The sequence below is a fragment of the Streptomyces coffeae genome (assembly GCF_016741875.1).
In the GTDB taxonomy this organism is placed as follows: domain Bacteria; phylum Actinomycetota; class Actinomycetes; order Streptomycetales; family Streptomycetaceae; genus Streptomyces; species Streptomyces coffeae.
Genome location: NZ_JAERRF010000006.1, coordinates 397,673 through 455,343 on the forward strand (window position 1 = coordinate 397,673; position 57,671 = coordinate 455,343).

Annotated in this window: 47 protein-coding genes (2 of these 47 running past the window's edge); 18 read left to right on the forward strand and 29 right to left on the reverse strand. The window is 71.9% G+C overall.

The window, feature by feature from the left end; translation table 11 throughout:
• Positions 1 to 1,175: the 5' portion of a phosphocholine-specific phospholipase C gene (locus tag JK363_RS13050; protein ID WP_201874993.1), read on the reverse strand. Its footprint begins 877 nt before the window's first position; the window shows 1,175 of its 2,052 coding nt (coding positions 1-1,175); its start codon is at positions 1,173 to 1,175; its stop codon lies off the left edge, out of view.
• A gap of 239 nt (positions 1,176 to 1,414) precedes the next feature.
• Between JK363_RS13050 and JK363_RS13055 the strand changes: the two genes are divergently transcribed.
• Positions 1,415 to 2,536 (forward strand): CapA family protein, encoded by a 1,122-nt coding sequence (locus JK363_RS13055; protein ID WP_201874994.1) that lies wholly within the window; start codon positions 1,415 to 1,417, stop codon positions 2,534 to 2,536.
• 14 nt (positions 2,537 to 2,550) lie between these two features.
• Complete coding sequence (locus JK363_RS13060; protein WP_201874995.1) at positions 2,551 to 3,180, forward strand: class I SAM-dependent methyltransferase; 630 nt, start codon at positions 2,551 to 2,553, stop codon at positions 3,178 to 3,180.
• Positions 3,181 to 3,190: 10 nt separating this feature from the next.
• On the opposite strand, the gene JK363_RS13065 is transcribed toward JK363_RS13060, so the two are convergent.
• The 6 genes from JK363_RS13065 to JK363_RS13090 all read right to left on the reverse strand — a co-directional run bounded on the left by JK363_RS13065 (position 3,191) and on the right by JK363_RS13090 (position 9,847).
• A complete protein-coding gene (locus JK363_RS13065) occupies positions 3,191 to 4,210 on the reverse strand; it encodes a lysylphosphatidylglycerol synthase transmembrane domain-containing protein (RefSeq protein ID WP_236075715.1) in 1,020 nt (339 codons plus the stop codon).
• A 74-nt stretch (positions 4,211 to 4,284) separates the two neighbouring features.
• A complete protein-coding gene (locus tag JK363_RS13070) occupies positions 4,285 to 5,538 on the reverse strand; it encodes a glycosyltransferase 87 family protein (RefSeq protein ID WP_215910849.1) in 1,254 nt (417 codons plus the stop codon).
• Positions 5,535 to 7,001: a polyprenol phosphomannose-dependent alpha 1,6 mannosyltransferase MptB gene (gene mptB / locus JK363_RS13075; protein ID WP_201874996.1), complete on the reverse strand. Its 1,467-nt coding sequence runs from the start codon at positions 6,999 to 7,001 to the stop codon at positions 5,535 to 5,537. The genes JK363_RS13070 and mptB overlap by 4 nt, the downstream gene beginning before the upstream one ends.
• Before the next feature lie 134 nt (positions 7,002 to 7,135).
• The gene (locus tag JK363_RS13080; protein WP_201874997.1) at positions 7,136 to 8,344 is read right to left on the reverse strand and encodes an NAD(P)/FAD-dependent oxidoreductase; all 1,209 of its coding nucleotides are present in this window, start codon (positions 8,342 to 8,344) and stop codon (positions 7,136 to 7,138) included.
• A complete protein-coding gene (locus JK363_RS13085) occupies positions 8,341 to 8,538 on the reverse strand; it encodes a ferredoxin (protein WP_201874998.1) in 198 nt (65 codons plus the stop codon). Before JK363_RS13085 ends, JK363_RS13080 begins: the two co-directional genes overlap by 4 nt.
• A gap of 73 nt (positions 8,539 to 8,611) precedes the next feature.
• A complete protein-coding gene (locus JK363_RS13090) occupies positions 8,612 to 9,847 on the reverse strand; it encodes a cytochrome P450 (protein WP_201874999.1) in 1,236 nt (411 codons plus the stop codon).
• A gap of 532 nt (positions 9,848 to 10,379) precedes the next feature.
• Between JK363_RS13090 and JK363_RS13095 the strand changes: the two genes are divergently transcribed.
• Positions 10,380 to 12,317, forward strand: coding sequence for an FUSC family protein (locus JK363_RS13095; protein WP_236075716.1), 1,938 nt, complete (start codon positions 10,380 to 10,382; stop codon positions 12,315 to 12,317).
• 68 nt (positions 12,318 to 12,385) lie between these two features.
• Here JK363_RS13095 and JK363_RS13100 read toward each other — a convergent pair whose 3' ends face one another.
• The 7 genes from JK363_RS13100 to JK363_RS13130 form a co-directional block, all read right to left on the reverse strand.
• Positions 12,386 to 13,051, reverse strand: coding sequence for an alpha-ketoglutarate-dependent dioxygenase AlkB family protein (locus tag JK363_RS13100; protein WP_201875001.1), 666 nt, complete (start codon positions 13,049 to 13,051; stop codon positions 12,386 to 12,388).
• Positions 13,039 to 13,620, reverse strand: coding sequence for a type 1 periplasmic-binding domain-containing protein (locus JK363_RS13105; RefSeq protein WP_201875002.1), 582 nt, complete (start codon positions 13,618 to 13,620; stop codon positions 13,039 to 13,041). The genes JK363_RS13100 and JK363_RS13105 overlap by 13 nt, the downstream gene beginning before the upstream one ends.
• The gene (locus JK363_RS13110) at positions 13,617 to 13,910 is read right to left on the reverse strand and encodes an Ada metal-binding domain-containing protein (protein WP_201875003.1); all 294 of its coding nucleotides are present in this window, start codon (positions 13,908 to 13,910) and stop codon (positions 13,617 to 13,619) included. Before JK363_RS13110 ends, JK363_RS13105 begins: the two co-directional genes overlap by 4 nt.
• A 14-nt stretch (positions 13,911 to 13,924) precedes the next feature.
• Positions 13,925 to 14,653, reverse strand: coding sequence for a 2OG-Fe(II) oxygenase (locus tag JK363_RS13115; protein ID WP_201875004.1), 729 nt, complete (start codon positions 14,651 to 14,653; stop codon positions 13,925 to 13,927).
• Positions 14,650 to 15,156, reverse strand: a complete 507-nt coding sequence (locus JK363_RS13120) for a methylated-DNA--[protein]-cysteine S-methyltransferase (protein WP_201875005.1) — start codon at positions 15,154 to 15,156, stop codon at positions 14,650 to 14,652. The genes JK363_RS13115 and JK363_RS13120 overlap by 4 nt, the downstream gene beginning before the upstream one ends.
• 109 nt (positions 15,157 to 15,265) lie before the next feature.
• Positions 15,266 to 16,735 (reverse strand): AlkA N-terminal domain-containing protein, encoded by a 1,470-nt coding sequence (locus JK363_RS13125; RefSeq protein ID WP_201875073.1) that lies wholly within the window; start codon positions 16,733 to 16,735, stop codon positions 15,266 to 15,268.
• Positions 16,736 to 16,809: 74 nt separating this feature from the next.
• A complete protein-coding gene (locus tag JK363_RS13130; protein WP_201875006.1) occupies positions 16,810 to 17,877 on the reverse strand; it encodes a DMT family transporter in 1,068 nt (355 codons plus the stop codon).
• Between the two features lie 330 nt (positions 17,878 to 18,207).
• On the opposite strand from JK363_RS13130, the gene JK363_RS13135 reads away from it, so the two are divergent.
• Entirely contained in the window at positions 18,208 to 20,556 is a 2,349-nt protein-coding gene (locus JK363_RS13135; RefSeq protein ID WP_201875007.1) for a thiamine pyrophosphate-binding protein, read from the forward strand.
• A gap of 182 nt (positions 20,557 to 20,738) precedes the next feature.
• Here the strand turns inward: JK363_RS13135 and JK363_RS13140 are convergent, their stop codons facing one another.
• On the reverse strand, positions 20,739 to 21,542 hold the full coding sequence (locus JK363_RS13140) for an SDR family NAD(P)-dependent oxidoreductase (RefSeq protein ID WP_201875008.1): 804 nt from the start codon (positions 21,540 to 21,542) through the stop codon (positions 20,739 to 20,741).
• Between the two features lie 201 nt (positions 21,543 to 21,743).
• Between JK363_RS13140 and JK363_RS13145 the strand changes: the two genes are divergently transcribed.
• Positions 21,744 to 22,958: a DUF4032 domain-containing protein gene (locus JK363_RS13145; RefSeq protein ID WP_201875009.1), complete on the forward strand. Its 1,215-nt coding sequence runs from the start codon at positions 21,744 to 21,746 to the stop codon at positions 22,956 to 22,958.
• A 43-nt stretch (positions 22,959 to 23,001) separates the two neighbouring features.
• Here JK363_RS13145 and JK363_RS13150 read toward each other — a convergent pair whose 3' ends face one another.
• The 3 genes from JK363_RS13150 to JK363_RS13160 form a co-directional block, all read right to left on the reverse strand.
• Positions 23,002 to 23,760, reverse strand: a complete 759-nt coding sequence (locus JK363_RS13150) for a thioesterase II family protein (RefSeq protein WP_201875010.1) — start codon at positions 23,758 to 23,760, stop codon at positions 23,002 to 23,004.
• A 154-nt stretch (positions 23,761 to 23,914) separates the two neighbouring features.
• On the reverse strand, positions 23,915 to 24,802 hold the full coding sequence (locus JK363_RS13155; RefSeq protein ID WP_236075717.1) for an ATP-grasp domain-containing protein: 888 nt from the start codon (positions 24,800 to 24,802) through the stop codon (positions 23,915 to 23,917).
• Positions 24,802 to 25,710 carry an ATP-grasp domain-containing protein gene (locus tag JK363_RS13160; RefSeq protein WP_201875011.1) on the reverse strand — a complete coding sequence of 303 codons (909 nt, stop codon included), beginning with the start codon at positions 25,708 to 25,710 and terminating at the stop codon, positions 24,802 to 24,804. Before JK363_RS13160 ends, JK363_RS13155 begins: the two co-directional genes overlap by 1 nt.
• Before the next feature lie 169 nt (positions 25,711 to 25,879).
• Here JK363_RS13160 and JK363_RS13165 point away from each other — a divergent pair, with 169 nt between their 5' ends.
• The 6 genes from JK363_RS13165 (at position 25,880) to JK363_RS13190 (ending at position 31,057) form a co-directional block, all read left to right on the forward strand.
• A complete protein-coding gene (locus tag JK363_RS13165; RefSeq protein WP_201875012.1) occupies positions 25,880 to 27,004 on the forward strand; it encodes a carbohydrate kinase in 1,125 nt (374 codons plus the stop codon).
• Positions 27,001 to 27,957 carry a pseudouridine-5'-phosphate glycosidase gene (locus JK363_RS13170; RefSeq protein WP_201875013.1) on the forward strand — a complete coding sequence of 319 codons (957 nt, stop codon included), beginning with the start codon at positions 27,001 to 27,003 and terminating at the stop codon, positions 27,955 to 27,957. Before JK363_RS13165 ends, JK363_RS13170 begins: the two co-directional genes overlap by 4 nt.
• A gap of 143 nt (positions 27,958 to 28,100) precedes the next feature.
• A complete protein-coding gene (locus tag JK363_RS13175) occupies positions 28,101 to 29,603 on the forward strand; it encodes an ArnT family glycosyltransferase (RefSeq protein WP_201875014.1) in 1,503 nt (500 codons plus the stop codon).
• Positions 29,604 to 29,664: 61 nt separating this feature from the next.
• A complete protein-coding gene (locus JK363_RS13180; protein ID WP_201875015.1) occupies positions 29,665 to 29,991 on the forward strand; it encodes an MmcQ/YjbR family DNA-binding protein in 327 nt (108 codons plus the stop codon).
• Positions 29,992 to 30,177: 186 nt separating this feature from the next.
• The gene (locus JK363_RS13185; RefSeq protein ID WP_201875016.1) at positions 30,178 to 30,648 is read left to right on the forward strand and encodes a hypothetical protein; all 471 of its coding nucleotides are present in this window, start codon (positions 30,178 to 30,180) and stop codon (positions 30,646 to 30,648) included.
• Between the two features lie 109 nt (positions 30,649 to 30,757).
• Positions 30,758 to 31,057, forward strand: a complete 300-nt coding sequence (locus JK363_RS13190; RefSeq protein WP_201875017.1) for a hypothetical protein — start codon at positions 30,758 to 30,760, stop codon at positions 31,055 to 31,057.
• A 346-nt stretch (positions 31,058 to 31,403) separates the two neighbouring features.
• On the opposite strand, the gene JK363_RS13195 is transcribed toward JK363_RS13190, so the two are convergent.
• Complete coding sequence (locus JK363_RS13195) at positions 31,404 to 31,712, reverse strand: AzlD domain-containing protein (protein ID WP_201875018.1); 309 nt, start codon at positions 31,710 to 31,712, stop codon at positions 31,404 to 31,406.
• Positions 31,709 to 32,377: an AzlC family ABC transporter permease gene (locus JK363_RS13200; RefSeq protein ID WP_201875019.1), complete on the reverse strand. Its 669-nt coding sequence runs from the start codon at positions 32,375 to 32,377 to the stop codon at positions 31,709 to 31,711. The genes JK363_RS13195 and JK363_RS13200 overlap by 4 nt, the downstream gene beginning before the upstream one ends.
• A gap of 66 nt (positions 32,378 to 32,443) precedes the next feature.
• Between JK363_RS13200 and JK363_RS13205 the strand changes: the two genes are divergently transcribed.
• Positions 32,444 to 33,013 carry a helix-turn-helix domain-containing protein gene (locus tag JK363_RS13205; protein WP_201875020.1) on the forward strand — a complete coding sequence of 190 codons (570 nt, stop codon included), beginning with the start codon at positions 32,444 to 32,446 and terminating at the stop codon, positions 33,011 to 33,013.
• Positions 33,014 to 33,061: 48 nt separating this feature from the next.
• Here the strand turns inward: JK363_RS13205 and JK363_RS13210 are convergent, their stop codons facing one another.
• From JK363_RS13210 to JK363_RS13220, 3 genes are all read right to left on the reverse strand, one after another.
• Positions 33,062 to 33,838 carry an FHA domain-containing protein gene (locus tag JK363_RS13210; protein ID WP_201875021.1) on the reverse strand — a complete coding sequence of 259 codons (777 nt, stop codon included), beginning with the start codon at positions 33,836 to 33,838 and terminating at the stop codon, positions 33,062 to 33,064.
• A 35-nt stretch (positions 33,839 to 33,873) separates the two neighbouring features.
• Positions 33,874 to 35,802, reverse strand: coding sequence for a serine/threonine-protein kinase (locus tag JK363_RS13215; RefSeq protein ID WP_215910850.1), 1,929 nt, complete (start codon positions 35,800 to 35,802; stop codon positions 33,874 to 33,876).
• Positions 35,803 to 36,052: 250 nt separating this feature from the next.
• Positions 36,053 to 36,649 (reverse strand): FAD-dependent oxidoreductase, encoded by a 597-nt coding sequence (locus JK363_RS13220; protein ID WP_372444747.1) that lies wholly within the window; start codon positions 36,647 to 36,649, stop codon positions 36,053 to 36,055.
• Positions 36,650 to 36,915: 266 nt separating this feature from the next.
• Between JK363_RS13220 and JK363_RS13225 the strand changes: the two genes are divergently transcribed.
• Both JK363_RS13225 and JK363_RS13230 read left to right on the forward strand, forming a co-directional pair.
• Positions 36,916 to 37,287 (forward strand): hypothetical protein, encoded by a 372-nt coding sequence (locus JK363_RS13225; RefSeq protein ID WP_201875024.1) that lies wholly within the window; start codon positions 36,916 to 36,918, stop codon positions 37,285 to 37,287.
• Between the two features lie 26 nt (positions 37,288 to 37,313).
• Entirely contained in the window at positions 37,314 to 39,842 is a 2,529-nt protein-coding gene (locus JK363_RS13230; RefSeq protein WP_201875025.1) for an ATP-dependent Clp protease ATP-binding subunit, read from the forward strand.
• Positions 39,843 to 39,967: 125 nt separating this feature from the next.
• On the opposite strand, the gene JK363_RS13235 is transcribed toward JK363_RS13230, so the two are convergent.
• On the reverse strand, positions 39,968 to 40,318 hold the full coding sequence (locus JK363_RS13235; RefSeq protein ID WP_201875026.1) for a winged helix-turn-helix transcriptional regulator: 351 nt from the start codon (positions 40,316 to 40,318) through the stop codon (positions 39,968 to 39,970).
• Positions 40,319 to 40,378: 60 nt separating this feature from the next.
• Between JK363_RS13235 and JK363_RS13240 the strand changes: the two genes are divergently transcribed.
• A complete protein-coding gene (locus tag JK363_RS13240; RefSeq protein ID WP_201875027.1) occupies positions 40,379 to 41,266 on the forward strand; it encodes an NAD(P)-dependent oxidoreductase in 888 nt (295 codons plus the stop codon).
• An 85-nt stretch (positions 41,267 to 41,351) separates the two neighbouring features.
• Here the strand turns inward: JK363_RS13240 and JK363_RS13245 are convergent, their stop codons facing one another.
• Complete coding sequence (locus JK363_RS13245; protein ID WP_201875028.1) at positions 41,352 to 42,521, reverse strand: CapA family protein; 1,170 nt, start codon at positions 42,519 to 42,521, stop codon at positions 41,352 to 41,354.
• Between the two features lie 281 nt (positions 42,522 to 42,802).
• Here JK363_RS13245 and JK363_RS13250 point away from each other — a divergent pair, with 281 nt between their 5' ends.
• The gene (locus JK363_RS13250; RefSeq protein ID WP_201875029.1) at positions 42,803 to 43,666 is read left to right on the forward strand and encodes a class I SAM-dependent methyltransferase; all 864 of its coding nucleotides are present in this window, start codon (positions 42,803 to 42,805) and stop codon (positions 43,664 to 43,666) included.
• A 412-nt stretch (positions 43,667 to 44,078) separates the two neighbouring features.
• Here JK363_RS13250 and JK363_RS13255 read toward each other — a convergent pair whose 3' ends face one another.
• The 4 genes from JK363_RS13255 to JK363_RS13270 form a co-directional block, all read right to left on the reverse strand.
• Positions 44,079 to 45,983: a Xaa-Pro dipeptidyl-peptidase gene (locus JK363_RS13255; protein WP_201875030.1), complete on the reverse strand. Its 1,905-nt coding sequence runs from the start codon at positions 45,981 to 45,983 to the stop codon at positions 44,079 to 44,081.
• Between the two features lie 81 nt (positions 45,984 to 46,064).
• Complete coding sequence (locus tag JK363_RS13260) at positions 46,065 to 46,295, reverse strand: DUF5988 family protein (protein ID WP_201875031.1); 231 nt, start codon at positions 46,293 to 46,295, stop codon at positions 46,065 to 46,067.
• A gap of 29 nt (positions 46,296 to 46,324) precedes the next feature.
• Positions 46,325 to 47,107, reverse strand: a complete 783-nt coding sequence (locus tag JK363_RS13265) for an AfsR/SARP family transcriptional regulator (RefSeq protein ID WP_215910851.1) — start codon at positions 47,105 to 47,107, stop codon at positions 46,325 to 46,327.
• Between the two features lie 707 nt (positions 47,108 to 47,814).
• Complete coding sequence (locus tag JK363_RS13270) at positions 47,815 to 48,627, reverse strand: SAM-dependent methyltransferase (RefSeq protein WP_201875032.1); 813 nt, start codon at positions 48,625 to 48,627, stop codon at positions 47,815 to 47,817.
• A 247-nt stretch (positions 48,628 to 48,874) separates the two neighbouring features.
• On the opposite strand from JK363_RS13270, the gene JK363_RS13275 reads away from it, so the two are divergent.
• Both JK363_RS13275 and JK363_RS13280 read left to right on the forward strand, forming a co-directional pair.
• Positions 48,875 to 56,101: a type I polyketide synthase gene (locus tag JK363_RS13275; protein WP_201875033.1), complete on the forward strand. Its 7,227-nt coding sequence runs from the start codon at positions 48,875 to 48,877 to the stop codon at positions 56,099 to 56,101.
• A gap of 41 nt (positions 56,102 to 56,142) precedes the next feature.
• Positions 56,143 to 57,671, forward strand: part of the annotated coding region (locus JK363_RS13280; RefSeq protein ID WP_201875034.1) for a type I polyketide synthase (this coding region is incomplete at its 3' end). Its footprint extends 3,137 nt past the window's final position; 1,529 of its 4,666 annotated nt are in view.

The window sequence follows — 57,671 nt, forward strand, 5'->3', positions numbered from 1 at the left end:
CGCGGGCCCAGGCCGTAGGGGCCCGCGGGGAAGGACGCGGAGCCCGGGTAGAGCTCTTCGGTGGTGTCCACGGTCGAGGCGCCGCGGTCCTTGGCGGGCGCGTACGCCGGCATCACGTGGTCGAAGTAGCCGTCGTTCTCGTCGTAGGTGATCAGCAGCGCGGTCTTGCTCCAGACCTCGGGGTTGGAGGTCAGCGCGTCCAGCACCTGGGCGACGTACCAGGCGCCGTAGTTGGCGGGCCAGTTGGGGTGCTCGGTGAAGGCTTCGGGCGCCGCGATCCAGGAGATCTGGGGCAGCTTCCCGTCCCGCACGTCCGCGCGCAGGATGTCGAAGAAGCCGTCGCCGTTCTTGGCGTTGGTGCCGGTGCGGGCCTTGTCGTAGAGCGGGTCGCCGGGCTTGGCGTTGCGGTACTGGTTGAAGAACAGCAGCGAGTTGTCGCCGTAGTTGCCCCGGTAGGCGTCGTCGATCCAGCCCCAGTTGTGCTCGGCGTCCAGTCCGTCGCCGATGTCCTGGTAGACCTTCCAGGAGACCCCGGCCTTCTCCAGCCGCTCGGGGTAGGTGGTCCAGCCGTAGCCGAGCTCGGCGTTGTCCAGGACCGGACCGCCGCCCTTGCCGTCGTTGCCGGTGTAACCGGTGTACATGTAGTAGCGGTTGGGGTCGGTGGCGCCGATGAACGAGCAGTGGTACGCGTCGCAGATGGTGAACGCGTCGGCCAGCGCATAGTGGAACGGAATGTCCTCACGGGTGAGGTACGCCATGGTGGTGGCGGACTTCGCGGGCACCCACTTGTCGTAGGCGCCGTTGTTGTAGGCGACGTGGCCGTCCTTCCAGCCGTGCGGGAGTTCCTCGAGGAACTCGAGCCCCAGGTCGTCCACCTCGGGCCGGAACGGCTGGATCTCCTTGCTGCCGTCGGACTGGTGCCAGACCGGCTTGCCGCTGGGCAGCCGCACCGGATGCGGATCGCCGAACCCGCGCACCCCGCTCAGAGTTCCGAAGTAGTGATCGAAGGAACGATTCTCCTGCATAAGCACCACGATGTGCTCAATGTCCCGCAGGCTGCCGGTACGACGGTTCGCCGGAATCGAGGCGGCACGGGCGATGCTGGTGGACAGCAGGGACAGGGCCGTGCTGGTACCGGCCAGTTGCATGAATCTGCGACGGTCGATGGAGGTCATATCGGTCCGGTCTCCTGTGGTGTTCGAAGCGGGGCAAGCAACCGGGGCAGTCTGTTCCGGTCTGGCCGCCCGGCACAACGGCCGGGAGGAGAATCGGCGGGAAAGGCTCAGTAAACCTTGGTCATTTGCGCCGCGAGAGCGGTCATGCTTGGCCGCTTGTCCTTGCCGCTTGTCCGCGCCCCGCGAAGGCCGTCGGCGGGCGGCAGGCGTCCCGGTGGCCGAGGCAGTACGTTGAAACCATGGACGGCGACGCCTTGACGCTCTTCCTCTGCGGCGATGTGATGCTCGCCCGCGGCGTCGACCAGATCCTGCCGCACCCCGGTGACCCGGAGCTGCGGGAGCCGTACATCCGTGACTCCCGCGCCTATGTCGGGCTGGCCGAGGAGCGGAACGGCCCGATTCCGCGACCGGTCGGCTTCACCTGGCCGTGGGGCGACGCGCTGGCGGTACTGGATGAGGCCGCGCCCGACGCCCGGGTGCTGAATCTGGAGACCAGCGTCACGGCCGGCGGCGAGGACGCCCCCGACAAGGAGCTCCACTACCGCATGAACCCGGCCAACCTTCCCTGCTTGGCCGCGGCCCGGCCCGATGTATGCGTACTGGCCAACAACCATGTCCTCGACAGCGGCCCGCACGGCCTCGAGGACACCCTCGACGCGCTCGCCGGGGCCGGGCTCCGGGTGGCCGGAGCCGGACGGAACATCACCGCCGCCCGGCGCCCCGCCGTCGTGCCGGTCGGGGAGAACCGCCGGATCCTGGTCTTCGCTTTCGGCACCCCCTCCAGCGGTATCCCCTACCGCTGGGCCGCCACCGACGACCGCCCCGGGGTCGACTTCGTGCCCGAGCTGACGGACGCCGGCGCCGCCGCGATCGCGGCCCGGGTGTGCGGGATCAAGCGGCCCGGCGATATCGCGGTCGCCTCGATCCACTGGGGCGGCAACTGGGGCTACGAGATCCCCCCGGACCAGATCAGCTTCGCCCACACACTGATCGACGGCGGGCTCGACCTCGTCCACGGCCACTCCTCCCACCACCCCCGTCCCGCCGAGGTGTACCGCGGCAAGCTGATCCTCTACGGCTGCGGCGACCTCATCGACGACTACGAGGGCATCACCGGCTACGAGCGGTACCGGGACGATCTGCGGCTGCTCCACCTGGTCCGCGTGGCGGCCGGCACCGGACGCCTGGTCGAGTTGCGCATGGTGCCCCTCCAGTCGCGGCGGATGCGGCTGTGCCATGCCACGCGCCGGGACGCGGATTGGCTCGGCAGCACCCTCGACCGGGTGAGCTCCCGCCTCGGCACCCGCGTCGACGTCGCACACGACGCGCCGTACGACGTCCTGACCCTCCGGCACGGATGAGCGAGGAGGCGGCCATGTCCCCCGACAAGCCCCCCGAAGAACACCCGGAGCAGGCCCACCGTCTTCTGGACGCGGCCTTCGGCCGTCCGCGCGGCCCCCTGGGCACCGTGGGCGGCGTGGTGATGGCACGGCTCAACGCCTCGCAGGAGCGCTGGGCCGTGGACCGGGCGGCTCTGCGCGCCGGTGAACGCGTACTGGTCGTCGGACCCGGTCCGGGCGTCGGGCTGGCACCGGCGGTGGCCGCCGTGGAGCCGGGCGGCCGGGTCATCGCCGTCGAGCCGTCGGCCACCATGCGCCGGATGGCGATCCGGCGCTGCGCGACCCGGATCGCGGCGGGCACGCTCGACGTCCGCGACGGCACCGCGGAGCGGACCGGATGCCCGGATGCCGCGGTGGACGCCGTGCTGTCCGTCAACAACGTCATGCACTGGGACCGCCCGGCCGGATTCCGCGAACTGCTGCGGGTGCTGCGCCCCGGCGGACGGATGGTGCTCACCGTGCACCGCCATGTGCTCGGGATTCCGCCCGAGCGGCTGGTGACCGAGGCGACTCGGGCCGGATTCGGCGGTGTCGAACTCACCCTGCGCGAACGCCGTGTGCTCGGCCCCGCCGTACAGCTGCTGATGCACCACCCCGGCAACTGAGTCGAGGGCGTCAGAGGATCTTCGCGCGCACCAGGGCGCCCAGCACCAGCGCCCCCGGCAGCAGCGGCAGCCACAGCGTGATGAAGCGGTAGGCCAGCACGGTGGACGTGGCGGCCTCGACCGGTGCGCCCGCCGCGACCAGCGCGATGACCAGTGCGGCGTCCACCGAACCGATACCACCGGGGGAGGGGACCAGAGCGGCCACTGCCGTTGCGGCCAGATACGCGAGCATCACATGCGCGGACCGCACCTCCAGCTCCAGCGCGAGCGCCACCGCCACCAGCCCCGTCGCCTGGAGCAGCGGAAAGGCCAGCGAACCGCCCCACAGGGCCAGCGCCCGGGACGGCCGCTTGTGCAGCGACCGCGCGTCGGACAGCGCGGTGCACAGGAACGTCCGGGCCAGTCGGCGCACCGGGCGGATCAGCAGTGCCCCCGCCACCAGGGCAGCCGCCCCGGACACCACCACAGCCAGCACCAGGGCGCCGGACCGGTCGGGCAGCATCGGGCCCAGCCGCAGCGCCTCGGGGAAGGCGAGGAACAGCACGGCCAGCAGACCGACCCGGGTCACCCCCTCGGCGAGGAAGTACAGCGCGAGCGCGGCCGAGGAACGGGCGGGCGTCAGACCGCAGCCGGTCATGAAGCGGATGTTCACCGCGCTCGCGCCGATCCCCGACGGCAGCAGGTGGTTGGCCGCGCCCGCCGCGAACTGGGTGGCGAACAGCCGCCGGGCCGGCAGCCGTTCCAGCACCGTGCCCTGCCGGGCGAACGACACCGCCACCCAGCCGAACCCGGTCGTCGCCACCGCAACCAGCAGCCACCAGGGATCGGCGGTCAGCATCTGACGGGCGCCGGAGCCGATCAGCGACCGGTGCTGGAGCACCCACACGGCGACGGCGGCCAGCGGCAGCAGACACAGGATCCGGCGGACCGGAACCCGGCGGTACCCGGGGCGGCGTGTCCGCTGCGGCACCGGGTGGGGCGGTGCCTGCGGCCGTGCCTGCGGCAGTGCTCGCGACATCGTTTGCGACATGGGCCGCGACCTCGCTTCCGGCTTGGGTCCGGACATCTCTGATCCTGGAATACGGTCCGGACCAGGTTCCGTGCTCATCGCTCCGTCTGCCCCGTCATCCGGCGCGCAGTACCCCCGGCCGGTGCCGGGCCCGTCTCCGGCAGTGTGTCGCGCAGCGGAAGGGCGATCAGCAGCCCCAGGCAGATCCACACATAGGCGTTGCTGCCGAGGAATCCGCCCACCCCCGTGGAGTCGAACCGCCACAGCCACACCAGGCTGCTGCACAGCAGCACATGGACCACCGCGGCCGTCCGCAGCCGCGTCCGGCGGCGGGCCGGGGGCGCGTCGGGCCGCAGCGCGGACTCGGCGAGCACCGCCAACGCCGGGATCAGCCACACCAGATGGTGCACCCAGGTGATCGGGCTGATCAGGCAGGCGGCCACACCGGTCAGCGCGAACCCGGCCGTCTCGTTCCCGGCGGCGGCCGCGCCGCGCACCCGGTGCGCCCAGACGGCCAGGACGGCGAGCACACCGAGCCCCCACAACACCCCGCTCGGCTCGAGGGGTTCGACGAGCCGGGCCAGCACCCCCTCCCAGGACTGGTTGGAGACGTAGGCGAGCACACCGATGCGGTCGGTGTCCCACAGCGCTTCGGTCCAGTACTCCCGCGAGGCGCCCGGCGCCACCCACGCGGCCAGCAGGGTGGCGGCCACGGCGGTGCCCGCGGCGGTGGCGGCGGCACGCCACCGCCGGGTCACCGCCAGATAGACGATGAAGATCGCCGGGGTGAGTTTGATGGCCGCGGCCAGGCCGGTGCCGTATCCGGCGAACCGGCCGCGCCCGCTGGACAGCAGCCACGCGTCGAAGAGCACCAGGACCAGCAGCAGCAGATTGACCTGGCCGAAGCTGAAGGTGTCGCGTACCGGTTCCAGCAGCGCGAACAGACAGGCCGCCACGGTGAACGCGAACCACGGGATCCAGCCCTGTCTGCGCACCAGCGGGCCGATCAGCCAGCCCAGCACGATGGCGGAGGCGGCCACATTGAGCGCGGTGCTGATGGTGACCGCGCCCGGCCAGCTCACCAGGGTCATCGGCAGCATGCACAGGGCGGCGAACGGCGGATAGGTGAAGCCGTAGTCCGCGCCGTCCGCCCCGGGAGTGGTGAACTCGTAGATACGGCCGTCCCGCAGCCAGTGGCCGACCGCCCCGTAGTACACGTTGAGGTCGAACCAGTGCCGGTGCAGCGGGACCGTGACCAGGAACAGCGCCACGGCCGCCGTCAGTCCGGACGCCAGCAGCAGCCGTCCGCGCGGGGTGGCGGGCCCGCTCACACGGATGGGCCCGCTCATACGGCACGCTCCGGGCGGTGGCCGCCGGACGCGGCGGACAGGGCGGGTCCGGTGGTGAATCCCGGGGTGTGCCCGGCACCCCACAGCGCGAGGAGCGCCAGCGCCCCTCCGCACACCGCGAACGTCAACTGCCGTGCGTCCGGGGCGAATCCGCTCGGCAGAACGGCCAGGGCCAGCACCCCGCTGCCCGCGGCCACCGCGCGGCGCACCGCTCCGGCCGGCGCCGCCGCCGCGATGAGGAACAGCCCCCACAGCACATACCAGGGCCGCAGCGCCGGGCCGAGCAACGCCACCGCCGTCAGGCTCAGCCCCAGCGCGTACAGCGGCCGCCGCCGGGGCGGGCGCAGCCAGACCACCACCACGGCCACGGCGGTGGCCAGCAGCCCCAGGGTCTGCCACGCCGGGGTGGCCAGCGGGGCCAGACCGCTGCCCACCGCCTCCAGGAGAGCACCGGTGGCACGTCCGAGCGTGCTGGTCAGCGCCCAGTTGCCGGGCGAGGCCGGGGTGCCCAGCGCGCTGATCCAGCCGTATCCGGTACCGGTGACGGCCGTGGCCACGCCGGTGGTGGCGAGCGCCAGCGCGGCGGTGGCCAGCACGGCTCCCACCCGCCGTCGGGGGCCCTCCACCCGGCGCGCCCACAGCGAGGCCACTGCCAGCAGCCCCAGCGCCGCCGGTGCCTTGACCAGGGCGGCGAGCGTGACCAGCACCGCGCCGCACGCGGGCCACCGGCCCGTCGCGGCCACCAGACCGGCGCCCAGCAGTCCGAGCATCACGGCGTCGTTGTGCGCCCCGCCCACCAGATGCAGCAGCAACAGCGGATTGAGCGCCCCGAGCCACAGCGCACCGGCCGGATCGGTGCCGCAGCGCCGGGCGAGCACCGGCAGCGCCAGCACCATCAGCGCCACACCGAGCAGCGCGACCAGCCGCAGCCCCAGAATCCCGAGGGACGGCTCGGCACGCGAGGCGTGCGCGACCGCGGTCTCGAACGCCAGGGAGACCGGTCCGTACGGGGTCGGAGTGTGCTGCCACATCGGCGCCACCTCGGCCGCGAGCGGTCCGCCCAGCTGGATCGGGCCGTGGGAGTACACATCGATCTGGGCGTGCACCATCGCGCCCTGGGCGAGATAGCTGTACACGTCCCGGCTGAACAGCGGGGGAGCGGGCAGCAGCGGAGCCGCCCAGACGGCGAGGGTGAGGAACAGGCTCCGGGTGCCGGGCGGACGCGGTCCACGTACCGCGCGCCCCAGCCACCACCAGGCCGCGATCAGCAGCACCAGTCCGAAGTAGGTGCTGACCAGGCCGAGGGCGGCCCTGCCGGAGTCGGGTGTGAGGGCGTCCGCGACCGGCAGCGCTCCGGCCGTCGCTCCCCCCAGCGCCAGCGCCACCGAGCCCGCGAGCCCGAGCAGTCGGCAGTGGTGGGGAGCGACGGTGACGCCTTGGACGAGAACACGACGGACGAGCATCCGACCAGCCTCACCAGGGCGCATGGCCGAAAATTGACGTCGCGGTCACCGGCGGCTGGCCGCGAGGTGTCGGCCCGCCTCCCAGGGGCGGCGTCCGCCCCCGGTGCGGCCCTCAGCGGGCTCTCACCCGGCTCTCACCACGCGGCGGTCAGGCACTCCTGCGCCCCGATCGACGACCACGGCGCCCGGTCGACCACGAGCTGGCGCAGTTTGCGCAGTTCGCGCGGGCAGTTCCAGCCGAGCACCCCGACCACCCGGCCCCGATGGCCGTAGGCGGCGACGAAGCGGCGGTTCTCCAGTTCGCCGTGGAGCACGGCGAGGTCCGCGTCGGCCGGGAAGATGCCGTACGCCTGGATACGCGCGTCGTACTGGTCGGTCCAGAAGTACGGCACCGGGGCGAACGGCAGCTCCTCGCCGAGCACATTGCGGGCCACGGCCTGGGCCTGCTCGGTCGCGTTCAGCCGGTGCTCCAGCCGCATCGGGGCGTCGAAGTGGCTGTTGTGCCAGGACGCCACGTCCCCGGCCGCGTAGATCCCCGGGGCGGCCCGGCAGGTGGCGTCGCACTCCACACCGTTGGTCAGCAGCAGTCCGGACTCCTGGAGCCAGCCGGTGGCAGGGGTGGCGCCGACCGCGACCACGACGAGATCCGCGTCCAGCTTGATGCCGTCGGTGAGTTCCAGACCGGTCACCCGGCCGTCGCACTCGAGGAACTGGTTCACCCCGGTGCCGCAGCGTACGGACACGCCGTGGTCCTGGTGGAGCTGTCCGACGAGCGCGCCGACGCGGTCGCCGAACTGGCGCCGCATGGGCACCGGCCGGGGGTCGATCAGGGTGACCTCCAGCCCCATCCCACGGGCGGCCGCGGCCGCTTCGGCACCAAGGAAACCGGCGCCCACCACGGCCACCTTGGGCCCGCGCAGCATCGCGGCGCGCAGGGCGAGGGCGTCGTCGAGGGTGCGCAGCAGATGCACTCCCTCCAGCTCGACGCCGGGCAGCCGGCAGGGGTTCACCCCGGTGGCGATGACGAGCGAGCCGTAGGCCACGCTGTCACCCCGGTCCAGCAGCACCCGCCCGGCGGCGATGTCCAGCCCGGTGGCGGACCTGCCGAAGAGCAGCTCGGCGTCGAGCGCGGACAGCTCCTCGTCGGTGCGCAGCTTGATGCGATCCGGTTCCCAGGTGCCCGCCAGGATCTGCTTGGACAGCGGGGGCCGGTCGTACGGGGTGTGCGGCTCGTCCCCGATGAGGGTGAGACGGCCGTCGTAGCCGAGGGTGCGGAGGGTCACGGCCGTGGTGAGCCCGGCGACGGAGGCTCCCACGATGACCACGTTGCGGGTGGTGTTCACGACTCTGCCAGGGTGATCGCGAGGGCGGGACAGACGGCGGCGGCGTGACGGACGTCGTCGTGTGCTTCGGCGGGCGGGTTGTCGTCGAGCAGGACCGCGACACCGTCCTCGTCACGCTGGTCGAACACCTCCTGCGCGGCGAGCACGCATTGGCCGGAGGCCACGCATTTGTCCTGGTGCAAGGTCACCCGCATAGGGCTTTCTTCTCCTCGATCGGGGGTGGGGGGTTGTCGAAAGCGGCAGTGGTGACGGCGGTGGAATCCGCCCTCACCACGCGACAGGCAGTTCATGGACCCCGTAGACGATGGAGTCGTGCTTGTAGGGGAGTTCGGCCGGATCGCCGGCCAGGCGCAGCGTGGGGACGCGCCGGTAGAGCGTGCCGTAGACGACCTGGAGCTCCACCCGGGCCAGCTGCTGGCCCAGACACTGGTGGACGCCGTAGCCGAAGGCCACGTGGTGGCGGGCGTCGCGGCCGAGGTCCAGACGGTCGGGCTCGGAGAACACCGCCGCGTCGTGGTTGGCCGCGTCGATGGCCAGGATGACCGCCTCGCCCGCGCGGATCATCTGGTCGCCGATCTCGATGTCCTCCAGCGCCACCCGGCGCAGCCCGGTCTGGACAACGGTGAGTTGGCGCAGCAGTTCCTCGACCGCCGCGGCGATACGCGCCGGGTCGTCCGTGGCCCGCAGGGCGTCGAGCTGGTCGGGGTGGCGGAGCAGGGCCAGGGTGCCCAGCGCGATCATGTTGGCGGTGGTCTCGTGCCCCGCGACCAGGAGCAGGATGGCGATGGCCGTCAGATCGCGCCGCTCGAGCAGACCGGTCGCGACCTGCTCGGTGGCCAGGGCGGAGAGCAGATCGTCGGCGGGGCGGGCCAGCTTCTCACCGATCAGCCCGTCCAGATAGTCCGTCAGGATGCGCTGAGCCTCGGTGGCCCGGTCCGCGGAGTTCCGGTTGAGCAGGGCCGCGCTGTTGCGCTGGAAGAACGCGTGGTCGGCGTAGGGGACGCCGAGCAGGTGGCAGATGACCAGGGACGGCAGCGGCAGCGCGAACTCCCGCACCAGATCGGCGGGGGAGGGCCCGGCCAGCATGGTGTCGATCAGCTCGTCCACCAGCCGCTGGATCTCCGGACGCATCGCCTGGATCCGCTTGACCGCGAACGGCCCGGTGACCATTCGGCGCAGCCGGGCGTGGGCGGGGTCGTCCATCACGAGGAAGGACGTCTGGCGGCGGGCGCGCTCCAGACTGCCGAGGCTTACCTGCGGAAAGCCGGGGCGCAGGATGTCACTGCTGATCCGGGGGTCTCCGGCGAGGGCGCGCAGTTCCTCGTACCGGGTGACCAGCCAGGCAGCGCTGCCGTTCCACAGCCGGACCTTCCGCAGCGGCGCCGTGGCCTGTAACTCCCGCAGCCCGGCGGGCGGGGAGAACGGGCAGCGCGGGCTTCTGTCGATCGGGTAACCCGGTTCCGGGCCGGTATCGCTCGCCGTGTCCGTGAGGGTGTCGGTCATCTCTCCTCCGTTGCCGGTATCTGGCCTGGAGCAGTGGGTCGACGCGTATACCGAAAGGTGCTGAACGCGAGTACTAAATGTGTGTTCGGTAACGCGGCGGCTACGGAGGCTAGTTGGCTCCGGGCGCGGAACACAACACGCTCCGTCTAAAGATGGCCACGCTTCGGACACATATGAGCCTGGCATGTGCGCTTTGAAACGCTGCATGATCGGGTTCTGCCATCACCTCGATCGCGCCGATCGCGCGCCGCTCATCCCGCAGCTGACCGGCCGCCCCGCGTGCCTCCCCGCTCCGGCGCACAACCACCGTCGGACGCCCCCGGATCACCCACATCTCACATGGCGGAAATGCGCAGGTTAAGGAAGTTCCGCATGACTACCTTACGGTCGAGGAGACCTGGCCTGATTCCACCCGAACGAGATTCCGACATACCGCCCGCACCGCCACCGCGCCGCCATGCCCGCAGCACCGGCAGCGACGCGGTACCCGCACCGACGCGGTACCCGCACCGCACAGCACCACGGAGGATCCTTGCGCGTCCGCCCCACCCTGCCCGACTGGCTGATCCATCCCCTGCGCGGGGTGTGGGGCACCGGCGGCCCCGTGCCCTGGGGCGCCGTCGTCCGCGGGGCGCTCGGGGTCGGCCCCGTGGTGGCCGCCGGAGTCGCCTCGGGACACACCTCCGCGGGGGTCACCGCCGGGCTCGGCGCGATGTTCGCCCATATCAACGACCGCCCCGCGACGCGCACCACGCGGGTCGTCCGCATCGGACTGCCCGCCCTCGCCGGAGCCGTCGGCATGCTCATCGGGGTCTGGCTGGGCACCCTCGGCCTCGGCGCGGGGATCGCGGGCGCGCTCGCCGCCGTGGGACTGGTCTCGGGCGCGCTCAGCGCCATCGGGCCCGTGTGCTCGGCGGCCGGGGTGCAGCTGATGGTGCTGGGTGTCGTCGGCGCCGGAATGCCACTGCCGGAAGCCCCGGCCGGACGCGCCGGGCTGATCCTCGCCGGTGCCGCCTGGGTGATCGCCATGGCGGCGCTGCTGCCGCGGTTGCCCCGGCCGACCCGCCGTCGCCCGGCCGCCCGCGCCGACGCGGGTGAGGTCGTGGCCGCCGTCTACGACGCCCTCTCGGAGCTGATGACCGCGGTCGGCACCGAAGCCGGCCGCCCCGCCCGGCGCAGGCTGACCACCGCGTACGACACCGCCTACGAAGCGCTCTACGCCCACCGGCTGCCGCGGTACCGGCCCGACGCCCGCGAACAGGGGCTGCGCGACCGCCTCGCGGTGGCCGGAGCGCTCAGCGAGGCCGCCCTCACCCTGCTGTGGGAGGGTGTGCCCCTGCCGGACGAGCTGGCACGCACCCCCGCCCGGCTGGCCCGCTCGGTACGGACCGGACAGCTCCCCGGCCCGCTGCCCGCGCCTGTCCCGGACACCGCGGGCAAGGTCGCCGTGCACCGCGCGGTGCTGCTCGCCGCCCGTGTCTTCGACGGCGAACCGGCGCCCGCCGTCGGCCCGGTGGGACCCGGCCTCCGGCAGCGGCTGCGCCGCGCGTTCGGCGCGGCCGGGCGCGAGTACGCGGCCCGGGTGGCGCTGTGCGTCGGGGTGAGCACCGCAATCGGCCGCGAACTCCCCGGCGACTACTGGTACTGGCTCCCCGTCACGGCCGCGTTCCTCGTCAAACCGGACATGGGCCCGCTGTTCTCCCGCGCCGTCTCACGAGCCCTGGGCACCGCGGTGGGGGTGGCCGTCTTCGGCGCGCTCGCCGCCCTCCTCGGCCCGGTCGCCGGGGTGCCGGGCGTCTGGCCGGTGGCCGTGGCCGCGCTCTGCTCGGCGCTGATCCCCGTCTCCGTACGCCACTTCGCGCTCCAGACCGCCGTCCTCACCCCGCTGCTGCTGTCCCTGGTCTACCTCGGCGGGGACACGGACGCCGAGTACACCCGGCTGATGGCCACCCTGCTGGCCTGTGTGGTGGTGCTGGCCGCCGGAGCGCTGCCCGGACTCGGTGGTCCACGGGCCCAGGTGTCCGTCCGGCTCTCGCTCGCCGTCCGCGCCACCCGCGACCACCTCGACCGGGTGCTGACCACCGATGCCCCCTACGAGGTACGGCTCCGGCTGCGCCGCGAGGCGTACCGGTCCCTGGCCGACGCCCGCCGCGCGGTGGCGGTGGCCAGCGCCGAACACCCGCCCTTCGGACGGGACCTGGCGGTGTGGGCTCCGGTGGTCTCCGCGCTGGAGGAGATCGTGGACACCGCGACAGCCTGCGGTGTCCGGCTCGACCAGGGTGCCGCGGCCCCCGACCCGGAACTGGCCGAGCGGCTGCGTACCGCGCTGTCGGACCTCGCCGACGCCGTCGCCACCCGCCGCCCTCCCACGGACCTGGCGCTGCCCGCCGGCGGTGCGGTGGAGGACTGCGCCACGCTCGCCGATGTCACGGCGGGGCTGCGCCGGGCGCGTGAACTGGCCGCTTCCTAGGCCCCGCCGGTCCCCCGCCGGGACACCGCGGATGGGTTCCTCGGCCCGGCTCCGTCAGCCCGGCTCCCTCAGCCCGGCTCCGTCAGCCCCGTGACGCGCATGGTGATGTTCAGCCGCCCCGCGGTCAGCCCGGTGGCCGGATCGCCGGTGCCGGGCAGGATCCTGGGCACCCCGTGATACGCGTAGCGCGAGGGGCCGCCGAAGACGAACAGATCGCCGGAGGCGAGTTCGAGATCGGTGTAGGGCTTGGTGCGGGTCTCGGTGTTGCCGAAGCGGAACACACAGGTGTCACCGACGGTGAGGGACACCACCGGTGCGCTGGAGCGCTCGTCCTTGTCCTGGTGCATGCCGAGCTTCGCCTGCGCGTCATAGAAGTTGATGAGCGCGGTGTCGGGGGTGTAGCCGTCACCGGCCCGCTCGTCCTCGTACGCCGCGGCCAGCGCACGGCGGCCCAGCTCCACCATCCAGTCCGGGAACGCGGCCACCCGCGCGCCGTTCACATCGTCCGCGGTCCGGGTGTAGGCGTACGGCTTCCAGTGCCAGCCCACGCACACCGTGCGTACGGACATCACCCCGCCGTTCGGCAGCCGGGTGCGGCGGATCGGCACCGGGCCGGTGGCCCAGGCGCGGCAGGCCGCGACCAGGCGGCGCTGTTCGTCGAGGCCGAGCCAGCCGGGCACATGGACGGCGCCGGGGGCCACACACAGCCGCGGCCGGGGGATCAGCGCGTCCACGGTGTGCCACCGCCCTCCCGCGCCGGGTGGGAGGTGATCCAGCGGTGGCGGATGTCCCAGGTTCCCCCGTCGGCGGTGGCCCCGCGCAGCCCGTGCAGCGTCTCCGGACCGGCCGGCGCCGGGACGCGGGGGTCCCGCAGCGAGGCGAACGCGACGGTGCGCGACGGATCCCATGCGGTGCTGTGCCGCAGCCGGCGGCCCATCCGGACCCAGCCCAGCGGCGCTGCGGCCACCACCCAGGCGTCCGGCCCCGGTGCGGTCAGCCGACGGGCCGGGCGCAGCCATGACGCGGCGGTCTCGGGCCAGTCCACCACCGCGACGATCTGCCCGTCCCGCTCCTGCCAGGCGGTGCCGAACGCCGTGGCGGCGGCGCGCGAGGCGGTGTCCCGGCTGTGGCCGACGGCCACCGTCCCGGCACGGGGCGTCAGACGGGCCACCAGACCGATGACGGCGGCGAGTTCGGCCGCGGTGTGCGGGGCGGGGCACGGCAGCGGGCCGTATGCCGTCTCCTCGTCCGCGCCGAGCAGTGGCGAGACGGGCCGTTCGTCGATGTGTCGCGGGGTGTTCATGACGGTTCCATGGTCTCCCGGTTCGCTTTCCAGCGGGCGTACCGCGCGGGGAGGCACACCGCGCACGGCCGGTACCCGGCCGCGAGAGCGGTGGCCTCGTCCGCGAAGAACACCCGGTGCCGCCGATAGCCGCCGCGGGCGAGGGCCCGCAGCGCCGAGGGGCAGTCCAGCCGCCCGTACAGCCTGCCCCGCCGATGCCCGCCGAGCGTGCCCGGTTCCGTGGCGCGGTACGAACGCCTGTCGGCGCCCAGCAGTGTGTACGTACGCAGGGGGCCCGGGGCGCCGGCCATCGTCGCGGGCGCGCTCAGGAGGCGTCATGGAACACCAGGCCCAGGGCGTGGCGGCGGCCGGAGCGCACGGTGCTCACTCCATGCCGCATCGCCCCGGCGGACCAGCCGCGGGCTGAGCGCACCGGCCGGTCGCGGGTGGTGAAGATCAGGCCATGGCCCTGCTTCAGCACGTTGACCGTGCCGCGCGACTGGGCCCGGGGCCGCTGCTCCACCAGCAGGAACTCCCCACCGGTGTAGTCGGTGCCGTGCTCGTCGAGCCCGATGACCACCTGCAACGGGAAGACCATGTCACCGAACACGTCACGGTGCAGGGCGTTCCAGTCGCCCGCCCCGTAACGCAGCAGGATCTGGGCCGACCGGCTCTGCCCCGCCGCCTGGCACATCGTGAGCCACGCGTCCAGGGTGTCCGGCCAGGGCGCGGGGCGCCCCAGCCGGGCCGCCCAGTCGCGCGCCACGGCCAGCAGATGCGGATAGAAGGCGGCGCGCAACTCCGCTACCGGTGTGGGCAGTTCATGGCTGAAGTACCGGTACTGACCGGAGCCGAAGCGGTGCCGTGCCATGTCGACCGTGGAACGGAAGCGTGCCTCCTGGTCGTACAGCCCCGCCAGGGAGCGGCACTCCGAGGCGTTGAGCAGCCGTGGGGTGAGCGCACAGCCATAGGTGTCCAGTTCCCCGGCCAGGGCTCGCCAGTCGGCCGAGTCCAGGGCGCGGCGGGCCCGGGTGGCCGTGTTCTTGGTGATCATGCGTGGTCCCTGATGCCCTCGAGCCGCAGCAGACTGCGCTTGCGTTCCAGCCCGCCCGCGTAGCCGCTCAGCGAACCGTCGGCCCCGATGACCCGGTGGCACGGGCGCACGACCAGCAGTGGATTGCGGCCGATGGCCGTGCCGACCGCGCGTACGGCGGTGCGTGACGCCCCGGCCCGCTCGGCGAGCGCGCCGTAGCTGAGGGTCGTGCCGTACGGGATCTCCTCGAGCGCCTGCCAGACCCGCTGCTGGAACGGGGTGCCGGCGGACGTGAACTCGATGTCGAACCGGGTGCGCCGCCCCGAGAAGTACGCCCGCAGCTGCTCCACGATCGTGGTGAACGCCGCGTCGTCGCGCCGCCAGTCGTCGCCGACCGTCGCCCCGCCCCGCTGCTCGGGCACCGAGAGCGAGGTCAGTGCGACACCGCCCGGGGCGGTCGCGGACTTCTCTCCCGCCAGCAGCAGTTCCCCCAGAGGGCTGTCAAACAAGGTGTAGATGGTCATGGTTTTGGTCGCTTTCCTGTGAAGTGTCCTGAACGCTGTCCAGTCTGCGGAAATCGGACACCGGATGCTGGCGGGATTCGGACATCGTGTTCATGGTGCCGGGAGGCGGTCAGCCGCGGGTGGCCGGGGCGTTCCAGCAGTGGTGCATGGCGTACGAACGCCACGGCCGCCAGCTCTCCGCGTCCTCCAGACGCACCCCCGCGCGGCGCGCCCCCGCCCGTACCGCGACATCGCCCGCCAGCAGCACATCGGGGTCGCCCAGCGCCCGCATCCGGAGGTAACCGGCCGTCCACGGGCCGATTCCGCGCAGCGCCAGCACCTCCCGCTCGCTCTGCTCCCGGTCGGCTCCGGCGTCGAGACGTACGGCGCCGTCGGCGAGCGCGGTGGCGAGGGTGCGCAGGGTTGCGCGTCTGCTCCCGGGCATCCCGAGCTCCGTGAGCGGCGCGTCGGCCAGGTCCTCGGCGCGGGGGAAGAGATGGGTGAGCGCGCCGTCGGGCTCGGCGAGAGGCGCGCCGTACGCCGCGACCAGCGCATTGCCAAGACCGCGTCCCGCGGTGACCGAGACCTGCTGGCCCAGGACGGCGCGTACGGCCAGTTCCGCCGGATCGACGGTGCCCGGGGAGCGCAGCCCCGGCCGTGCGGCCACCAGGGTCGCGAGCGCGGGGTCGGCCCCCAGCCGCTCGGCGACGGCGTACGGATCGGCGTCGAGGTCGAACAGCCGCCGCATCCGCTGGATGGCCGTTGTCAGATCGCGCAGCTCGGTCAGCCGCAGCCGGCACTCCAGCCAGCCGCCGTCGCCGGACCGTTCGTCGACCTCGGCGATGCCGTGGCCGTGCGACAGCCGCAGGGTGCGCCGGTAGGTACGGGCGCCGGGGGCGCCGATGACCTCCTCCACCCCGGTGAGGGCGCGCCGGGCCAGATAGTCGAATTCCTCGGTGGCGGCATAGGGCCCGCGATGCGCGAGCCGCAGTGCCACCCCGGGCCGCGCGCCGTCCTGCCGTGGCGGTCCCGTCCGCCCCGTCCGTGGCCCGGCGGCGCGCAGTTCGCTCGGGGTGGCGGCGTAGATCTCGCGGAGGGTGTCGTTGAACTGCCGCACGCTGGAGAATCCGGCGGCGAACGCGATCTCCGTGGCCTGGAGACCGGTGGTCTGGAGGAGGATGCGGGCGGTGTGGGCGCGCTGGGCGCGGGCGAGGGCGATGGGTCCGGCGCCCAGTTCGGCGTTGAGCTGCCGCTGTACCTGACGTGGGCTGTAGCCCAGCCGGTGGGCCAGCCCCGCCACGCCCTCGCGGTCCACCACCCCGTCGCCGATCATCCGCATCGCGCGCCCGACGACATCGGCGCGGGTGTTCCACGCGGCCGAACCGGGCACGGCGTCCGGGCGGCAGCGACGGCACGCCCGGAACCCCTCGCCCTGGGCCGCCGCCGCGGTGGGGAAGAACCGCACGTTCTTCCGCCGGGGCGTGGTCGCCGGACAGCTTGGACGGCAGTAGATACCGGTCGTGGCCACGGCGAAGAAGAACTCGCCGTCGAACCGTGCGTCCCGACCACACACCGCCTCGTACTTACCGTCCTCCGTCATCACGGTGTCCACTGTGCGCCATGCCGGGGGAGCGGTGCCGGCGGAAATCGGACACCGTGTTCGGGCCGTGGCGCTCAGCGCCGTGCCCGGGGCTCGGTAGCGGCGGACCGGGACGCGGAGGACTGGGCGGCGGTGGACGGGGCCGCGGTGGCGTTCGGGGTGCCGGTGGCCACCGTCCGCGAGCCCCGGCCACGTCGCCGGGGAAGAGCGGCGATCGCGATGGCCACGAGCGCGACGGCGATCCCCACGAAGGTCGAGGCGGTCACCTCGGCACCCGCCCGGGGGAAGGCCGTGTTCAGCGCGAGTGATCCCAGGAGCTGGCCGGTGATGGTGGCCAGCCCGAGGATGAGCACACCGAGCTGGTGAACGGCCGCGATGGCGATCCCGATGACGACAATGCCGATCGGCCCGCCGCAGTACACATACCAGTCCGCGGCGAACGCGCGCGGCGGATGGACCACGACCGAGTGCACGGCGAACACCGTGGCCAGGACGGTGGCGCCGACCGCGAAGTTGGTGAAGGTCGCGATCGGGGCCGAGCCGGTGGCGACGCGCACATGGCCGTTGACGGCCTGCTGCCAGCTCACACAGGCCCCGGCCATCAGCGGCAGGGCGAGCATCCAGAGCGGGAAGTCCGCGCTCAGCTTGCCCGCCGTGGACACCCCGACCGCCGCGAGGACGAGGACGGAGCCGATGATCCGCGGCGCCGTCAGCGACTGCGGCCCCGCGGGGCCGAGCCCCTTGCGGTCGACGGCCAGCCCGGCGGCGGTCTGTCCGGCCACCACGGCCACCGTGAACAGGGCCACCCCGAGCGCGGTGACCGTCAGCGCCTGCGAGAGCACCAGCAGCGCGCCACCGCAGCCGCCGAGCACCTGCCACCACATCATCCGGCCTTCCCGCACCGCGCGGACGACGGCACCCGGCCCGGTACGTTCAGGCCCCTCCGCGGCCCCCCGCCGCCCCGCCCGCCGGGCACCCGCGATGAGCAGTCCGGCGGCTATGACCACCAGCCCGGAGCCGAAGGAGATGAGTGCCGCGGCGTACGGGTCGTGCATCCCGTGCGCCAACTCACCATTGAGACGCGACTGTACGGCGATGAGCCCACCGGCGAAGACCGCAAGCAGCAGCCAGACGGCGTACATCGGGGATCCTCTCGTACCGGGGCGATGGGCGGCTGAGAGGCTACGCCACCGGCCCGACGTGGAAGAACGCGCCCCCGCGTGGGCTGCGGTGCGGCACGGCCGGAGAGGGGGAGCGGGAGGCGACGGGCCGGGCTGGGGGATCGGGACCTGGCAGCCCTTGCGGAGCGCGCGGGCGGAACGGAGACTACGTCTCGCTGGTGATCTCCGAATCCGCCGGCCACGACGCGGCCCACCAGGCCGCGCACGACCGAGGCGCATTCCCACCAGACCGCGCCTGACGAATACGCCGTCCCACCACGACGGGCCCGAATGCCGAGGAGACCGACCCCCATGACCACGAAGACCAGCGCGACAACACCCGAGGCCGAGGTCTCCGACGCGCTCGCGGCGCAGGACGCGCTGCTGCGCGAGGTGGAGCGGCGGGTGCTCTGGCTGGCGACCGCGATCATCGACCACGCCAACCGGGTACGGCCCAACCCCACCGGGCTGAAGGTGGGCGGGCACCAGGCGTCGTCCGCGTCGATGACGACGATCATGACGGCGCTGTGGTTCGACCGGCTGCGGGCGGGGGACCGGGTGTCGGTGAAGCCGCATGCCTCTCCGGTGCTGCATGCGATCAACTACCTGCTCGGGGAGCTGGACGAGCGGTATCTGACCACGCTGCGGGAGTTCGGCGGTCTCCAGAGCTATCCCTCGCGGTCGAAGGACCCCGACCCCGTCGACTACTCCACCGGTTCGGTGGGCATCGGCGCCACCGCGCCGATCTGGGGCGCGCTGGCCCGCCGTTACACCGACTCCGTGGCGGGCGGCGCGGGCACCGGGCGGCAGTACTCGCTGGTCGGAGACGCGGAGCTGGACGAAGGCGCCTGCTGGGAGGCGATCCTCGACCCGATGGTCGGCGAGCTGGGCGAGATCTGCTGGATCGTCGATGTGAACCGGCAGTCGCTGGACCGGGTGGTGCCCAACATCGGCGCCAACCGCTTGCAGGGCATGTTCGAGGCCGCGGGCTGGCAGGTGCTCACCGTCAAGTACGGACGGCTGCTGCGGGAACTGTTCGCCCGGCCCGGCGGGGACGCCCTGCGGCGGCGGATCGACGACATGACCAACCCCGAGTACCAGCGGCTGCTGCGCTGCACCCCGGAGCAGCTGCGCACCCGGCTGCCCGGCGACGGTCCCGATGCCGCCGCCCTGCACAGCCTGATAGCACCGCTGGACGACGCCACCCTGCACTCCGCCATCCGTAACCTCGGCGGACACGACCTGCGCGCGCTCGACGAGGCGCTGGGCGCCATCGACGACACCCGGCCCACCGTTGTCTTCGCGTACACGGTGAAGGGGAACGGGCTGGCCACCGAGGGCCATCCGCAGAACCACTCCTCACTGCTGGCGGCCGAGCAGATGGCCGAGCTGGGGGAGCGGGTGGGTATGTCGCTCGACGACCCGTGGCAGCGCTTCGCCCCGGACTCGGCGGCGGGTCGGCTCTGCACCCGGGTGGCCGCCCGGCTGCGGCGTGAACCCGTCGCCCTCACCCCCGTCCCGGAGCTGCCCACCGACATCGGCCGCACCCCCCACGGAAAGGCCACCACTCAGGCCGCGCTCGGCCGCGCCCTGCTGGACCTCACCCGGGCCGCCCCGGAGGCGGCGCGCCGTGTGGTGACGCTCTGCCCCGACGTCAGCTCCTCCACCAACCTCGGCGGCTGGGTCAACAAGGTCGGCGTCTGGTCGGCGGCCGACGACCGCCGCGACTGGTTCGAGGACGACCCCGAGACGATCCTGCACTGGCGCGAGCGGCCCACCGGCCAGCACCTCGAACTCGGCATCGCCGAAGGCAACCTGGTCGGACTGCTCGCCGAGCTGGGCGCCACCTGGAGCCGCTGGGGGCAGCCGCTGCTGCCCATCGGGGTGCTCTACGACCCGTTCGTCGAACGGGCGCTGGAGCCCTGGTCGTTCGGGATCTACGCGGGCGGCCAGTCGATCCTGGTCGGTACCCCCTCCGGGGTCACCCTGGCTCCCGAGGGCGGGGCGCACCAGTCGGTCACCACGCCCTCGGTCGGGCTCGAACAGCCCGGCTGCGTCACCTACGAGCCCGCGTTCGCGATCGACGTCGAGTGGACGCTGCTGGCCTCGCTGGCCCGGCTCGGGCGGCCCGACGGCACCTCCGCCTATCTGCGGCTCTCCACCCGCCCGGTGGACCAGAGCCTCGCCGCCGTGCCCACCGATCCGGCGGCCCGTGAGCGCCGCCGCCGGCAGACCGTCGCCGGGGCGTATCCGCTGGTGCGCTCCGCCGGGCAGCCCGCGGTCACGATCGCCGCGATGGGCGCCGTGGTGCCCGAGGCGCTGCTGGCGGCCGAGCGGCTGGCGGCCCAGGGCACCCCCGCCGACGTGGTCTGTGTGACCAGCCCCGGTCTGCTCTTCGACGCGGTGCGGGCCCGCTCCGGCCGGGGCGAGGGCGACAGCTGGATCCTGGACGCGGCGTTCCCCGCGCACCGGGCGGCGCCCCTGGTCACCGTCCTCGACGGCCATCCGCACACGCTGGCGTTCCTCAGCGGTATCAACCAGGTACGCGCCACCCACCTCGGGGTGACCCGGTTCGGGCAGTCCGGCGATCTGGAGTCGGTGTACCGCTACCACGGTCTGGACGCCGACAGCATCGTCGGCGCCGCGCTCGACGTGTGCTGACCTGCCCGCTGGCCACGGGGTGGAACGGGCGGTGGGCGCGGCGGTCTGGCTAGGCTCTGTCCGGTGGGTCTTTGAGGAGCAGCCCGCGGCGTCTGGTGCCGTGGATCGCAAGGCGGAGGATCGCCCTCGTACTGGGCGTACTCGGGCGACTCCGACAACGCGGCCGGGGGCACCTCCCAGCGTTAGCTGGGGGCGCGGTGCCAGGCGTCGCGGGCCCGATAAGACCCGCCGGACAGGGCCTGAGCGGTGCCGGTCGTCCAACCGGCCTGCGGGGAGGCGAGGAAGGCCGCGGCGGCGGCCACCTCCCTCGGCGCCCCGACCCGGCCCAGGGGATAGGCGTCACCGGTGTGGCGCTCGTGTTCCTCGCTCTGCTCGGCACTCATCGGGACGATGTGCTCGCGCTCGTACGCCGGGGCGCGCACCGCACCCGGGGCGATGGCGTTGACCCGGACGCCGGACGGGCCGAGTTCACCGGCGAGCGCCCGGGTCATCGCGTTGATCGCGCCGCGGGTGGCGGAGTAGGCGGCGGACGGGCGGTCGGTGCCCGTCGAATCCGCCCAGTAGCTGCTGATGTTGACGATGCTGCCGCGTCCGGTGGTGAGTGCCGGAAGCAGCGCCTGGGCGAGCAGGAACGGCACCCGCACATTGAGGTGGAGCATGGTGTCGAAGGTGTCGGCGGAGGTCTGGGCGAGTGGACTGAAGTGCGCCGTCCCCGCGTTGTTGACGAGGGTGTCCACCCGGTCGGTCAGCTCCAGCACCTGCTGTGCGGCGGTGGTCGCGGCGCCGTGGTCGGCCAGGTCGAGGCAGAGTGTGCGCACCGTGGTCCCGTGGCAGGACAGGGTCCGCCGGGCCCGGTCCAGTCCGTCCTGATCGCGGGCGATCAGCACCAGGTCGGCGCCCTCCGTGGCGAACGCGTCGGCGATGGCGTAGCCGAGGCCCTCGCTGCCACCGGTGATCACTGCGGTGGTGCCGACGAGATGGGGCAAGACCGGGTTCCCTTCGGGGGCGGACGGACAGTGCGGAGAGCCGACGGACAGGCGGAGATCGACCCCCGGTAAACGGACGGATCATGTCCGGTTAACTCCCCGCAGCGTAGATATGTGGACAGAGCCTGTCCAATTCTGTCCAGGGTTGCGGACATCCCCGACCGGCCCCGATCGCACCTCCGTACCGCACACTGGTGTGTCATGGAGTTGCAGATCACCGCCACCTCGCCCGAGCACCCGGCATCCCTCCTCGATCTGCCGTGGAACATCCCGCTGGAGGAGTGGCCGGACGAGCACCTGGTGTCGCTGCCCCGTGGTATCTCCCGCCATGTCGTCCGGTTCGTCCGCGCGGGCGGCGAAGTGGTGGCGGTCAAGGAGGTCGGCGAGTGGGCGGCAGTCCGCGAGTACGGGCTGCTGCGGGATCTGGACCGGCTCGCCATCCCCGCGGTGGACGCGCTCGCGGTGGTCACCGGACGCACTGGCGAGGGCGGTCAATCGCTGGAACCGGTGCTGGTCACCCGGCATCTGGTGGGATCGCTGCCGTACCGCTCGATGTTCGAGACGACGATGCGGCCGAGCACCATCAAGCGGTTGCTCGACGCGCTCGCCGTACTCCTGGTGCGGTTGCACCTCGCGGGCTTCGCATGGGGTGACTGCTCGCTGTCCAACACCCTCTTCCGGCGGGACGCCGGCGCGTACGCCGCGTATCTGGTGGACGCCGAGACCGGGCAGATCCAGCCACGGCTGACCACCGGACAGCGGGAGTACGACGTCGAGGTGGCCCGGGTCAACATCGCGGGCGAGCTGATGGACCTGGAGGCCGGCGGTTCACTGCACCCCTCGGTCGACCCGGTGCTCTTCGGTCAGGCCATCGCCGAGCGGTACGCCGAGCTGTGGCACGAGCTGACCCGGCAGTCGGTGTATCCGACGGCTAAGCGCCACTACATCGACCGGCGGGTGCGGCGCCTGAACGACCTGGGTTTCGATGTGGCCGAGATGCAGATCGAGCGCTCGCCGGACGGAGACACGGTCACCTTTGTGCCCAAGGTCGTCGACGCGGGCCACCATCAGCGCCAACTGCTGCGGCTGACCGGTCTGGACGCGGAGGAGAACCAGGCCCGCAGTCTGCTGAACGACCTGGAGACCTGGATGGCCACCCAGGACGACTACGCGCCCGGCGATCCGCTCGGCGCACGGCCGGAAGTACTGGCCCACCGCTGGGTGCGCGATGTCTTCCGGCCGGCCGTACGCGCCGTTCCGCTGGAGCTGCGCGGTGCCACCGACACCGCGCAGCTCTACTACGAGCTCCTGGAACACCGCTGGTTGCTGTCCGAGCGGGCCGGCCGTGACGTGGGCCTGGACGCCACCGTCGAGGACTACACCCGGACCGTGCCGGCCGGACGCCCGCACGGCTGAACCCGCTTGCGCCCCGGGCGCGGTGGGCCGCGAGGTGTCAGTGTCAGGAAGGCGGCGAGGACAGCGTCTCGGAGATGGAGGCGATGACGCGCGGCGCCTCGCTGTTCAGATAGAAGTGGCCGCCGGGGTAGGTGTGCAGCGCGAAATCACCCGAGGTGTGCTCGCTCCAGGCGCGGACTTCCTCGACCGTCGCCTTGGGGTCGCTGGTGCCCACATGGGCCTGGATCGGGGCGGCCAACCGCGGCCCCGATGTGAAGCGGTAGGTCTCCGCGGCCTTGTAGTCGCTGCGGATCGCGGGCAGCACCATCCGCAGGATGTCATCGTCGCCGAGGAGCTGGGAGTCGGTGCCGCTGAGCGACTTCACCTCGGCGATCAGCCCCTCGTCGTCCCGCTGGTGCACCGTCTCGTCGCGGTGGGCGGACGGCGCGCGGCGCCCCGAGGCGAACAGCGTGACCGGTATCACGCCCTTCTGCTCCAGGCGCAGCGCGACCTCGAAGCCGAGCGTCGCCCCCATGCTGTGGCCGAACAGCGCGATGGGCTTGTCCGTCCATGGCAGCAGCTCCGGGACCAGGGCATCGGCCAGATCGCGGATGGAGTCGATGCACTGCTCGTTGCGGCGGTCCTGCCGGCCCGGATACTGGACGGCGAGAACGTCGACCTTCGGGGAGAGCGCCTTGGAGACGGGGAAGAAGTAGGAGGCCGAACCGCCCGCGTGGGGTAAACAGACAAGTCGCGTCGCCGCGTCGGGCGCGGGATGGAACTGCCTGATCCACAGGCTGGTGCCGGTGGGCTGTGCGGTCACCTGACGTCCTTTCGTACCACTGGATCGACCGGCCGCTGATGCGGACCGTCGTATACATACCTGGACCTCGCGCGGAGGCGAGTTTCAGCCTGCCGGGGCCAACGGAGCGCTGACAACCCCTATTTCGGACGTCGCTTTCCGGACACCCCTTCCCTCAAGGGCCGGTCCGCCCCTCGCCCACCAGGGGTTTCGGGATACCGGGGAGCCCACCCGCGCCATCGCGCCGGTCGGGTGCGCCGTGCGCGGCGATGCGCAGCGCCAGCTCCGCCAGCGCACGCGGGGCGCCCGTCTGCCCACGTACGCCTGGAAAGGCGTTGATGTCCACGATCAGCGGGGTGCCTCCACCCGCGTCGATCACATCCACGCCGTACACCTCCAGCGCGAAGACCGCGCCGACCTCGAGCACCGGCTCCAGCCAGCCCCGCGGCAGATCGCCGAGCGGCAGCGGCAGGGTGGGTCCTCGGCCGCCCGGCGCCAGCTCCGAGCGGCGGAGCGCGGCGAACACCGTGCCCGCGATCACCCAGAGCTTGTGGTCCCAGCCGTTGTTCGGGGTGAAGTCCTGGACGACCACGGGTTCATCGGGCCAGGCGGCGGCCAGGGCGCGCAAGCCCGCCGTGTCATCGGCCCGTGCGACCAGATCGTGCCGACGGCTGTGACGGCTCTTGACCACGACCGGACCGCCGAGCGGCTCCGCCGCCATCCCGCCGAGCGTCGCCGCCGTACGGGTGGCGGCGAACGGCAGCCCGGCCCGGCGGGCCAGTTCGGCCATCGCCGTCCGGTCCTGGCAGAGTCCGGTGGCCGCGGCCGAGTTCACCACCGGGGCACCGCGTCGCTCCAGGGCGTGTGCGAGCGCCAGCGCCCGGGGTGTTCTGGCTTTCAGCAGATACACATCGGCGAGGGCGCGGGGGGAAACCGCGTCGGGCGGTGCGATGTCGTCGGTGGCGGGGTCCACGGCCACCATCTCATGGCGGGGTGTCAGCAGGGCCGTGGTGTCGGCGAGAAGCTGATGGCCGGGGTCGGAGGTGATCAGGCCGATACGCATCAGCCGCCGCTCACCGCCGTCACCGCCGCCGCGTGCACCGGTACCGGAGCTCCCACCGGTGGCACGGCCACGGCATTCTGAAGGGGCGGCCGGGTGCCGTCGCCACGCGCCAGCTCCAGCACCGCACGCGCCACCCGCGCCGCCGCGTCCGGCACCTCCCGGAAGCTGGGGAAGTCGTTCACATCGACGATGACCGGGCCGTCCGGCCCCAGCAGCACATCGACCCCGTACAGATCGAGGCCGTAGACCGCCCCGACCTCGGCGGCGAGGGCGGCCACCTCCGCGGGCAGCGCCACCCGCCGCCCGCGTACGCCCTGTTCGGGGCCGAGCGGTGAGGGGCGTTCGGTCCCGTACAGCTCGCCGCCGACGCAGTACACCTTGAGGTCGATGCCGGAATTGGGCACATAGGGCTGGGCGATGAGCACGCCCTCCGCTGCCAGTTCTGGGCTCAGCGCGGCCAGCCGCCGCGGTGAGGCCACCCGTCGCACCGCCCGCCCCGAGCTGCCGTCCGCGGGCTTGACCACCAGCGGATACGCCGACTCCGGTATCTCGGCGAGGGTTTCGGGGCGGGCCGCCGTCCAGGTCGGCGGCACCGGCAGTCCGCGGCTGTGTCCGATGGCCGCCGCCAGAGCCTTGTCCCGCACCCCGCGGATCGAGCGCGCGTCATTGACGGTGGTGAGCCCGACCGCCGCCGCGGCCTCCAACAGGGTCAGACCGGGGCCACCGGAGACGGTCTTGAGCACCCAGGCGTCATGGCTGCCCGCCCGTACCGCGTCCGAGATCCGGGTCAGGGAGGCGCCCGGGCGGATCACATCGACCTGATGCCCCCAGGCGGAGAGCTGATGGATCACCTCACGGGGCATCCCGTCCCGGCGATAGCGCTCCTCCACCAGGAAGCAGAGTCTCATCGGCCTTCTTCCTCACTACCGGACAGTTCTCCCCGGGCTGTTGCCGAGGTGTCGGGCCAGCCAAGGTCCCTCAGGATGTCATCCGTCGTTCCGGGGCGATTTCTTGACCCGTCGATCGCCACTCACCGGCTCTGTTTATCCGAGTAAGTTTCCTTTACTCTGCTGAACCATGATGCTGACGCGCCGGGAGCGCGACATCCTCGCGCTGCTGCGACGGGATCCGCTGGCCGGACCCCAGACCATCGCCGACGCCCTCGGGACCACCCGGGCGGCGGTCAATGTGCATCTGTCCAACCTGGGCAAGAAGGGTGCCATCCTGGGCCGCGGCTACATCCTGCGCCAGGAGAACGCGGTGGTGGTCATCGGCGGCGCCAACGTGGACGTCAAGGTGCGCAGCCTCGCCCCGGTCGCGTACCACACCAGCAACCCCGGCCGGTCCCACACCGGCCCGGGCGGGGTGGCCCGTAACATCGCGGAGAACCTGGCCCGGCTGGGCACCCCCACCCATCTCATCGCCGCCGTCGGCCAGGACGCGGCGGGGGAGCGGCTGCTGAGCGAGACCCAGGCCACCGGGGTGCGGGTGGACCATGTGCACCGCAGCACCCATCCCACCGGCACCTACACGGCGGTGCTGGACGCCGACGGCGATCTGGTGGTGGCCATCGCCGACATGGCCGCCACCGACGGGCTGAGCCCCGAACATCTGCACCGCGCGCGGGAGCTCATCGGCCATGCGAGCATGCTGGTGCTCGACGGCAATCTCTCCCCCCAGGTGCTGGCCTACGCGCTGGACATCGCGTCCGCCACCGGCGTCCAGACCCTGATCGACCCGGTCAGCGTTCCCAAGGCGGCACTGCTCGCCCCGCTGTTCTCCGGTGAGCGCCCGGTGTTCGCCGTCACCCCCAACCTGGCCGAACTCGGCGTCCTCACCGGCCACCCGGTCGGTGGGGACGACCGCGAACTGCTCGCGGCCGTGGCCACCCTCCACGAGCGCGGGGTACAGCAGGTGTGGGTACGGCTCGGGGAGCGCGGCAGTCTGCTCAGTACCCCCGACGCGGGCCACACCTTCCTCGACGCGGTCCCGACCGAGGTGCACGACGTCACCGGCGCCGGCGACGCCATGCTCGGCGCCTTCGTCCACGCCCTGCTCACCGGCGCCGAACCGGTCGAGGCAGCCCGCTTCGGCCACGCCGCGGCCGCGCTGACCGTGGCCTCCACCGCCACCGTACGACCCGACCTGACCCCGCGTCTGATCGAGGACGCGCTGAACGCCCCCCTGCGGAGGACCCCATGACCAGCCCGCACCCCCGGCTCACCCTCGGCGAGGAGGTCCGGGATGCGCTGCGCGACGGCCGCCCCGTGGTCGCGCTGGAGTCCACCATCATCAGCCACGGGATGCCGTATCCGCAGAACGTGGAGATGGCCACCGAAGTCGAAGCGATCATCCGCGCCCAGGGCGCCGTCCCCGCCACCATCGCCGTGCTGCACGGCAGGCCCCGCGTCGGACTGGACCGGGACGACCTCGAACTGCTCGCCACCAGCCCCGAGGTGCGCAAGGTCAGCGTGCGCGACCTGGCCCAGGTGATGGCACGCGGCGGTCACGGCGCCACCACCGTGGCGAGCACGATGCGGCTCGCGTCGCTCGCCGGTATCAAGGTGTTCGTCACCGGTGGCATCGGCGGAGTGCACCGCGGAGCGCAGACCTCCTTCGACATCAGCGCCGACCTCACCGAACTCTCCACCACCCCGGTGGCGGTCATCAGCGCCGGGGTGAAGAGCATCCTCGACATCGGGCTGACCCTGGAGACCCTGGAGACCCTGGGAGTGCCCGTCCTCGGCTACGGCACGGACGACTTCCCCGCCTTCTACTCCCGGGTGAGCGGTTTCCCCTCCCCGCTGCGCGCCGACTCCCCCGAAGAGATCGCCGCCATCATGCGCGCCCAGTGGGACCTGGGCCTGACGGCGGGGCTGTCCATCGCCAACCCGGTGCCCGAGGACGACGAGATCCCGGCCGAGCGGATCGACGGCATCATCGAGCGGGCGCTCGCCGAGATGACGGAAGCGGGTGTCACCGGCAAGGACACCACCCCCTATCTGCTGGGCCGGATCGTCGAGCTGACGAAGGGGGAGAGCCTGGCCACCAATATCGCCCTGGTCAAGAACAACGCGCGGCTCGGAGCCCGGATCGCCATCAGCTACGCGGAGGCGGAGGGCGGGGCGACGGCGACCGCCTCGCGGAACGCGTAGGCAACCCGGCCGCGAGGCCGGGACGTTCCCGGCGGCAGGCTGGGGACGGGGACATTCCGAGTGCGCAGTCCTCATCGTGCCCGTACGCTGCGAACGGGCCGCACGGTACAGGGGGTGCCGTGTCCGTCCCGGGGGGTGCTGCCATGGGTGGGACGGGTGACCAGCCGGGGCCGGCACGCTTCGCCGCCGTCCCGGTCCTCGGCATCGCCGCCGTTCTCGCGGGGGTGTTGACCGCCCTCTCCGGGCGGTACGGCTTTCACCGCGACGAGTTGTACTTCCTCGCCGCCGGCGACCACCCGGACTGGGGGTATGTGGACCAGCCACCGCTGACCCCACTGGTGGCCAGGGCCGCCACCGCCGCCTTCGGGAACGGCCCGGCCGGGCTGCGGGTGCCCGCCACGCTCTGCTGCGCCGTCACCGTCGTGGTGGTCGCCGCGCTGGCCCGGGAGTTCGGCGGGGGGCGTCGCGCGCAGGTGATCGCCGCGGTGACCACGTCGACGTCGGGATATGTGCTGGGGATCGGCCATATGCTCTCCACCTCCACCCTCGACCTGCTCGTGTGGCTGCTGGTCTGCTGGCTGGTGCTGCGGCTGCTGCGCACGGGGGACGGCCGCTGGTGGCTCGCGGTCGGAGCGGCCTCCGGGATCGGCGTGCAGAACAAGTACCTGGTGGTACTGCTGATCGCCGTCGTGGTGGCCGCGCTGCTCGCGGTGGGCCCGCGGCGGGTGCTGCGCGGCGGGTGGCCGGTGGCCGGTGCCGCGGTCGCGCTGGTCCTCGCGCTGCCCCAGCTGTGGTGGCAGGCCCGGCACGGGTGGCCGCAGCTGACCGTCGCGGACGGCATCCGGGCCGACGACGGGGCCGAGAACCGCGCGATGTTCGTCCCGCAGCAGATCCTGTTTCTGTCCCCGATGTTCGTACCGGTCTGGGTGGCGGGCTGGCTACGGCTGTGGCGCGACCCCGCTCTGCGCTGGGCCCGCCCGACGGCGCTGGCGTATCCGCTGCTCTGCGCACTGGTGCTGGTGGCCGGGGGCAGGGGGTACTACGTCATTCCGCTGCTCATCGTGCTCATGGCTGCCGGGTGCGAGCCCGTGGCCGCGTGGACCCGGGCGGGCCGGCGTGCCGTGCGAGGCTGGACCGCGGGGGCGGCGGTGGCGGTGACGGCCGCGGTGAGCGCCGTGATCGGACTGCCGGTGCTGCCGACCGGCGCCCTCGCGGTGGCTCAGGCGGTCAACCCGGAGCAGGGCGAACAGGTGGGCTGGCCCACGCTGGTGAGCGCCGTCCGGGACGGGTGGTCCCTGATCCCCGCCGACCGGCGCGACCATGCGGTGATCTTCGCCCAGAACTACGGTGAAGCGGGAGCGATCGGGCACTACGGCCCGGGGCAGGGCCTGCCCCCGGTCTACTCCGGCCATATGAGCTACGCCGACTGGGGGCCGCCCCGCGACTCCGCCGACGGTCCGGTGCTGCTGGTCCACCAGGACGGAGACCGGCGCATCGCACGGCACTTCACCGGCTGCCGTGAGGTCGCCCGCGTCGACAACCACCATGACCTGGACAACGAGGAGCAGCACGCGGCCGTCGAGCTGTGCTCGGGGACCCGCTCAGCATGGTCGGCCCTGTGGCCCTCGCTGCGCCACTACTACTGACGGCCGGGTGCGTACCGGGGCTGACGCCTGCCCTGTCAGTGGGGTGTTCTACGGTCGAGCCATGACGACGTCCGACGATGTCCGCGAGATCGCTCTGTCGCTGCCCGAGACGACGGAGAAGGTCGCCTGGTCCATGCCCACGTTCCGGGTCGCCGGGAAGATGTTCGCCACGCTTCCCGAGGACGAGACGTCGATGGCCGTCCGATGCCCCAAGGTGGAGCGCGACGAACTCGTGCTCGCGGAGCCGGAGAAGTTCTGGATCGCCGACCACGAGGCCGGATTCGCCTGGGTCCGGGTCCGGCTCGCCGCGCTGGACGACCTCGAGGAGCTGCGGGACATCCTTCTCGACTCCTGGCGCCAGGCCGCCCCCACCAGGCTGCTGGACTGAATCCGGGCACCTGCGCGCCGTCCCTCTCCGCACCGCCCCCGCAATCGCGTCATTCCTCGAAATGTGCCGGTATTCCCGTTCGAGGACGTCACCGACACGGGTGAAAGCAGGACCACTTCCGGGTTATCGGAGTGCTGGATTCCACTGAGCGGGGTTCCCTGGAGAGGGATCGGCAAGGGAGGCCGCATGGTGCACGGCCACAGGACGAGCCGCTCCGCGGAGCGGCGCGGACCCTGCGCGACCGTACTGGTCGTGCTGCTGGCGATGACACTGCTGCACACCCTGCTGTCCCTGGGCGCCTCCCAGGCCCCGCCCCCTGACCTGGGCCATTGCGGTGCGCTCCGCGCCCTGGCACCAGCCGCCGCCGCGCCGCGCGCCGAGGATGAGCCCTCCGAGGCGGCGCGGCCCGCCGCGCTGCCGGCCCGGGACACCGACGGCCACCCCGCCGGTCACACCGGACACGCCGGTCATGCCGGGCGGGCCTGCGCCACCTCGGTCTCCGGTGCCCGCTCGCTGCCGTCCGCGCCCGGCCATGTGGTCATCGCCGCGGCCCGCGGACGACTCGCCGACCACGCCTCCGACACCGGCGCCTTCGACACCGGATCGGAGCCGTCGGCCCTCCAGTTCTCCTCGCGCAGCGTCGTTCTGCGCTGCTGACCGGCTCCGGGCCGTCCGTATCCCGCTCTCCGTGAGTGCCCCGCGGGCCGCGGGGACGGTCCGCCCTGCCGGTCAGCAGTCAGACGTCCGACAGCGCAGGAGTACAGCCATGCCTCTCGATGTCCACGCCGCCATGCGGGCACTGATGCGGGCCGAAGCGGCCCGGTGCCCGTCCGTCCCGACCAACGCCACCCCGCCGCCCCCGCCCGCGATCGACCCGGAGGACCCGATGATGGATCCGCCCGGTCCCACCGGGGATATGCGGCCGGTCACCGCCGCCATGGCGATCCCGGCGAACGTGCCGCGACGGCGTCCGCCGAGGTCGCGCCGGCTCCGGGCCCTGCTGCACGCCCTGCGGCGGATCTGGTCGTTCCCTCTGGTCCGGAGCGGATCGGCCGGGGACCGGTGACACCACCCGTAGGACACCATCGGTGTGCACGGGCCGTTCGCCAAGAGCGGTGCAGGTCGCCCGGGTTCACGGACCGGTGACCTCGGGCGCTCCCGGCCGCGCACACCGAGCCGATGACCGGCCCGCGCGCCCGTCACGGCATCGGCCCGGCTCTTCAAGCCCCGGTCCCTGACGGTCCGTTCGACAGGAGCCTCTCGCGCTGCGCCACGGCCCAGGCGTAGCCGGGAGCCGGCGCCACGGCGCGCTCCCGGCCCGCTGGCGCCTCCGCTCGTCTGCCGGCCAGGTCGGACAACGGGGCCGTCCCGTCCGCCCGTTGGCCGTCATATCCTCCCGTCGGCCGGACGGGTCAGGGGACACCGGCGAGGCGCAGCAGGGCGGTGGTGGCGGCCGCCGCGGCCACCACGGCCATGAACGGAGCCTTCCGCCAGGCGAGAACGGCCCCCGTCAGCACGCCCGCCGGACGGGCCCAGCCCGCGAAGCCGTGTCCTTGGGTCAGGGCGGCGGTGGCCAGCAGCGCGACAAGGAGCACCGCCGCCCCGATGGAGAGCAGCCGCTGCGCCTCGGCGGACGGCTGGAACCGGCCGTGCAGCAGGGGACCGGCCAGCCGGAAGCCGTACGTTCCCACGGCCAGCAGCAGAAGAGCCATCAGAGTCATGACGCCCTCCCGGCGGCGAGCAGCCCGGTGAGGGCGAGCAGCACCGGTAGCCCCGGGGGCAGGAAAGGCGTGGCGGCCAGCGCCAGGGCGGCTCCGGTGAGCGCGGCACGGCGGGTGCGGAGGTCCCGCAGGGCGGGGAGGGTGAGGGCGAGCAGTACGGCCGGATAGGCGGCGTCCAGCCCCAGCGCGTCGGTGTCGCCCAGCGCGTTCCCGGCGAGGGACCCGGCCAGCACACCGACGTTCCAGGTGGCGAAGAGAGCGAGGCCGGAGAGCCAGAAGGCGGCCCGACGGCGGGCCGGATCGCGCTGGGCGAGGGCGAAGGCCGCGGTTTCGTCGGTGATCAGATGAGCCCCGAGCAGACGGGCGGCCCGGCCGGACCCCAGCGAGTCGGCAAGCGCCAGACTGAACGGCACGGTGCGGGTGTTGAGCAGCAGTCCGGTGGCCGCGGCGGCGAGCGGACTGCCACCCGTCAGCAGCATGCCGACCGCGCTGAACTGGGCCGCGCCCGCGAAGACGATGAGCGACATGGCCACGGGCAGCCACGCGGGCATGCCTCCGGCGACCGCGATGGCGCCGAAGGAGACGCCGATGACGCCGTCGGCGAGACAGACCAGGGCTACATCGCGCAGCAGACGGGGATCGCCTGTTCGGCAAAGTGAACGCATGTTTTCTACAATGGACACATGGGAAGCTGTTCGTCAAGGCGAACGATCGTACTTCTGGAGCGAACGATGACTGATGGTGCCCCCGCCCCCCGCGTGCCGCTGGACCGGATCGCCGCGTCGCTGCGCCACGAGCGCACCCGGACCGGGATCTCCCTCTCCGAGCTGGCCAAGCGCGCCGGGATCGCGAAGTCCACGCTGTCCCAGCTCGAGTCGGGTACCGGCAACCCCAGCGTGGAGACACTGTGGGCGCTGAGCGTGGCGCTCGATGTGCCATTCAGTGCCCTGGTCGACCCGCCGCGCCCCGCGGTCCAGCTGATCCGCGCGGGCGAGGGCCCCTCCGTGCCCTCGGAGCGCGCGGACTACAACGCCACCTTGCTGTCCTCGAGTCCGCCGGGCGCACGGCGGGATGTGTACTTCCTGCGGGTGGAGCCCGGGCCCGCGCGGGAGTCCGACCCCCATATGCCGGGCACCGTCGAGCATCTGATCGTGGGGACCGGACGGGTGCTGGCCGGGCCGGGCGATGAGCCGGTCGAGCTCGCGGCCGGGGACTATCTGTCGTACCCGGGCGATGTGCCGCACATCTGCCAGGCGCTGGAGCCGGGCACCACCTGCGTCATGATCATGCAGCACCTGTGAGTCTCAGCCGCCGGTGCGGTGGCGAGCCCGTGGCGGTCTCGCGGTCGCTCAGCCGGGGAACTCGTCCTCGATCAGCTCCAGATCGGGCGGTACCAGCGTCGTCGACTCCACCAGCCCCTTGAGGAGGTTGTGCAGCAGGGTGTGATCGCTCGGACCGGCGGACTCCCGGTCCCGCACCACCGGATAGGGGAAGTCGCCGCCCTTGGACAGCCGGTGGCGCACGGCCTCGACCTTGTGCTCGATCCGGCGCTTGGACCACTTCGCGGCCGGGCGCAGACAGGCGAGTTCGGCGGCCGCCTCCCGGTAGGACAGCGGCCGCGGGCCCGCCTCGTACAGCAGATAGCGCTGGCCCAGGACCACCAGGACCAGCCGCTCGTCCTCCTCGAGATGCCAACGTCTGGGCGGCACTGTGATGGCGGCGTGACGGGGCACCAGCCCGTCGTCCTCGTGGTCGGTCACATACAACTCGACCAGGTGTTCCCGGGGCCCCGAGCCCTTCACGAACAGCGGGGTGTATCCGGCGGCCAGCGGGATCGGGTCGGTACTGGTGTGCATCATCTGGCCGCGGGGCAGCCGCAGCAACTGCTGTCCGGTGTTCCGCAGCCACCACTGGCGGTCGTGGTAGCTGAGTTCGCCGTGGCGCCGGCTCACCCGGAGGTCGTCCTCGCCGACGCGCAGATCAATCTCCGGCTCACCGCCGCGCCCGAACCGGATGGTCGCGCCGGGCCGCGGCGCCACCGCGAGCCCACCGGTGAGCGAACGCGCGTGCAGGGTGCCGGGCCGGGAGGGAGTGACGCCGTAGGCGAGGCTCCGGGGGTGGTTCATCCTGGCTCTCCTTGGCGGTCGGATCAGTGGCGGCGTCAGGCCGAACGCAGCGCCGCGGCGGCCGAGCGGGCGAGCTTTCCGGCTGTGGTGCACAGCTCGTCCTTGGAGGAGTCCCCGGCCACCACCAGATGGAGCATCTCGACCGCCTTCCGGCCGTCCTGGTCCGCGTACGAGCGGTACACCACCCGGGCCAGACAGGTCCCCTCGCCGTCCCCCTCCGGTTCGACGAAGGCGTGGTAGCCACTGAACAGTGCCGGGGTGCCGTCCTCCCCGTCCAGCGGCTGGCCGCGGTCGAACTTCAGGTCCACCGAGAGGTCCCGGGTGCTGCTGGACCAGTCGCAGTCCCACCCCGCGTATCCGACGTCCGGGTCGTCCGCGTTGATACCGGGGACGACCTCCAGCGCGGCGGGGTCCAGCAGCTCACAGGCGTGCTTCCGCGCGAGCGAGGTGGCGGGGAGCGGCGGTGAACGGCGTGCGATCACCCCCCGATTGAGCGTCTTCACCGCGGTGTCGGTGGCCGCGTCGGCGATGTCGCACAGCGGGGCCCGGCCCGACTCGACCTGCTTCGCGGTCACCTTGACGAAGGCGTCGTCCTCGCCGGAGATCACCAGGTTCCGTTCACACGCCTCGCCGTCGGCCCCATCCTTGATGATCCCGACCTTCCCCACGGTCTTCGCCGGTCCGGTCAGCTCCGGCGGCGGTCCGTGGTTGAAGTCCACGTTCATGTCCACGACGCCGTTGCCGTCCGGGGTTACCAGGACGTCACAGCGGTCGAAGTTGCCGTAGTCCCGGTCGAGTTCGGTGTCCCCGAAACGGCGCAGCGCCGAGGGGTCGGTCAGGGCGCACGGATCGGCCGTGGGAGGGTCGCCGAAAACGGACCCCGCATCCTTGGCCGACACGTTCTTCGACGACGAGGAGGGCGGTGAGGAGCGGTTCTCGTCCGCCTGACCGCCCGAGGTGAAGGGGCTGAACGGGGTGAAGGGCAGGACGACGGCGAGGACCACCGTGGCCGCCCCGGCCCCGATCAGCCGGATGTGGCGCCGGACGAGCCGCGTCGGCCGGCCGCCGTGCCACGACTCCTCCCGCGGTTCGTCGTGGTCGTCCCCGTCGTCGTGTGCACCGGCCCGGCCGGTGGCCGGGAGGGTGGTGACGGCGCGGAGGTCGGCCAGGTTCGGCAGGGTGTCGGTGTCCCCGGCGGCCTCCTCGAGCAGGGCGCGGACCTCGGCCGCGCCGGGCCGGAGTGCCGGGTCGGTGCGCAGCATCGCGGGGAGTACCGCGCGCAACGGGCCGAGTTCGCCGTCCAGTTCAGGGGTTTCGACGCCGTCGCCCGAGGGCTCCCGCATCGCCACGGTGCTGTCGGCTTCGCCGCGAGGAGCCTTGCCGCCGCTTCCGGGAGTGCTTCCGGTGACCAGTGCGTACACCGTGGCGCCGAGGGAGAACACATCGGACGCCGGTTCGGGTTCGCCCCGGACGACCTCGGGCGCGGCATAGGCCGGGGTATAGCCGATGGCGGTATTGGGGGTGATGGAATGCCGGTTGCCGAGCCGGTAGGCGGTGCCGAAGTCGGTCAGCTTGGCCGACCCGCCCTCGGTGACCACGATGTTCCCCGGCTTGATGTCGCAGTGCACGATGCCCTCGCCATGCAGGGCGGCGAGGGCATCCGCGATCTGCGCGCCGACGCGAGCGGCGAGCTCCGGTGGCACCGGCGGCCACCTGTCCAGGCTGCCGCCGCGTACGTACTCCAGCACCAGCCACGAGGTGGAGCGGTTGCGCCTGCCCACGCGGACCGCGTCGTACAGGGTGACGACATGCGGATGGCTGAACCGCGCCAGCGCGCGGGCCTCGGCCCGCAACCGGTCGAAGGCGAGGGCGCTGCCGTCCTCCAGCGCGGTGCGCTTCAGGACCACCCGGCGGCCCAACTCCTTGTCGTACGCGGGCCAGACCTCGCCCATGCCCCCGCGCATGGGCTGCTTCTCGAGCCGGTACCGCCCACCGACTTCCTCCCCTGAGCGCACCGTGACTCCCCTCACCCATAGCCGGATCTCCGCTGCGGACAGCGCGCGGATCGAACCTACTGGGTGAGGGAAGCGGGGGTCCTGCGCTTACGTACGGTGCAACGCTGATTCACACTCCGCTCACATCGTCACCATGTGTGCGGAGATTATGAGCAGAGCGCGATGGAGGTCCGTGCCTTCCATCATGCCCACGACAGACTCAGCCGAAGCCCGGCAGATGCGCGAACGCTCCCGGGCGGCGGGCGGCCGGCCGCAGCAGGTGGATCGTGGAGCGCACCACCTGTTCCTTGACGCGGGCTGCCATGCCACCGCGTAGCACCACGTCGCGCGGGGAGTCATCGGCGCGGACGGCCTGGATCAGACCGCCGGGGCGGCCGAGGCTCCATCGGCCGTGGCAGGCGGCCCGGACCACCGCGTCGGAGCCGAGGTCCTCGGGGCGCGCCACCGTGCGGCTCTCCTCGATCCGGACGCCGATGCCGGTCAGTGTCGCCCGTGCGTGCGCACGGCCCTTCGGGGACAGCCCGGGGCCGATCGCCCCTCCGGTGACCAGCCGGACGCGCCACTCACGCTGTGTTTCGGCGACCTCGGCGGCCGGTTCGAGCCCGGTCAGCCCGCCACCGACCACCGACAGTTCGCCGGGACCGTCGAGCAGGCGCTTGTGCGGCTCGGCGGCGGTCTCGGGGGTGAAGGCCCGCTCACCGGGGTCGGCGGTGCGGCTGCCGAGCGCGTACACCAGCCGGTCGTACGGCAGTTCGCGGCCGTTGTCCATGGCGACCCGGCGGGCGGTGGGGTCGATCCGCGTGGCGCCCCGCGCCCCTCGCCGCCGGGCCGAAGCCCCGGGGGAGACCCTGGGCGAAGCGGGCCACCCTCTCGTTCCATCGAGCCCGGGCCTTTGTCGGGCGTGTCACGAGGCGTGCCTCGGCGGGCGGTTCGCGCACCTGCTCACCCAGCCACGACCGCAGGGCCGTCACCCGCTCGTCCCCGGACGGCAGGGCGGTCATCAGGGTGTAGGCGCTGCCGCCCGGCACAAAGCCGAACGGGCGACCGCCGGGCCCACCCGCGGTGTCGGCACCACGTCCGTACCTGGCCTTCGCGGAAACCGCCGCCGCCCTCGCCGCGCCGGACGTGGCGGAACAGTGCGCGCGCTACGCGGCGGCGCGCGGCGCGGGGAGGGACCTGCCGGCCTGGCGTGCCACCGACGCCGCACCGCTCGCCCTGGTCCATGCCGCCCGCGCGGCGACCCCAGGCCGTCCTGTCGTCGCGGGCAGCGCCGAGCGCCCCGCGCGGATACGGGACCTGGCGGCGGCCGGAGCGGAAGCGTTCACGGTCGGCTCGGCGGCCGTGGCCGGGGCCTTCGCCCCGCGCCTGGGAACCCTGCGCGGGCGGCTCGGCGCGATCATGGCGGACGCGGCGCACCCGGACGGCGGGGCATAGACGGCGATCACCCGTAAAATAGTGATATGGGCAGCGGCAACGAAGGCCCTGAAGACTTCGGGCCAGACCCACTGGGCGATTTCCTCGCACGCTTCCTCGGGACCGGGCCGGCCGGGCAGCGGTCCGACTCCCGCCATGTCGACTTCGGCCGTCTGATGAGCGAAACGGCACGGAATCTCGTCTCCTCCGCTGCGTCGTACGCCGCCGAGCACGGCAGTACCGACCTGGACACCGAGCATCTGCTGCGGGCGGCACTCCTCGCCGAACCCACCCGCACGATGGTCAGCCGCGCCGGGGCCGACCCCGACCGGCTCGCGGAGCAGATCGACCGGGAGGCGGGGGAGGGGCCGCCGCGCAACTCGGTGGCCGTCACCCCCGCGGTCAAGCGGGCCCTGCTCGACGCCCATGAAATAGCCCGCTCCCGGGGCTCCTCGTACATCGGCCCCGAGCATGTGCTGATCGCGCTGGCCGCCAACCGGGACTCCACGGCGGGCCAGATCCTCAACGCCGCCCGCTTCGAACCCCGGCCCAGCCCCCAGGGCGGTCTCGCGGCGGGAGCCGGCCCGGTGGACCAGCGGCCCGTGATGGACCGCCGGAACACCCCCAGTCTGGACCGTTTCGGCCGCGATCTGACCGAGCTGGCCCGCGAGGGCCGCATCGACCCGGTGATCGGCCGCGACGAGGAGATCGAGCAGAGCATCGAGGTGCTCGCCCGCCGGGGCAAGAACAACCCGGTGCTCATCGGCGAGGCCGGGGTCGGCAAGACCGCCGTCGTCGAAGGACTGGCCCAGCGGATCGCCGACGCCGATGTGCCGGACATCCTGCTCGGCCGCCGGGTCATCCAGCTCGACTTCGCGGGCATCGTGGCGGGCACCCGCTTCCGCGGTGACTTCGAACAGCGGCTCACCGGCATCATCGACGAGATCCGCGACAACTCCGACGATTTGATCATCTTCATCGACGAGCTGCACACCGTCGTCGGCGCCGGAGGAGGCTCCGAAGGCGGCTCGATGGACGCCAGCAACCTCCTCAAGCCCGCACTCGCCCGCGGGGAACTCCATGTCATGGGGGCGAGCACCCTCCAGGAGTACCGCCAGTACATCGAGAAGGACGCCGCACTCGCCCGCCGCTTCCAGCCCATCATGGTCCCCGAGCCCACCACCACGGCCGCCGTGTCCATCCTGCACGGGCTGCGCGACCGCTACGAGGCCCACCACCAGGTCCGCTACACCGACGAGGCGCTGTTCGCGGCCGTCGAACTCGCCGACCGCTATCTCACCGACCGCTTCCTGCCCGACAAGGCCATCGACCTGATGGACCAGGCCGGAGCCCGGGTCCGGCTGCGCTCCAGCGCCCGGGGCACCGATCTGCGCGCCCTGGAGCGCGAGGTCGAACAGCTCACCCGGGACAAGGACCAGGCCGTGGCCTCCGAGCAGTACGAGCGCGCCACCTCGCTGCGCGACCGGATCGCCGATCTGGGCGCCCGGATCACCGAAGGGTCGGGCACCCAGTTCCACGGCACCCGGGTGTCCGAGGTCACCGTCGAGGACGTGGCCGACATCGTCTCCCGGCAGACCGGGATCCCCGTCAGCAGCCTCACCCAGGAGGAGCGGGACCGGCTGCTCGGCCTCGAGGAACACCTCCACCAGCGGGTCATCGGCCAGGAGGAGGCCGTCTCGGCCGTGTCCGACGCCGTACTGCGCTCCCGCGCCGGTCTCTCCGACCCCGACCGCCCCAGCGGCAGTTTCCTCTTCCTCGGCCCCACCGGCGTCGGCAAGACCGAACTCGCCCGCGCCCTGGCCGAGGCGCTCTTCGGCAGCGAGGACCGGATGATCCGCCTCGATATGAGCGAGTACCAGGAGAAGCACACCATCAGCCGTCTCATCGGCGCCCCGCCCGGCTATGTGGGCCACGAAGAGGCCGGGCAGCTGACCGAAGCGGTGCGCCGGCAGCCCTATTCACTGGTGCTCCTGGACGAGGTGGAGAAGGCCCACCCGGACGTGTTCAACATCCTGCTCCAGGTCCTCGACGACGGCAGGCTCACCGACGCGCAGGGCCGCACCATCGACTTCAAGAACACCGTCATCGTGATGACCAGCAACCTCGGCTCCGAGGCCATCATCGGACGCGGCGCCGTCCTCGGCTTCGGCGGCGGGGACGAGGAGGCCGACGAGGAGGCCCGCAAGGAACGGGTGCTGCGGCCGCTGCGCGAACACTTCCGGCCGGAGTTCCTGAACCGCGTGGACGAAACCGTCATCTTCCGCCGTCTCGCCGATGAACAGCTGCGCCAGATCACCGATGTGCTGCTGGAGGAGACCCGGCGCCGACTGCGCGCCCAGGACGTCCCCGTCGACTTCACCCCGGCCGCCGTCGAATGGCTCGCCCAGCGCGGACACCAGCCGGAGTACGGCGCCCGGCCGCTGCGCCGCACCATCCAGCGCGAGGTGGACAACCCGCTCTCCCGGATGCTGCTCGGCGGCACCCTGCGTCCGCACCGGCGGGTCGAAGTGGACGTGGAAGACGGAAGGCTGGCGTTCCACACGGGGAACAGCTGAGGCCCGTCGGGTGGGCGCCGGCCCCGGTACCCACCTTTTTGTGGGTACTTGGCAGTGGCCGGTAACCCGACGAAGCTGATGGAAGGCGGTGGAAAGGCCACCGCCCAGGACGGAGGGACGGTGCGTCAGGGCGCCGGTGGGGACTGCGCCAGCCGTGCCAGACGACGGTGTCCCCAATCGGCAACGGGGCCCAGGGCCTCGGAGAGTTCGCGGCCGAACGCGGTCAGGGAGTACACGGTCTTCAGCGGCAGCACATCATGCACCTCCCGGTGCACCAGTCCGTCCGCCGCCATCTCACGCAGCGCCTGAGTCAGCACCTTCTCGCTGAGGCCGGGCAACTGCCGACGCAGTTCACCGGGGCGATGCGGACCGGACTCCAGCAGCCAGAGCAGAGCGGTCTTCCACTTGCCGTCGATCACGGCGATCGCGGCGGTCACTCCGCAGACATTCGGGTCCTGGGCACGACTGCGCGTCATCTTCGTCCTTGCCATTGCCGTTCGTTTGCCATGCATCACTGTGTACAGGGGAGTTGGGTCATGTCCATCCAGTCCGAACAGTCTGCCGTCACCGTGCTCGGTCTCGGCCCGATGGGCCGGGCCCTGGCCGGTGCGTTCCTCGACGCGGGGCTGCGCACCACGATCTGGAACCGGACGCCGGGCAGGGACCGGGCACTGGTCGGGCGAGGGGCGAGGAGTGCGCCCTCGGCGGAGGAGGCGGTGGCTGCAAGCGGTCTGATCGTGGTGTGCGTGGTGAATTACGACGCCTCGGACGCCATTCTGCGGCGTACGGCGGTCACCGACGCACTCAAGGGACGCACCGTGGTGAACCTGACCGCTGACACCCCGCACCGGGCCCGGGACACGGCGGACTGGGCGGCCGGGCACGGCATCCGCTACCTGGACGGTGCGATCATGACGCCGACCCCCACCATCGGAACGTCCGAAGCGGTGTTCATCCACAGTGGCCCGCAGAGCGTCTACCAGGAGCACCGACCGGTGCTGGAAGCGCTGGGCGGCACCCACACCCATCTCGGCCAGGAGATCGGCCGGGCCGCGGCGTACGACATCGCGTTGCTCGACATCTTCTGGACGGCGATGGCGGGCTATGTGCACGCCCTCGCGGTGGCACGGGCGGAGGGTGTCACCGCACGCGAGTTGGCTCCCTTCGCCCAGGGGATCGGGGCGATCCTCCCGCCGATCTTCGAAGAGGCGGCGAAGGACGTGGAAAGCGGCACCTTCTCCGGTGAGGGCAATCCCCTCACCTCAGCGGTGTCGTCCATGGCCCACATCATCCACACCTCCGAGGCCCATGGCATCGACTCGGGGGTGATGCGGGCGGCCGAGGGCATGGCCCGCCGCGCCATCGGACTGGGCCATGGCGCCGATGGGTTCAGCCGCGTCGCCGAGATGCTGGGCCGCAACTGAGGGCCCCGCAACTGAGGCCCGCTACTGAAGGCTTGCTCACTGAGGGGCCGCCGCCCGCGCGCGGCGGCCCCGAACGGCGGGGATATCAGCGGCCCATGGCGAGCCCGTCCTTCTTGCCGCCACGGCTGAGCACCGCCTCCTGGATGGTGCTCAGCGCGCTGCTCCAGCCACCGTTGCCGGGGCTCTTCTCCAGTGCGCGGGGCAGGTTCACCAAGGAGATCGGATCGTTGTCCACGGCGTGCGGGATGTACTCCGCCTTCCTCACCCGCCACGCCTTGCCCTCGGCGGCGGGAGGAGAGAAGGTGAAGCGGGCCGCCGAGCCCATCTGACCGCGCTCGTCGCCCATGACGCCTGCGATCTGGTCACCCATGCCGTACACCACCCAGGTGCCGTTGACCTTCTCGTACGCCTGCGGGATATGGGCGTGGGTGCCGATGATGAGGTCGATGTCACGGCGGCCGCGGTCGGCGGACGCGGTGAGCTTCTTGGCAAGGGAGAGCTGGAGCTCGTCCGGTGCCTGCTGCCACTCGGTGCCCCAGTGCACACTCACCACGACGACATCGGCTCCGGCCCGCCGGGCGGCCCGCGCGTCCTTGATGATCCGCTTCGGGTTGATGACATTGACCAGCCACGGCTTGCCCTCGGGCACCGGAATGCCATTGGTGCCGTAGGTGTAGGCGAGTTGCGCCACCTTGGCGCCACCGGCCTCCAACAGGGCGGGCCGGGTGCTCTCGGCGGCGGAGCGCGCCGAACCGGCGTGCTTGAGCCCGGCGTGGTCCATCGCGTCCAGGGTGCGGACCACGCCGTCCGTTCCGGCGTCCAGCGTGTGGTTGGAGGCGGTGGAGCAGGAGTCGTAGCCGAGTTTCTTGACGGCTTGGGCGAGTTGGGGCGGGGTCTTGAAGGTGGGGTAGCCGGTGAACGGACCCTCGTCGGCGCCGTAGACCGTCTCCATGTGGCAGATCGCCAGATCGGCCTGGGCGACGGTGGGCGCCGCCGCGGCAATCATGCGCCGGAAGTCATAGCCGTTGCCGCCCGCGTCCGCCCGCGCCTGACGGATGACCGAGTCATGGACGAGGAGGTCACCGGTGGCCACCAGGGTGAAGTCCTTGGTGGGCTTTCCCTTGAGCGCGGCGGCCGTCTTGGAGGGCTTCTCCTCGGCGTCCGGGCCGGCGGAAGTCCCGCCGCTGCAAGCGCTGACGGTTCCGATCAGTGCGGCGGCGAGGATCGCCGTCCGATGGCGTCTGTGAGGGGACACGGTTCACTCCTCACCCGTATGGGGCAATATCAGTAGGATTGTCATATTTATATGCACGGAATGAGGGATCCTTGCGGAGCGGTGCGGAGCTTCACCGGATCGGCGGACCAGATGCACCCGAGCCGACCACAGGCGCGCGAGGACGTCCGGCGGTCGCGTGGCTGTCCCGGCCACCTGTGAAGGTCGGGTGAACTCCCCTTACTTCACGGCAGGTTGATGGTGCTGGGGTCGCTGAGCTGAGAGGATGGCGGCGCTACGCCACTTCAGGGGGAGGAGGCACCGTGCAGGCCGGTCAGCCCAGCATCACCGCCCGTGCGGCGGCCGCTTTGCGCGCGGCTCACCAGGAGCTGGAAGGGGGCCGGGTGTTCCAGGACCCGCTGGCGCTCCGCATCCTCGGTGCCGACACCGACGATCCGGTGGTGGCGGTGGCATTCCGGCCCGAGGGGGAGCGGAGCCGACTGACCGTGGCCGCCCGCGCCCGCTTCGCCGAGGACGCGGTCGCGGCGGCCGTGGAGCGCGGGGTGCGGCAGTGTGTGGTGCTGGGGGCGGGGCTGGACACCTTCGGCTGCCGCAATCCGCACACATCGGCCGGTCTGCGGGTGTTCGAGGTGGACCATCCCGCGACCCAGGAGTGGAAACGGCACCGGCTGGCCGAGTCCGGGATCGCCGTACCGCCGTCCCTGACCTTCGCACCGGTCGACTTCGAGCGGTCGGGCCCGGCCGAGGGGCTGGGCGCGGCGGGATTCGACGCGGGCCGTCCGGCGTTCTTCGTCTGGCTGGGCGTGGTGCCGTATCTGACCCGCGCCGCCGTCTTCGACACACTCGGCTTCATCGCGGGGCTGCCCGCCGGGTCCGGAGTGGTGTTCGACTACGGAGAGCCATCGGGATCCCTGCCGCCGGAGCAGCGCGCCGTACGCGAGGCGCGTGCGGCGTGGGTGGCCGAGGCCGGTGAGCCGTTCCTGAGCCACTTCACCCCGGAGGAGCTGGTGTCCGCTCTCCACGGCCTGCGCTTCTCGGCGATCGAGGACATCGGCTACGGCGATCTCGCAGCCCGCTACACGGGCGGGGCGGACGCGGATACGGCCGAGGTGTCCTCGGATATGGGGGCCCGTGTGGTGCACACCTGGCGGTCCGCGATCCGGTGAGGTGCTAGCGCCCGCCTTCAAAGGGGCCGCCCTGCTCCCGACGCCTGGCACGGCGCCCCCAGCTACCGCTGGGAGGTGCCCCCGGCCGCGTTGTCGGAGTCGCCCGAGTACGCCCAGTACGAGGACGATCCTCCGCCTTGCGAGCTACCGCACCAGACGCCGCTCGCGCCCGGACGCCCCCTTTGAAGGCGGACCCTAGCTCCGCTCAAGCCGCGCCCCGCACGATGAGGGGGTGTTCCCACTGACGGGTCGTGGCCCGGTGCCCGAGATGTATGTCGGATGTGTCCCTGAGGTCGGACAGCTGATGGCGTGGATCGAGCAGATCGTCCATCAGGCGCTCATCAGACGCGGGGGGTGAGGCCCGAGCCGCTTTCGGCTCGGGCCTCAGTCTCGTCGTTCTGGTGAACGTAACTCAACGCGCTTGCGTCTGGCCTTGGTTGAGACCCTTCGTAGGGGACACCGGTACCGTGATCCGGCTGGCGCCCAGGTCCACCGTCACCTTCGCCGCGGTGGCGTCCTCGAAGTAGAGGAAGTCGGCGTCGGTGCCGCCGAGGACAAGTCCGAGCCGGTGGCCCGGCTTGATCCGGTAGTCGTTGGGCAGGGTCCGCCAGGTGACCCGGGCGTACTCCCCAGGGGCCATCGGCTCGGGGGTGCTGGCCGAGTGTCGGTTCTGCGCGTCCATCCAGCCACGGGCGATCACCTCGAACGGCTTGGTGGCCGTCACATGGGCGGTCTCCTTGTAGCAGGCGTTGTCCTGGGCGGTGCTCTCACCGTGGCACGACTCCTCGGCCAGCCCTCGCAGACCGTCGTGGATCCCGTTCTGCGGTTCGTTCCGCGCCCAGTCGATCCGCTCGTCCTCGCCGTAGTCGACCAGCAGGGCCGTGAGGTTCGACGTCGGCTTGTTCAGGGAGACCCGCAGATCCACGGTGGGGGTACCCGACAGCCGTACCGCATGGGGCAGCGGCGGGGTGGCGAACGCCAGCCGTCCGGGCCGGTCCACGGAGGGGTCGGTGATGAGAACGGCCTCGCTCAGCTTGGTGTCCGTGAAGGAGTCGGTGCCTCGGGCGGGTTGGGGTGAGAGCGAGCCGTCGGGTGCGGGACGCAGCGACACCGAGGAGGTGTGCGCGGGCCAGTCGGCCTGAGCCGCCCAACTGTCCGGCCCGGTCTGGAGGTCCACCCGGGGCTCGTCCATGATCCCGTTCCGCAGACCGTACAGCCAGTGGTCGAACCAGCGGTGCACGGTGGAGACCCAGTGCGCACGCCGTCCGGGCCAGTCGAAGGGATCGGTGTGCCCGTAGCGTCCGAGCCAGAGCTTGCGCGGCACATCGCGCTGCGCCAGCGGCGCCCACCAGTTGGCGAACTGGTCGATACGCACGTTGTAGTCGTTGGTGTCGTGGACCGCGAACACACTGGCGCGGACCTTGCCCGCCTCGGGCGCCGGTGGCGCGAGGTAATTGCGTTCGTGCCAGTAGTCGTTGTAGTTGCCGGTGGCGTCGTCCTCACCGGCCGAGAGCGCGTCACGGACCGCTTGGCACTTGGTGTCGGGGTCGGAGTCCAGCTCACCGGCCAGCCAGGGCCCGAAGCCGTTCCAGTGCTTGGCGCCGTTGTGGCGGGCGAAGTCGTACCAGGAGCTGATCGCCGATATCGGGACGATGGTCTCCAGTCCTTCCACTCCCGTCCCTGCCACGGCGTTGGCGAGGGTGCCTTCGAAGGAGTGGCCGATCATTCCGGCCTTGCCGGTGGACCAGGTGGCTTTGGCCTCGCTGCCGTCCGGCCGGTACGCGGTGGCGCGGCCGCCCAGCCAGTTGATGGCCGCCTTGGCCGCCGCCACATCGGCGGCACCGCCGACGGTCGGGCAGCCGTCTGACCTGCCGGTCCCCGTCGAGTCCACATCGACGACGGCATAGCCGCGGGGTACGAAGTAGTTGTCGTAGAACAGTGGGAAAATCACCGGGTTGCCGTGGTCGTCCCAGGACTTCTTCTCCGCCTCGAATCCGCGGCCGACGGTGTCGCTGTAGGGGCTTGACATCATGATGGTCGGCACCCTGAGCCCCTGTTGTGTTTCCTTGGGGCGGATGATGTCGACGGCTGCCCGGTCCTTGTGACCGTCGCCGTCGCTGTCGACGGGGGTCTGGACCATGATGTGTTCGCGGATGGCGTCCTGGTAGGAGAAGACCGGCTGGGTGCGGCCGTGGGCCACACGGATGGACGTCGCCTCCGGGGCGCGGGCCGACGCCGGCCCGGCGAGGAGGGTGGCGAGACATGCCGATACCGCGGACGCGGCGATCACGTCCCGCCGCCGTCGTGAGGTGAGCACGCGGACCTCCTGGTCGCTGGGGAACACAAAAGGACCGGCCCGGGGACAGCCAACGGCGGCTGTCCCCGGGCCGGAGGGGAGCTACTCCGCGATCTTCGTCCGCCCGGTCCAGCGGAAGGTCGCCGGGGTGAAGTCATCCCCGGTGCCGATGAGTTCGAAGTGCTCATATCCATCGCGATGCTGGATCTTGAGCTTTCTGGATGTGAGGGACGATCGCTCGGCCTGGTGCGCCCGTGGCAGATCGTCCGGACCGCCTTCGAGAACGACATCGACCTCGGTGTCGTCCGCAAGGAATCCGATATGTTCGTTCATCTGTACCCCTCGGTTCATCCGCGGATTTCCTATGCGGGGACCTGAAGTTCAAGCCGGTCATCCGAGGTGAGGATGGCCCGCTGCATGTCCTGGAGGGCCCGGCAGGGCTCCAGCCCGAGTTCTTCGTTGAGCGTTTTGCGTGCTGCCTGGTAGACGTGCAGGGCATCCGCCCGGCGACCGCAGCGGTAGAGCGCCAGCATCAACTGGCGGTGCAGAGCTTCCCGCAAGGGGTGCTCGGTGGTCAGCTGGTAGAGGTCACTCACCAGTTCACGATGGCGACCGAGCATAAGACGGGAATCCGTGAGCATCTCGACGCACTCCAGACGGGCCTCTTTCAACCAGGTCTGAAATCCCTCCAGGATCGGTCCATGGCAAACGTCGTCCAGCAGCGGGTCGCGCCAGAGGTCGAGTGCGGATTCGAAGCCGGCGGTGGCCTGCTTGTAGCGCCCTTCCCGAAGATGGTTCCGGCCCTCGCCCACCAGGCGTTCGAAACAATGGAAGTCGAGTTCGTCGGGGCCCAGTTGCAGGACATAACCCGGGGTCCGGGTCTGTACAGGGCTTTCGCTCGGATCGGGGCGGCGCAGGAACTTTCGAATCTGCGAGACATATACATGGAGTCCGGCGATGGCCCGCCGCGGCGGATCCTCTCCCCAGATCTCCGCGATGAGCTGGTCGATCGGAACCACCTGGTCAGCGCGGACCAGAAGAACGGTCAGCAGGACCTCGATCTTTCGGGCCCTGATGGTTAATTTCTTTTCCCCCTCGACCACCCGGAGGGGGCCCATGATCTCATATCGCACGGTACGTCCCATCCCAGTATCCAACGGGTGCGGTGGGCGGGCAGCTGGGACGGGCTCTGGTGTGTCGATCAGGTCGCCTGCCCCGGCTGCCCGGGGAGCACGGCGGTCTGTCGGTCCCGGGGCCGCGCCGCCCCGAGGGGGATGGGAAGAAGCAGGAAACCGCCGAGCCGCCCACGTGTGAAAAGTGGTCCGGGTGTGCCTCGCGGCACGGGGACGGACGGTGCCGCCGGAGCCACCGACTCACGTCGTTCGCGACTGCCATTACTCACCCCTCATTTATCGCGGACCTGCCGGTGATTGGGAGAACTGACGAGCGAGATGTGCTACGGCAGGTGCCCCAGATCGTAAGCGCCTCTTATGACTATCCACCCCGCCTTGAATCCGGATATACGCATCCTCGAGCCGCTGCACCCGGCCGAGGCAATACGGTGCTCTCGTTGACGGGGACAACCATGTGATACGAGATCTTGACGCCGTTCCGCATGGTCGGTACGGATCGATGATTATTCTCGGAGCAGTCCGGAAGATCGGGGTCCGGATTCCTTGGATCGTCAGGCGTTGCAGCCAGCGAAGAGAATACGCGGACCGCCTCGGCCGGGACAAGCGTCTCCAGCGAGCTCTGGGCGTTGCCCGCGCCGTTGATGAGGAGTGGGTAATCCCGGACTCCAGAGGTCCGGTGCCCTACCGAACGTTTGGGATAAACGTCGGAATCTGTGTGGTCATGGTTTGTGCGCGACCACGATCGCACACCCCGCACTCGGTACCGTCGGCAGCGCCGACTTGGCGGCGTCGAGCACTTCCTGGACGCTGACGCCGTGCCGCTGCTCGAACTCCCGGCGGCAGCGGAGGATGCCGTCGATCATGCGGTTGGCGGTGTCCTTGGTGTGTTCGGTGACATCGGTGAGTTCATCGAGTGTCAGCCCGGCATCGCTGATCAGACCGGGCCAGTCCGCAAGCCGGGTCAGCGAGGTGACGACCTTGGGGTCGTCCTCCGGCCGGTAGCTCCCGTCGCTCGGCGGTGTCACATCCGTCAGCACCAAACGCCCTCCGGACGTCAGCACCCGAGCCATCTCCCGCAGTGCCGTCGGACGGTCCATGTGATTGATCGATTCGAATGCGAGTACGGCGTCGAATGACGCGTCGTCGAAAGGCGTGGCCATGGCGTCGGCGTAGTGAAAGGACACCCGATCGGAAAGCTGATCGATTCGGGCGGACTCGGTCGCCTGTTTGACCTGGAGCTCACTGATCGTGATGCCCACCACATGGGCGCCGGTGGCCGATGCCACCCGCAGCGCGGGTTTCCCGATACCGCAACCGGCATCCAGCACCCGGTCTCCAGGACCCACCCGCAGCCGTTCGATGAGCAGATCGGTGAAACGATCCGTGGCTTCCTGCACCGAACTGGTGTCCGACGGGCCGTCCCAGTAGCCGAAGTGGAAGTTGTCGTCCCACGCCATCTGCAACAACGGCCCGAGCGTGCTGTAGTAGTCCGACACCGTGCCGTCCGGCGGTACGGCTGAGGGGGATGTCATGGCACTCCTCCTGATTCTCGGAAGATCCGGTCGGCCATCAAGGGCCCGGTCCGGGCCCACCCGTCACGTCATGATCCGGGGTGCCGTTAACGCGTCTCTAAAGTGACCGGCCGCAGAACCATTTGGTCTGCCTTTAGACCTGCGCCGCAGGATGGGCGAAGTGCTCGCACCGATCATCAATCCGGAGCGGGAGTACCTCCCATGACCAAGGACACGCTCACGATTTCCCAGCGCCCCCGGCGGTGTGATGGATAGCGCCGCGCCCACCCCGACACCTCGGCCCGCGGGGCCCGTCGCCGTGGTGGGAATGGCCTGCCGACTGCCCCAGGCGCCCAGCCCGTCGTCGTTCTGGCGGCTGCTGCGGCACGGTGTCGACGCCATCACCGCGATGCCGGCCGATCGCCGCCGCGCCGGGGCCACCACCGGCCACGACCGTCCGGAGACAGCCTGGTCCGGCGGATTCCTGGACCGCGTCGACACCTTCGACGCCGGCTTCTTCGGCATCTCGCCGCGCGAAGCGGTGGCCATGGACCCGCAGCAGCGGCTGATGCTCGAACTCGCCTGGGAGGCGTTGGAGGACGCCGGAATCCGCCCCGGGACGCTGAGCGGCAGCGCCACCGGTGTTTTTGTGGGCGCCATCTGGGACGAGTACGCCGCCCTGCTGCGCCGTCACACCACAAGCGCCCGCCCGCGGCATGCCATGACCGGAGTGCACCGCAGCATCATCGCCAACCGCATCAGTTACGGATACGGGCTACGCGGCCCCAGTATCACCGTGGACACCGCACAGTCCTCCGGGCTGGTGGCCGTGCACACCGCGTGCGAGAGTCTGCGGCGCCAGGAATGCGTCCTGGCGCTGGCCGGTGGCGTCAACCTCATCCTCAGCGAGGACAGCATGGAGGCCGCCGCCGCCCAGTTCGGCGGACTCTCCCCGGACGGCCGCTGCCACACCTTCGACGCCCGCGCCAACGGCTTCGTCCGCGGCGAAGGCGGCGGGATCGTGGTGCTGAAACCGCTCGACGCCGCCGTCCGCGACGGCGATGCCGTCTACTGCGTCATCCGCTCCGGCGCGGTCAACAACGACGGCTCCACCGACGGTCTCACGGCCCCCAGCCCGGCAGCACAGGAAGAGGTGATACGCACCGCACACCAGCGGGCCGGGGTCACACCCGCCGATGTCCAGTACGTCGAACTCCACGGCACCGGAACCCCCGTGGGCGATCCGGTCGAAGCGGCCGCGCTCGGCGCCGCCCTCGGCACCGCCAGGACCCACGGCACCCCGCTGCTCGTCGGCTCCGCCAAGACCAACGTCGGCCACCTCGAAGGCGCCGCCGGAATCGTCGGACTGCTCAAGACCGCCCTCAGCATCCACCACCGGCAACTCCCGCCCAGCCTCCACTACGCCACTCCCAACCCGCGTATCGCACTGGCCGACCTCGGACTGCGGGTCCAGGACAGCCTCACCGACTGGCCCCGCCCCGACCAGCCACTGCTCGCCGGTGTCAGCTCCTTCGGCATGGGCGGAACCAACTGCCACCTGGTGCTCGCCGAACCGCCCGCCCCGGTCGAACCCCCCGCTGTCGTCCAGCCACCCGTCCCGGCCGAAGCCCCCGCGCCCGCGGCGCAACTCGCCGCCGTGCCCTGGGTGATCTCCGCAAAGAGCGCGGCCGCCCTGCGCGCCCAGGCCGTACGCCTGCGTGACCACCTCCGCGCGGCCGAACACCCCGGTGACACCCCGGAAGACATCGGACACGCCCTGGCCACCACCCGGACCGCGTTCCCCCACCGCGCCGTCATCCTCGGCGGCGAGGACGACCCCGACGCGCCGGCCCGCGGACTGGACGCCCTCGCCCAGGACACCGAAACCACCGGGCTGACCCGGGGCCAGGTGGCCGACGGCGGCCTCGCGGTGCTCTTCAGCGGCCAGGGCAGCCAGCGCCCCGCCATGGGCCGGGAGCTGTACGCCGCCCACCCGGCCTTCGCCACCGCCCTGGACGAAGTATGCGCGCACCTGGACCGCCACCTGGACCGGCCCCTGCGCGAGGTGGTCTTCGACCGGAACCCCGTGGCCCTGGACCGGACCGCGTACACCCAGCCCGCGCTGTTCGCCATCGAAGTGGCCCTGTACCGGCTGGCCGAGGCCTGGGGGCTGCGCCCCGACTGGCTGATGGGACACTCCGTCGGCGAGCTCGCCGCCGCCCATGTGGCCGGAGTGCTCTCCCTGGCCGACGCCTGCACCCTGGTCGCCGCCCGCGGCCGGCTCATGCAGTCCGTCACGGCCTCCGGCGCGATGGCAGCCTGGCAGGCCACGGCGGACGAAGCCACCGCGGCCCTCGCCGGGGCGGAGGGCCGCCTTGGCATCGCCGCCGTCAACGGCCCCTCGTCCGTGGTGATCTCCGGCGACCACCACGCCGTCCATCAGGCCACCGACACCTGGCGGGCCCGCGGCCGCAAGGCCCATCTGCTCAAGGTCAGCCATGCCTTCCACTCACCCCACATGGACGGCGTCCTCGACGAACTGCGCGCCGTCGCCGCCGGATTGACCTTCGCAACTCCGGCCATTCCCGTCGTCTCCAATGTGACCGGAAGGCTCGCCACCGCCGAACAGCTGGCCTCGCCCGACTACTGGGCGCGGCACGCCCGGGACGCGGTCAGGTTCATGGACGGTGTGCACACCCTCCGCGACACCGGCGCCACCACGTTTGTCGAACTCGGCCCGGACGCCCTCCTCGCCGCCATGACCCGTGAATGCCTCGCCGCGCGCCCCGGCACGGCCCCCGGTCGGCCCCGCCCCGCCGTCCTGGCCGTACTGCGCCGCGACCGACCCGAGACCCAGACCTTCGCCACCGCGCTGGCCCAGGCGTATGTGCGCGGCGCCGATGTGCGCTGGGAGCGGGCCTTCGCCGGGCGCCCCCACCGACGCGTGGCCCTCCCGACCTACGCCTTCCAGCGCGAGCGCCACTGGCCCGACACCGCGCTCCACCCCGAGCCCGTCCCGGGCACCCCACCCGTCGCCGAGCACAGCGTGGGGCCGGACCGGAGCCCGGCCCCGGCGCCGGCGCGCGCGGTCGGGATGCTGGACACCGTCCGTACCCATGTGGCCGCCGTCCTCGGACACAGCGATCCGCGTGCCGTCGAACCCGGCCTGACCTTCAAAGAGCTCGGCTTCGATTCGCTGGCCGCGACCGAACTCGGCGAACGGCTCGCCGAGGCCACCGGTCTGCCCCTCACCGCCACCCTCATCTTCGACCACCCCACCCCCCTCGCCGTCGCCGCACATCTGCGCACCGCCACCGCCCCGGCCACCCCGTCCGCCCTCGCACCGGCCGCCGCGCACCTCGACGACGACCCCATCGCCGTCGTGGCCATGAGCTGCCGCTATCCGGGGGGCGTCGACTCGCCGGAGACGCTGTGGCGGCTGGTGGCCGACGGCGTGGACGCCATCGGGGAGTTCCCCCGCGACCGCGGCTGGGACCTGGCCGCGCTCTTCGACCCCGACCCGGACCGCCCCGGCACCAGCTACGCCCACGAGGGCGGATTCCTGTACGACGCGGCGTGCTTCGACGCGGAGTTCTTCGGCATCAGTCCGCGCGAGGCACTGGCGGCCGATCCGCAGCAGCGGCTGCTGCTGGAGACCGCGTGGGAGGCGTTCGAACGGGCGGGCATCCGCTCCACCGCCCTCAAGGGCAGCCCGACCGGTGTGTTCGTCGGGGTGATGCCCCAGGACTACGGACCGCGGCTGCACGAGGCGCCGAAGGGGCTCGACGGACATCTGCTCACCGGCGGCACCCCGAGCGTGGTGTCCGGCCGGGTGGCCTTCACCTTCGGACTCGAGGGCCCCGCGGTCACCGTGGACACCGCCTGCTCCTCCTCGCTGGTGGCCCTGCATCTGGCCGCGCAGTCCCTGCGCCGCGGTGAGTGCTCGCTCGCGCTGGCGGGCGGGGTCACCGTGATGGCCGCCCCCGGCATGTTCACCGGCTTCTCACGGCAGCGCGGACTCGCCCCCGACGGACGGTGCAAACCGTTCGCCGCGGCGGCCGACGGCACCGGATGGGCCGAAGGAGCGGGCCTGGTCCTGCTGGAACGGCTGTCCGACGCACGGCGCCACGGCCATGCGGTGCTGGCGCTGATCCGGGGCTCCGCGGTCAACCAGGACGGCGCGTCCAACGGGCTCACCGCCCCGAACGGACCCTCGCAAGCGCGGGTGATCCGCCATGCCCTCGCCACCGCCGGACTCGCGCCCTCCGAGGTGGACGCCGTCGAAGCACACGGGACGGGCACCACGCTCGGCGACCCGATCGAGGCCCAGGCGCTGCTGGCCACCTACGGACAGGAACGGCCGGACGACCGGCCGCTGTGGCTCGGCTCCCTGAAGTCGAACATCGGCCACACCCAGGCCGCGGCGGGGGTGGCCGGTGTCATCAAGATGGTGATGGCGCTGGGCCACGGCACCCTGCCCGCCTCCCTGCACATCGACACACCGAGCCCCCATGTCGCCTGGGACAGCGGTGCGGTGCGCCTGCTGACCGAGCCGGTCGCCTGGCCGGACACCGAACGCCCCCGCCGGGCGGCCGTGTCCTCCTTCGGTATCAGTGGCACCAACGCGCATCTGATCGTGGAACAGGCCCCCGAACCTCCCCCCACCGGCGCGGCCGGTGCCGCCGCGCCGGAGCGGATGCCGCACGGTGTGGTGCCGTGGGTGCTGTCCGCGCGGAGCGCGAAAGCCCTGCGCGGCCAGGCCCGGGTGCTGGCCGACCACCTGGCCACCGCCTCCGGGGCATCGCCGGTGGACCTCGGCTGGTCGCTGATCAGCACCAGGTCGGTGTTCGAGCACCGGGCCGTGCTGGTCGGCGAGGACCGCGGCACGCTGGCGGCGGCCGTCGCGGCACTGGCCGCGGGGGAGAACCACCCGGCTGTGGTCGGCCCCGGAGCGATCCGTCCCGGCACGGCAGACGACGGGGGACCGGTTCTGGTGTTTCCGGGACAGGGATCGCAGTGGGCGGGGATGGGCGCGGCACTGCTCGACACCTCGCCGGTGTTCGCGGCGCGCGTCGCAGAGTGCGAGCGGGCACTGAGCCCGTATGTGGACTGGTCGTTGACCGATGTGCTGCGCGGCGCCGAGGGCGCGGCGGACCTGGGCCGGGTGGACGTGGTGCAGCCGGTGCTCTGGGCGGCGATGGTGTCCCTGGCCGCCGTATGGGCCGCATACGGTGTGCGCCCCGCGGCCGTGGTGGGCCACAGCCAGGGCGAGATCGCGGCGGCCGCGGTGGCGGGCGCCCTCTCCCTGGACGACGCCGCCCGGATCGTTGCCCTGCGCAGCCGGGCGCTGCGGCAGCTCACGGGCAGTGGCGCCATGGCCTCGCTCGGACTCGGCCGGGAACGCCTGACGGAGCTGCTGTCGCGCCTCGGCGACCGGGCCGACGCGGTGGTGGTGGCGGCCGTCAACGGTCCCGAGTCCACCGTGGTGTCCGGCCCGCCCGAGCAGGTGGCGGCGGTGGTGGAGGAGTGCCGGAAGGGCGAGGAACGGGCCCGGCTGATCGAGGTGGACTACGCCTCCCACAGCCCCCAGGTCGACCGCATCACCGATGAACTCACCACATCGTTGGACGGAGTCGAGCCAATTGCGTCGCCCGCCGTCGACGTGGCGTTCTACTCGGCCGTGACCGGCGGCCGGGTGGGCGCCGAGGAGCTCGACACCGGGTACTGGGTGCGCAATCTGCGGGAGCAGGTGCGGTTCGCCGACTCGGTCGAAGCGCTGCTGGCCGATGGCCACCGGGTGTTCATCGAGGCCAGCACCCATCCGGTGCTCACCATGGGCTTGCGCGAGACCTTCGAACAGGCCGGGATCGACGCCGTCGCGGTACCCACCGTGCGCCGTGACCACGGCGATCCGGCCCAGCTGACACGCTCGATGGCGCAGGCGTTCACCGCCGGGGTCGCGGTGGACTGGACGGCGCTGTTCCCCGCGGAGCCATCACCGCACACCGTCGAGCTGCCCACCTACGCCTTCCAGCGCGACCGTTACTGGCTGGACGTCACCGGTGGCCGGGGCGGTGATCCGGCCGACTTCGGGCTGACCGCCGTCGGACATCCGCAGTTGGGCGCCGCCGTACAGCTCGCCGACGGCAGCAGCCAGGTGCTGACGGGCCGTCTCTCGGCACAGATCCATCCCTGGCTGAGCGAGCACACGGTGGCCGGGGTGACACTGGTCCCCGGAGCCGCCCTGGTGGAGTGGGCGCTGCGGGCGGCCGACGAAGCCGGCTGCGGCGCAGTGGAAGAACTCACACTGCGGCAGCCGCTCATCTGGCCCGAGACCGGCGGCCTCCGGATACAGGTGGTGGTCGGCCCGGTGGGTGACGACGGGCGCCACGACATGGCCGTGTACTCCCGCCCCGACGACGGCGTGTACGCAGAAACCGACTGGAGTTGCCACGCGGTGGGCGTGCTCGGCCCGTCCGACACCGAGGACCGGACGGCGGAGCTGACCGGGGTGTGGCCGCCGCCCGGTGCGCGGCCGGTGGACATCGACGGGTGCTACGCGCACCTCACCGCATCGGGCTACGCATACGGTCCGGCGTTCCAGGGGCTGCGTGCACTGTGGCGCGACGGCGCCGATCTGCTGGCCGAGGTCGAACTGCCGCAGTCCGCCGGGGAACCGAGGGGGTTCGGTGTCCACCCGGTGCTGCTGGACGCCGTTCTGCACCCGGTGCTGCTGGACGATCTGCGTGAACCCGAGGGGCGAGTACGGCTGCCGTTCGCCTTCAGCGGGGTGTCGCTGTGGGCGACCGAGGCGACCACGGTCCGCGTACGGCTCACCGCGCCACCGCCCGGCCCGGACGGTGGACGGGAGGTGCGGGTGGTCGTCGCCGACGCCGTGGGGGCGCCGGTGCTGACCGTCGACGCGCTGGTGACGCGTCCGGCCGCGGCCGACCAGCTGAAGGCCACGGCCCCGCGCACCGCGGCCACGGCCAACGGCGGGGCGCGTGTGCGGCGGCGCACCGCGGCCACCACCGGCGAGCGGTCCGTCGACTGGGCCGCCCTGCTGGCGGGGCTGTCGGCGGCGGACCGGTACCGGCAGATGCTCCATCTGGTCCGTGACCACGCCGCCACGGTGCTGGGGCACACCGACGCCGACGCCATACACGCCGACGCCAGCTTCAAGGAACTGGGCTTCGAGTCCCTCACCGCCGTCGAACTGCGCGACCGGCTCGCCGCCGCCACCGGGCTGCGGCTGCCCGCGGCGCTCATCTTCCGCTACCCGACCCCGGCAGGGGTGGTGAACCATCTGGTGCGGCGGCTCGCACCCGAGGAAACCACCTCCGCCACGTCCAGCGTCGCCGCCCCGGTGGCCGTGCCGGTCCAACCCCGCACGTCCCGTCGTCCCGTTGCCCAACTGAGCGCGGCGGAACGGCTGGAGTCCGCGTCCGCGGATCAGGTCCTTGACTTTATCGACAACGAGCTTGGTGTGTCCTGAATGTGCCGGGCGCGACGAACGCTGAAGACCGGGTGACCCTCATGGCGAACGAAGAGAAACTCGTCGAATACCTCAAGCGCGTCTCCGCCGATCTCCACGACACGCGGCTGCGGCTGCGTGAGATGGAGGAGCGGGCGCAGGAGCCGGTGGCCGTGGTGGGCATGGCCTGCCGTTTCCCCGGCGGGGTCACCTCCCCGGAGGAGCTGTGGGACCTGCTGGTCTCCGGTGTCGACGCGATCGGTGACTTCCCCACGGACCGTGGCTGGGATCTGGACGGCCTCTATCACCCCGACCCGGAGCACTACGGCACCAGCTGTGTCCGCCAGGGCGGTTTTGTCGCGGCCGACCGGTTCGACGCGGCGTTCTTCGGTATCAGTCCCCGCGAAGCACTCGCCATGGACCCGCAGCAGCGGCTGGTGCTGGAGACGGCGTGGGAAGCGCTCGAGCGCGCCGGTATCGACCCCCACTCCTTGAAGGGCACCCGCACCGGTGTCTACGCCGGAGTATCCAGCCAGGACTATCTGGCCCGTGCGCCACGGATCCCCGAGGGCTTTGAGGGATACGCCACCACCGGCAGCCTGACCAGCGTGATTTCGGGACGGGTGGCCTACACCCTCGGCCTGGAAGGGCCCGCGGTGACCGTGGACACCGCGTGCTCGGCGTCCCTGGTGGCCATGCACCTGAGCTGCCAGGCGCTCCGGCAGAACGAATGCGCCCTGGCGCTGGCCGGAGGTGTCACCTCACTCGCCACTCCCATCATGTTCACCGAGTTCACCCGGCAGGGAGCGCTCGCCCCCGACGGCCGCTGCAAGTCGTTCGCCGCCACCGCCGACGGCACCGGCTTCTCCGAAGGCGTCGGCCTGGTGGTGCTGGAACGGCTGTCGGACGCGCTGCGCAACGGACACCGGGTGCTGGCGGTCATCCGCGGTTCGGCGATCAACCAGGACGGAGCCAGCAACGGGCTCACCGCGCCCAACGACGTCGCCCAGGAACGGGTCATCGGGCAGGCCCTCGCCGGCGCCCAGCTGGGGCCGGGCGATGTGGACGCGGTGGAGGCACACGGCACCGGTACCACACTGGGCGACCCGATCGAGGCCGAGGCGCTGATGGCCACCTACGGTCAGGACCGGCCCGACGACCGCCCGCTGCTGCTGGGCTCGCTCAAGTCCAACATCGGCCACACCCACGCCGCGGCCGGTGTCGCGGGTGTCATCAAGATGGTGATGGCCCTGCGCCACGCGGAACTGCCCGCCAATCTCCACCTCGACGAGCCCACCCCGCATGTGGAGTGGGACGGCAGCGGTATCCGGCTTCTCGACCAGCCCACCGCCTGGCCCGCTCTGGACCGGCCACGCCGGGCCGCGGTCTCCTCCTTCGGGGTCTCCGGCACCAACGCCCATCTGATCCTGGAGCAGGGGCCCGAGACGGATGAGCCCGTCGCGGTGGGCGGTTGTACGGGCGGGGTGGTCCCGTGGGTGCTCTCCGCGCGCAGTGCCGAGGCATTGCGGGGGCAGGCCGCGGCACTGGCCGGGCGGATGGCACAGGACATCGAGGCCGGGCCCGTCGAGGT

Bases quoted from the DNA above. Each gene is read 5' to 3' on its own strand.
- JK363_RS13180 (WP_201875015.1), top strand. From the start codon at position 29,665: ATGACGACGTCCGACGATGTCCGCGAGATCGCTCTGTCGCTGCCCGAG.
- JK363_RS13200 (WP_201875019.1), bottom strand. From the start codon at position 32,377: ATGCGTTCACTTTGCCGAACAGGCGATCCCCGTCTGCTGCGCGATGTA.
- JK363_RS13055 (WP_201874994.1), top strand. From the start codon at position 1,415: ATGGACGGCGACGCCTTGACGCTCTTCCTCTGCGGCGATGTGATGCTC.
- JK363_RS13185 (WP_201875016.1), top strand. From the start codon at position 30,178: ATGGTGCACGGCCACAGGACGAGCCGCTCCGCGGAGCGGCGCGGACCC.
- JK363_RS13260 (WP_201875031.1), bottom strand. From the start codon at position 46,295: ATGAACGAACATATCGGATTCCTTGCGGACGACACCGAGGTCGATGTC.
- JK363_RS13135 (WP_201875007.1), top strand. From the start codon at position 18,208: ATGACCACGAAGACCAGCGCGACAACACCCGAGGCCGAGGTCTCCGAC.
- JK363_RS13230 (WP_201875025.1), top strand. From the start codon at position 37,314: ATGGGCAGCGGCAACGAAGGCCCTGAAGACTTCGGGCCAGACCCACTG.
- JK363_RS13060 (WP_201874995.1), top strand. From the start codon at position 2,551: ATGTCCCCCGACAAGCCCCCCGAAGAACACCCGGAGCAGGCCCACCGT.
- mptB (WP_201874996.1), bottom strand. From the start codon at position 7,001: ATGCTCGTCCGTCGTGTTCTCGTCCAAGGCGTCACCGTCGCTCCCCAC.
- JK363_RS13085 (WP_201874998.1), bottom strand. From the start codon at position 8,538: ATGCGGGTGACCTTGCACCAGGACAAATGCGTGGCCTCCGGCCAATGC.
- JK363_RS13165 (WP_201875012.1), top strand. From the start codon at position 25,880: ATGATGCTGACGCGCCGGGAGCGCGACATCCTCGCGCTGCTGCGACGG.
- JK363_RS13170 (WP_201875013.1), top strand. From the start codon at position 27,001: ATGACCAGCCCGCACCCCCGGCTCACCCTCGGCGAGGAGGTCCGGGAT.
- JK363_RS13270 (WP_201875032.1), bottom strand. From the start codon at position 48,627: ATGACATCCCCCTCAGCCGTACCGCCGGACGGCACGGTGTCGGACTAC.
- JK363_RS13175 (WP_201875014.1), top strand. From the start codon at position 28,101: ATGGGTGGGACGGGTGACCAGCCGGGGCCGGCACGCTTCGCCGCCGTC.
- JK363_RS13070 (WP_215910849.1), bottom strand. From the start codon at position 5,538: ATGAGCGGGCCCATCCGTGTGAGCGGGCCCGCCACCCCGCGCGGACGG.
- JK363_RS13205 (WP_201875020.1), top strand. From the start codon at position 32,444: ATGACTGATGGTGCCCCCGCCCCCCGCGTGCCGCTGGACCGGATCGCC.
- JK363_RS13090 (WP_201874999.1), bottom strand. From the start codon at position 9,847: ATGACCGACACCCTCACGGACACGGCGAGCGATACCGGCCCGGAACCG.
- JK363_RS13215 (WP_215910850.1), bottom strand. From the start codon at position 35,802: ATGCGCGGGGGCATGGGCGAGGTCTGGCCCGCGTACGACAAGGAGTTG.
- JK363_RS13195 (WP_201875018.1), bottom strand. From the start codon at position 31,712: ATGACTCTGATGGCTCTTCTGCTGCTGGCCGTGGGAACGTACGGCTTC.
- JK363_RS13065 (WP_236075715.1), bottom strand. From the start codon at position 4,210: ATGTCGCAAACGATGTCGCGAGCACTGCCGCAGGCACGGCCGCAGGCA.
- JK363_RS13130 (WP_201875006.1), bottom strand. From the start codon at position 17,877: ATGTACGCCGTCTGGCTGCTGCTTGCGGTCTTCGCCGGTGGGCTCATC.
- JK363_RS13120 (WP_201875005.1), bottom strand. From the start codon at position 15,156: ATGACCATCTACACCTTGTTTGACAGCCCTCTGGGGGAACTGCTGCTG.
- JK363_RS13265 (WP_215910851.1), bottom strand. From the start codon at position 47,107: ATGGGACGTACCGTGCGATATGAGATCATGGGCCCCCTCCGGGTGGTC.
- JK363_RS13115 (WP_201875004.1), bottom strand. From the start codon at position 14,653: ATGATCACCAAGAACACGGCCACCCGGGCCCGCCGCGCCCTGGACTCG.
- JK363_RS13105 (WP_201875002.1), bottom strand. From the start codon at position 13,620: ATGAACACCCCGCGACACATCGACGAACGGCCCGTCTCGCCACTGCTC.
- JK363_RS13235 (WP_201875026.1), bottom strand. From the start codon at position 40,318: ATGACGCGCAGTCGTGCCCAGGACCCGAATGTCTGCGGAGTGACCGCC.
- JK363_RS13125 (WP_201875073.1), bottom strand. From the start codon at position 16,735: ATGACGGAGGACGGTAAGTACGAGGCGGTGTGTGGTCGGGACGCACGG.
- JK363_RS13160 (WP_201875011.1), bottom strand. From the start codon at position 25,710: ATGAGACTCTGCTTCCTGGTGGAGGAGCGCTATCGCCGGGACGGGATG.
- JK363_RS13275 (WP_201875033.1), top strand. From the start codon at position 48,875: ATGGATAGCGCCGCGCCCACCCCGACACCTCGGCCCGCGGGGCCCGTC.
- JK363_RS13240 (WP_201875027.1), top strand. From the start codon at position 40,379: ATGTCCATCCAGTCCGAACAGTCTGCCGTCACCGTGCTCGGTCTCGGC.
- JK363_RS13155 (WP_236075717.1), bottom strand. From the start codon at position 24,802: ATGCGTATCGGCCTGATCACCTCCGACCCCGGCCATCAGCTTCTCGCC.
- JK363_RS13145 (WP_201875009.1), top strand. From the start codon at position 21,744: ATGGAGTTGCAGATCACCGCCACCTCGCCCGAGCACCCGGCATCCCTC.
- JK363_RS13110 (WP_201875003.1), bottom strand. From the start codon at position 13,910: ATGGCCGGCGCCCCGGGCCCCCTGCGTACGTACACACTGCTGGGCGCC.
- JK363_RS13190 (WP_201875017.1), top strand. From the start codon at position 30,758: ATGCCTCTCGATGTCCACGCCGCCATGCGGGCACTGATGCGGGCCGAA.
- JK363_RS13210 (WP_201875021.1), bottom strand. From the start codon at position 33,838: ATGAACCACCCCCGGAGCCTCGCCTACGGCGTCACTCCCTCCCGGCCC.